Origin of the sequence: Couchioplanes azureus, from assembly GCF_014648355.1 — a bacterium.
Classification (GTDB): domain Bacteria; phylum Actinomycetota; class Actinomycetes; order Mycobacteriales; family Micromonosporaceae; genus Actinoplanes; species Actinoplanes azureus.
Genome location: NZ_BMQY01000003.1, coordinates 1 through 55,470 on the forward strand (window position 1 = coordinate 1; position 55,470 = coordinate 55,470).

Here is a 55,470-nt window from a genome sequence, read left to right on the forward strand (position 1 = left end):
GGCGGTGACCGGGCCGGCCGGAACCGGGCTGGCCGGGCTGGCCCGGCGGGCCGCCGCCCTCGACGGCCGCCTCGAGGTCGACTCGCCGGTGGGCGGGCCGACGACCGTGACCATGCTGCTGCCCCGGGAGGAGTGACGTGCGGGTCGTCATCGCGGAGGACAATCCACTGTTGCGGGAGGGCATCGCGCTGCTGCTCGGCGAGCACGACATCGAGGTCGTCGCCGCCGTGGCCGACGCCGGCGCCCTGCTCGACGCCGTCGCGGCCGAGCGGCCGGACGCCACCGTGGTCGACGTACGGATGCCGCCCTCGCACACCGACGAGGGGCTGCGCGCCGCGCTGACCATCCGGTCGGCGTACCCGGGGACCGGGGTGCTGGTCTTCTCCCAGTGGGTCGAGACGAGCTACGCGCGGCGGCTGCTGGCCGAGCACACCGGGCACGTGGGCTATCTGCTCAAGGACCGGATCGTCAGCACCGGCGAGTTCGTCGGGGCGCTGCGGCGGGTCGCGGCCGGCGGCACCGCCCTCGACCCCGAGGTGGTCCGGCAGCTGCTGGCCGCGCCCGCGGTGGACGCGGGCCTGGCCCGGCTCTCCGCCCGGGAGCGCGAGATCCTCGGGCTGCTCGCCGAGGGACGCTCCAACGTGGCCATCGCCGACGCGCTGCACCTCGCCGAGCGCAGCGTCGAGAAGCACGTCACGGCGATCTTCACCAAGCTGGACCTGCCCCGGGACCGGACGGACCACCGGCGCGTCCTGGCCGTCCTGCGATTCCTGCGCTCATGACGGACTGTCGTCACACCGCCGTGTCGTCCCCGGGCCGCCGTCCGTTGAGCGATACCGTGCCGCCGGACCACCGCATGATCGAGGGAGCACGATGCCTGCCCACCTGTCCCGCCGTTCCGCACTCGGACTGGGCGCCGCCGCGGCGGCCGTCTCCGCCGGCATGAGCGGCCCGGCCGCCGCCGCGCGACCCGACGACGGCGTGGATCCCACCGGCGCGAGCGCCATCCGCCGCGTGTACGAGCGGGAGAAGGCCAGGGCAGGCGGCACCTGGCACAGCCACATCGCCGCCGCCGACCCGGCGGGCACCCTCCGGCCGATCGTCGAGGACGACGCCGACCACGTCACCGAGGGCTACAGCGTGCAGAAGCTCGCCGTGGCCACCGCCGTCATGGACAAGATCGACCGTGGCGGGCTCACCCTGGGCACGAAGCTGGACCTGACGCAGGACCTCATCCTCGAGGGCTCCGGCATCTACTTCCTGCACACGGTCTGGGGCGACGAGATCACGGTCGCCAACTTCCTGACCGCGATGCTGCTGATGTCCGACAACACCGCCGTGCGCATGTGCGGCCGCGTCGTCCCCGCGGCGGAGATCAACGACATCCTCGCGGCGAAGGGCTTCACCCACACCCGGGTCGAACCGGTCGACAACCCGAACCGCTTCTACCTGGGCACCACCACTCCCCGCGAGATGCACGACCTGCTCTGGCGCCTCGCCACCGGGACCCTGCTCTCCCCCTCCTCCTGCCGCTTCCTGCTGAGCATCACCCGCTCGATCAACGGCTACCACGACGGCATCCGCCGCGCGATGTCCTCGGCGGAGCGCAGCCGCATCGCCACCAAGTACGGCGCCGACAGCAACGATCTGGGCGCCTCCCGGCACGAGGCCGGCATCATGTTCGGCCCGGACGGCAAGCCCCGGCTGACGTACGCCCTCTTCGCCGAGGCGCTCGCCGACCGCGACAACTACGGCGCCACCCACCCGGCGGTCCAGGCGCACGCGGTGATCGGCCGCACGCTGCTCGACAACCTCCCACCCGGCGACAGCTGACCCGGCCCGGACCGTAGGCTTGCGATCATGGCCTCCATGGAGGATCGCCGCTGGCTGACCGCCGCGGCCGAGCTGTCGCGCCGGTCGACCCCGACCCTCACCAACTACGCGGTCGGTGCGATCGTCGTCGACCGCCACGGCCGCGTGCTGGCCACCGGCTACACCGGCGAACGGGATCCCCGGGACCACGCGGAGGAGGTCGCCCTCGCCAAGATCGCCGCCGGGCCGCGCCTCGACCTGGCGGAGGCGACCATCTACAGCACGCTGGAACCCTGCACCGCACGCAGATCACGGCCGGGCACGTGCACCGACCTGATCCTCGCCCACGGCATCGGGCGCGTCGTCTTCGCCCTGCGCGAACCGCTCATCTTCGCCGACTGCCGCGGCGCGGAGTCGCTGCGCGACGCGGGCGTGGACGTCCACGAGATCGGCAGCCTCGGCCACCTGGTCCGCGAGATCAACGCCCAGCACTTCATCGCGGCCCCGTAGCGGTCCGCGCCACCGGTGGGGTGGCCGGTGAGTGTCGCCGGGCGGAAACCGCCCGCGGTCCGTAGCTTGAAGACATGCTTGTGACCGTCGTCGCCGACTACGGTACCGGAGATCTCGCGTTCGCCGAGGTACGGCAGCGGTTCGCCCTGCTGCTGCCCGGTGCGGACGTCGCCGCCATCCCGGTACCGCCGTTCGACACCGTGAGCGCCGGGTTCTGCGTGGCTCAGCTCGCCTTCGGGGAGGGGCCGGCCGACCGGGTCGTCTACGCCAACGTCGCCCCGCGCCAGGACGAGGACGATCCGCGGCAGGACAACGCCGGGGAGCGGCTGGTGGCCGCCCGGCTCGACTCCGGGGTGCTGGTGGTCGGGGTGGCCGCGGGGGCGAGCCTGTCGTTCCTCGCCGCCGAGGGGGTGCCGCTGCGGGCGGTGAACGTGCCGGACGCCGGTTCGCAGTTCCGGTCGCGGGACGTCTTCCCCACCGCGGTCGCGCGCCTCGCCCGGGGCGACGGCAGCCTGCTCGGCGAGCCGGTGAGCGTCGCGCCCGCGCCGGAACGGGCCGTGGTCTACACCGACGGCTACGGGAATCTGAAGACGAGCTGGTACGACGCCCCCGCGGGCACCGGCACCACGGTCCGGGTGCGCATCGGTGACGCCGAGGCCGAGGCGATGGTCAGCGACGGTGTCTTCACCGTACCCGCGGGCACGATCTCGTTCGCGCCGGGCAGCTCGGGATGGGCCGGCCGGGCCTGCTACGAGTTGTTCGCGCGGGGCGGGAACGCAGCCGAGATCTTCGGGCGTCCGCGCGCCGGCACACCGGTCGAGATCGGACGGTGAGGGAGGCGGGAGGCCGGGCCCCTGCTGGGCCCGGCCTCGTCGTCGCTCAGGCGCCGCGCAGGGTCGCCCCCGTGCGGGCCGACGCCTCGGCCACCGCGGCGTCGCGGGCCGCCACCGCCTCCTCGACGGTCAGCGTCCGGTCCGGGGCACGGAAGGTCAGCTTGTACGCCAGGCTCTTCAGCCCCTCGCCCAGCTGCTCCGACGCGTACACGTCGAAGAGCCGCACCGACTCGAGCAGCTCGCCCGCGCCCGCCACCAGCGCCGCCTCGACCGTGGCCGCCGGCACCGCCGCCTGCACCACCAGGGCGACGTCGATGAGGGCCGGCGGGAAGGTCGAGATCTTCGTGGCCTGGGTGACCGGCCTGGCCGGGATCGCGTCGAGGTCGAGCTCCATCGCGCAGGTGCGCTTGGGCAGCTCGAGCGCCGACAGGACGGCCGGGTGCAGCTCGCCCGCGTGCCCGACGACCGTGCCGTCGACCGCGATCGCGGCGCAGCGGCCCGGGTGCCACGGCGCGTACGCGGCCGCCTCGACCGTGACCCGCTGCGGGGTCATGCCGGCCGCCGACAGCGCGATGCGGGCCGCCTCGACGGCGTCCGACCAGGTGGCCGGCCGTCCCGGGCCCCACCAGCCGGCCGGGGTCACGTCGCCGGTGAGCACCACCGCGAGGTGCCACGGCTGCTCCGGCACGATGGCGTTCGCCGCCGCCCAGTCCTCGGCGGACGGCCCGTGGTCCACGCCCAGCGGCGGCGGCGCCGTCGTCGCCAGGTGCGGCAGGAACACCGTACCCGTCTCGTAGAGCGCCAGGTCCCGCTCGCCGCGGCCGAGGTTGCGCTTCAGCGTGGCCAGCAGCGGCGGCAGCAGCGAGGTGCGCAGCAGCGGCTCCTGCTCCGACAGCGGGTTGGTCAGCCTGACCGCGCTGCGGCGCGGGTCGTCGGGCGCCAGGCCGAACGCGTCCGCCGCGCCGGGGGCGACGAACGGGTACGAGAGCACCTCGACGTAGCCGTTCTCCGCCAGGGCCCGGCCGACCGTACGCCGCCGCAGCTGCTGCTCGGTGAGGCCCCGTCCGCCGCGGGCCGGCGGGAGCACGCTCGGGATGGCGTCGTAGCCGCCGAGCCGGGCCACCTCCTCGACGAGGTCGATGGGCGCGACCAGGTCGGGCCGCCAGGACGGCGGAGTCACCTCGAGCGGCTCGGCGCCGGCGACCGCGCAGCCGACCTGGCCCAGCAGCTCGGCCACCTGCTCGACCGGGTAGGCCAGGCCGATCCGGCGGGTCGCCAGGTCGGTGGGCAGGTGCACCGGCGCGGGCGCCGCGACGTGGTCGAGGTCGAGCACCCGCTCGTCGACCGTGCCGCCGGCGTGGGCGGTCAGCAGGTCGACCGCCCGTTGCAGCGCGACCAGGGGCAGCCGCGGGTCGACGCCGCGCTCCCAGCGCTTGGCGGCCTCGCTGAACAGCTTGTGCCGCCGGGCCGTGCGCCCGACCATGACCGGGTCCCAGTGGGCGGCCTCGAGCAGGACGTCCACCGTGCCCGGCTGCACCTCGCTGGTCTCGCCGCCCATGACCGCGGCGAGCGAGATCGGGCCGGTGTCGTCGCAGATCACCATGTCCTCGGCGTCGAGCACGCGCGCGACGCCGTCCAGGGTGGTCAGCTTCTCCCCCGGCCGGGCGCGGCGCACGACCAGGCCGCCGCGCAGCAGGTTGAGGTCGAAGACGTGCATGGGCTGGCCCAGCTCGAGCATCACGTAGTTGGTGATGTCGACGGCGAGCGAGATCGTCCGGACGCCGGCCGCGATGAGCCGGCGCTGCATCCAGGCGGGCGACGGCGCGGACGGGTCGATGCCCCGCACCACGCGCGCCGCGAAGCGGTCGCAGCCGTACGTGTCCTCGATCGTGACGTCGTACGGCACCTCGTCGGTGGCGGTCGCCGCCGGGGTGAGGCCCGGGTCGGTGTACGCCGTGCCGTACGCGTACGCGAGCTCCCGCGCGATCCCCCGCACGCTCATCTGGTAGCCGCGGTCCGGGGTGATCTCCACGTCGACGACGACGTCGTCGAGCCCGACCACCGGGCGGGCGTCGGCGCCGGGCACGGCCGTCTCCGGCGGGAGCACGATGATCCCGTCATGGTCGCCGCTGATCCCGAGTTCGGCCGCGGAGCAGATCATGCCGTGGGAGTTGCGCCCGTACGTCTTGCGCGCACCGATCGTGAAGCCTCCGGGCAGCTCGCCGCCGGGCAGGATGACCACGACGAGGTCGCCGGCGGCGAAGTTACGGGCACCGCAGACGATCTCCTGTGGCGCCGGCTTGCCGACGTCGACGTGGCAGAAGCGGATCGGCTTCTTGAAGCCGGTGAGTTCCTCGATCTCCAGCACCCGGCCGACGACCAGGTCACCCTTGATCGTCGCGGCTTGGTCGACGATGGACTCGACCTCGATGCCGAGGCCGATCAGCCGCCGCTCGAGCTCGGCGACGTCGACCGGCGCCGGCAGCTCGACGTACTCGCGCAGCCAGGACAGGGACAGCTTCATGATCAGACCGCCATACCGAAGTTGCGGGTGAACCGGGCGTCACCCTCCACCATGTCGTGCATGTCGCTCACTCCGTTGCGGAACATCAGCGTGCGCTCGACGCCGATGCCGAAGGCGAAGCCGGAGTAGCGCTCCGGGTCGATACCGCAGGCGACCAGGACCCGCGGGTTGACCATGCCGCAGCCACCCCACTCGACCCAGCGCGCGCCGTCGCGGTGCCCGGCGAACCAGACGTCGAACTCGGCGGACGGCTCGGTGAAGGGGAAGTAGTGCGGACGCCAGCGGGTGCGCGCGTCCGGGCCGAACATCGCCCGGGCGAAGTGGTCCAGCGTGCCCTTGAGGTGGGCCATGGTGATGCCCTCGTCGACGACGAGCCCCTCGAGCTGGTGGAACACCGGGCTGTGGGTGGCGTCGAGGTCGTCGGTGCGGTAGACCCGGCCGGGGCAGACCACGTAGATCGGCGGCTTGCGCGTCAGCATGGTGCGCACCTGGCCGGGCGACGTGTGGGTCCGCATGACCAGGCCGGGAAGGTCCACGTAGAACGTGTCCATGAGCCCGCGCGCCGGGTGGTCCGGCCCGATGTTGAGCGCGTCGAAGTTGGCCCACTCCAGCTCCAGCTCGGGCCCGTCGACGACGTCGTAGCCCATGCCGGCGAACAGGTCGGTCATGTGCTCGGTGAGCGTGGTCAGCGGGTGCCGGGCGCCGCGCGGGCGCCGGTCCCACGGCAGGGTGACGTCGACGCGCTCCTCGACCAGCACGCGGGCGGCGCGCTCGCGCTCCAGCTCGGCATGGCGGGCGTCGTACGCGGCCTGGACGGCCTGCCGGGCCACGTTGACGCGCTTGCCGGCGTCGGACTTGGCCGCGGGCGGCAGGGAACCGATCTCGCGGCGCGCCAGCGACACGGGCGAGCGGTCGCCGAGATGCGCCGGCTTCAGCGCGCCGAGCGCGTCGAGGTCGCCCGCCGCGGCGAACGCCTGCCGGGCGTCGGCGACCGCGGCCTCCAGGGCCTCGGGGGCGAGCAGGGCGGCCTGCTTGGGATCGTATGGATCGTTGCGGTAGGACATGGTCGGGCGAACTCCCTCACACCGGATGAGCCATCGGGCAGTGTACGGAGGCGCGGCGGGGCCGCAGCCCGCCGGTCAAGGAAGTCGCGCGAACCAGTTGCTTTTTCTTGCAGTGCGGCGGAGCCGCTTCTCGGCAACTCGAGTCAGCCCACGCGCCCGCGACCAGCGGGCTGGGTAAACATCTGACTCATGGTTGTCTCCTCGGGGAGCGCTGCGCTCTCGCCGAAGCATACAAGCAGACCGCCGCCGCGGCAGCCAGGTTGAGACTCTCCGCGCCGCCGTAGATCGGCACGCGCACCCGCCGGTCCGCGGCCTTCAGCAGGTCGTCGGGCAGCCCGTGGGCCTCGGACCCGAACAGCCAGGCAGTAGGCCGGGCGAGCGAGCCGTCGTCGAGCATCTCGTCGAGGTCCGCGTCGCCGTAGCCGGTGGTGGCGAGCACCTGCAGCCCGGCGGCGCGCAGCTCCTCGGCGACGGCCAGCGGCGAGCGCACCACGTCCACGTTGAACAGACTTCCCGCGGAAGAGCGCACACATTTGCCGTTGTACGGGTCCACGGCGTCGCCCGCGAAGATCACCGTACCGGCCCCGGCGGCGTCGGCCGTGCGCAGCACCGTGCCCGCGTTGCCCGGGTCGCGGATCTCCGCGACCACCGCCACCAGCCGGGGCCGCTTGGCCAGCGCCCCGGCCAGCGGCACGTGGGCCTGCTCGCAGACGGCGACCAGGCCCTGCGGCTGGACGGTCTCGGCCAGGGCGGCGAGCCCCTCGTCGGTCACCGGGGACACCACCGGGGCCTGCATCGCAAGGTCGCCGTGGCGGGTCAGCGCGGCGTCCGTACCGAACAGCTCGAGGACGACCCCCGCGGCCAGGGCCGACCGCACCGCCTGCGGCCCTTCCGCCAGGAAGCGGCCGGTCTGGTCGCGGTCGCGGCGGCGTTGCAGGCGCCGGGCCGCGACGACCCGGGGCGTACGGGGGGTGAAGGTCACGCTTGCTCCTGGGAAAAGCACCGGGGCGCCTCCCGGACGAACCGGAAGACGCCCCGAGAGGATGTGCTCAGGCAGCCTGGGCGGCGGCGCCGCCCGTGCCCTCGGCCGCGACGGCGGCGCGAGCGATCTCCACGATCGCCGCGAACGAGGCGGCGTCGTTGACGGCCATGTCGGCCAGGATCTTGCGGTCCACCTCGACGCCGGCCAGCTTCAGGCCCTGGATGAGGCGGTTGTAGGTCAGGCCGTTGGCCCGGGCGCCCGCGTTGATGCGCGTGATCCAGAGCTGACGGAAGTCGCCCTTGCGGTCACGGCGGTCGCGGTACGAGTACTGCATCGAGTGCAGCACCTGCTCCTTGGCCTTGCGGTACAGCCGCGAACGCTGACCGCGGTATCCGCTGGCGGTCTCCAGCAACGTGCGACGCTTCTTCTGGGCGTTCACTGCCCGCTTGACGCGTGCCATTTCGGTACTCCTAACAGGGGAACGGGTGTGGCGCGCGCGTCAGCGGCCCAGCAGCTTCTTGACTCGCTTGGTGTCAGCCTTGGCCACGACGACCGTACCGGTCATCCGGCGCGTGACGTGGGAGGACTTGCCCTCGAGCAGGTGGCGCTTGCCGGCCTGCTCACGGACGATCTTGCCCTTGCCGGTGACCTTCACCCGCTTGCCCATGCCGGTGTGGCTCTTCATCTTCGGCACTTGAACGCCTACTCTCTCTGCCCCACCGGCTGCCAGGCCGGTGGGGATATTCAAAAACCTACTCTGCGGTGGTGTCGGCGCCTGCGGCCTGCGGTGCCTCGGCACCATCGCCCTCGCGCGGTTCCCGCGGCGGGCGGGCGTTGGCCGCGACTGTCGCCGCGGCGGCTGCCTTGGTCGCCCGGTGGGGAGCCAGCACCATGATCATGTTGCGGCCGTCCTGCTTGGGACTGGCCTCGACGAAACCCAGGTCCGAGATCTCCTCGCTGAGCCGGCGCAGGAGCCGGAAACCCAGCTCGGGGCGGCTCTGCTCGCGACCGCGGAACATGATCGTCACCTTGACCTTGTCGCCCGCCTTGAGGAACCGCACCACGTGACCCTTCTTGGTCTCGTAGTCGTGCGGGTCGATCTTCGGCCGGAGCTTCATCTCCTTGATGACGGTCTGTTGCTGGTTGCGCCGGGCTTCGCGCGCCTTGAGTGCACTCTCGTACTTGAACTTGCCGAAGTCCATGAGCTTGCACACCGGCGGACGTGCCATCGGCGCGACCTCGACCAGGTCCAGGTCGACGTCCGCGGCCAGCTGCAGGGCGCGCTCGAGCGGGACGATGCCCACCTGCTCACCCTCGGGGCCGACCAGTCGGACCTCTCGTGCCCGGATCTGTTCGTTAACGCGTGGTTCGACGCTGATGGGGCCTCCTCAGAACGATGTCATGTTGTGGGCGGTTCCCCGGCCGTGCCGCGGAACGCCCTGCCAATGTCGGTCGGCCTCGCGCCACCCCAGGTTCACGGGCGACGGGAAAGCAGAAGGCCCCGGCACATGCCGGGGCCCGCTCGACCGGTCATCGGCGCCCATGAGGACGCACACCCACCCCGGGATATTCCCGGAATCGGTTGACCGGACCCGGCCGCGAGAGCGACTCGGGTGGGAACCAGCGGGCTCCTCTTTCGCGCCCGCGGGACGCGGACGTGGTCGACTGTGAGGAAGTCTACCAGCTCACGCGGAAGCGGCCGAATGAAGGGCCCGCAGCGCCCGGACCCCCTCGACCGCGTACTCCTTGTCGGCCGCCTGGAGCGCGTGCACGGGCACCGTCTCGTCGTCGTGCAGCTCCAGCATGGCCCAGGCCGAGTTGCGGTCGAAGCGCACCGCGCGCACCGCCGACCAGGGCAGATCGAAGTTGCCGACGACGTTGCGGATCTGCACGTGGTCGGCGTCCGCCCGCACCCGGGGCCGGGTGAAGCTCAGGATGCCCAGGCCGGCGAGCACACCGAGGCCGATCATCGCGCTCTGGTCACCGCGCGCGAACTTCCCGAGCCCGTCGCCGGTGGAGCCGTGCAGGCCGAAGCTCAGCACGGTGAAGAGGATCACCACCGCGGCCGCGGAGACGCCGGCCACCCAGCGGATGCGCCGCGGCCGGAAGGCGACCGCCTCATGCGTGGAAGTACTCACGTCTACCACTGTGCCACTGCGGCGGTCCGTCCCGCCGGGCAGGTCCCCCCGCCCGGCGGGACGCGGCGTCACAGCCGGCAGTTGGCGATGTCGGTGACCAGGATCGCCCGCGCGCCCAGCTCGTACAGCTCATCCATGATCCGGTGCACGTCCACCCGGCGGACCATGGCCTGGACGGCGACCCAGCCCTCGCGGTGCAGCGGCGAGACCGTCGGCGACTCGATGCCCGGCGTCAACGCGGTGGCGTTCTCCAGCAGGTCCGCCCGGACGTCGTAGGCGAGCATCACGTAGCTGCGGGCCACCAGCACGCCCTGCAGGCGCCGGACGAGCTGCGCGGCCCGGGGCTCGGTCGCTTCCTGCCGGCCGATCAGGATCGCCGACGAGCGCAGCAGCGGCTCCCCGACGGTCACCAGCCCGGCCTGGCGCAGCGTGGTGCCGGTCTCCACCACGTCCGCGATGAGGTCGGCCACGCCCAGGCGCACGGCGTTCTCCACCGCCCCGTCGAGGCGCACGACGTCGGCCTTGAGGTCGTGCTCCTCCAGGTAGCGCTCAACCACCCCCGGGTACGCGGTGGCGATGCGCCGCCCGCCGATCTCGGCCGCCGAGCCCAGCGAGCCGGCCGGGGCGGCCCAGCGGAACGTGGCCCCGCCGAAGCCGAGGTCCAGCACCTCCCGGGCCGGCACGCCCGAGTCGACCAGCAGGTCCCGGCCGGTGATGCCGAGATCCAGGTCGCCGGAGCCGACGTACGTGGCGATGTCGCGGGGACGCAGGTAGAAGAACTCGACGGCGTTGTCCTCGTCGCGGCAGACGAGGTCCTTGCCGTCCGTGCGCTGGCGGTAGCCGGCGTCGCGCAGCATCTGGGCGGCCGGGGCGGACAGGGTTCCCTTGTTCGGTACGGCGATGCGCAGCATCGGACGTGCTCCTTCGTTCGAGACGATGCGGGCGGAGGGCACGTCAGAGATGTCGGTAGACGTCCTCCAGCTCGAGACCGCTGGCGATCATGAGCACCTGCGCCTGGTAGAGCAGCTGCGAGATCTCCTCGGCGGCCCGCTGCGGCCCCTCGTGCTCGGCCGCCATCCAGGACTCGGCGGCCTCCTCGACGACCTTCTTCCCGATGAAGTGCACGCCGGCGTCCAGCGCCGCCACGGTGCCCGAACCCTCGGGTCGCTCCGCCGCCTTCGTCCGCAGCTCGGCGAACAACTCTTCGAACGTCTTCACGGGAGCCGATTGTGGCAGCTCATGCGTCCCAGGCGGCGCACGGCCCCAACCCTTGGGATCCTGGTTGGCCCGCCGTACGCGGTCGGGGTTAGCCTGCGGCACATGGTCAGCAGAAACACCGTCGCGGCGCTGGCGGGCGCCACCATGCTCCTCACCGCGCTGGGCGCCTGCGCCCCGGCGGACGAGGCTCCCTCGCCGAACGACGGCGCGGCGACCGCCGCCGCCTGCCCGAGCGGCGCGCTGGGCACCCGGACGCCGGGCAAGCTCACGATCGGCACCGACAACCCGGCGTACGAGCCCTGGTTCAGCGACAACAAGCCGGCCAACGGCAAGGGCTTCGAGTCGGCCGTGGCGTACGAGGTCGCCGAGCGGCTCGGTTATCCCGCGGCGAACGTGGTCTGGACCCACGTGACCTTCAACAACGCGATCGCGCCCGGCCCCAAGACCTTCGACTTCGACATCAACCAGTTCTCGATCACGCCGGAGCGCAGGAAGGCGGTCGACTTCTCGTCGCCCTACTACCTCGTGCGGCAGACCGTGATCACGACGAAGGGCTCGAAGATCGCCGGGGCGAAGACCATCGCCGAGCTCAAGGACGCGACGCTGGGCGCCCAGGTCGGCACCACCAGCTACAAGGCGATCACCGATCTGCTGAAGCCGGCCGCGAAGCCGCAGGTCTTCAACAACAACGACGACGCCAAGAAGGCCCTGGAGAACAAGCAGGTCGACGGCATCGTCGTGGACCTGCCGACCGCCTTCTACATGACCGGCGCCGAGCTCGAGGACGGCGTCATCGTCGGGCAGCTACCCCAGGTCGGCGTCCCCGAGCAGTTCGGTCTGGTCCTGGACCTGGGCTCCAAGCTCACCCCGTGCGTCAGCAAGGCCGTGGACCAGCTGCGCCAGGACGGCACCCTCGCGACGCTGGAGAAGACCTGGCTGGCCGGCTCCGCCGGGGCACCCGAGCTGTCGTGACCGCCGAGCTCCACCGGCTCAGCGAGATCCAGCGGGACCGCATCGCCTACCGCAGGCGGCAGACGATCCGCTCGGTGCTGCTCGCGGCGGTGTCCACCGCCGTGGTGGGCGGCGCGCTGGCCGTCGCGGTCACCGGCGCGCCGGGCTGGGAGCGCGTGCAGACCTCGTTCTTCGACTGGCAGGTGGCGAAGAAGTACCTGCCCGACGTGCTCGACGGGCTCTGGCTCAACATCCGTCTGCTGGCCGTCTGCGCGGCCGCCGCGCTAGCGCTCGGCCTGCTGGTCGCGGTCCTGCGCACGCTGCGCGGCCCGGTCTTCTTCCCGGTACGGGCGCTGGCCACCGGCTACACGTACGCGTTCCGCGGCCTCCCGCTGATCATCGTGCTCTACGTGTGCACCCTCGGCGTGCCGGGGCTGCGGCTGCAGGGCATGCCCAGCGTGCTGGTGCTCGGCGGGGCGGCGCTGGTGATCACGTACGGGGCGTACCTGGCCGAGGTGTTCCGGGCCGGCATCGAGTCGGTGCACCCGAGCCAGCTCGCCGCCGCGCGGTCGCTGGGCCTGACCTACCGGCAGACGATGCGCCACGTGGTGCTCCCCCAGGCGGTACGCCGGGTCGCCCCGCCGCTGCTCAACGACACCGTGGCGCTGCAGAAGGACGTGGGCCTGGTGTCGCTGGCCGGGCCGATCGACGCCGTGCGCGCGGCCCAGATCGCCACCGCGCAGGATGCCAACTTCACCCCGTACATCGTGGCCGGGGTGCTCTTCGTCCTGCTCGCCCTGCCGCTCATCGGCGTGACCGACTGGGTCACCCTGCGCGCGGCCCGCCGCCAGTCCGCGGGGTCCTGAGATGCTGCTGTCCTGCGAGAGCCTGCGCAAGACCTTCGGGCCCACGGTGGTGCTCGACGACCTGTCGCTGGAGGTGGCCGAGCACCAGGTGGTGGCGCTGATCGGCGCCTCCGGCTCGGGCAAGTCCACGCTGCTGCGCTGCGTCAACCTGCTCACCGAGGTCGACGACGGCGTCATCAGGCTCGACGGCGAGGACATCACCGACCCCCGGGTGAACCCCGACCTGGTCCGCCGCCGCATCGGCATGGTGTTCCAGTCCTACAACCTGTTCCCGCACATGACGGTGCTGCGCAACATCACCCTCGCCCCGGACAAGGTGCACGGGCGTGCGGCCGCCGAGATCGAGGAACAGGCCCTGGCGTGGCTGGACCGGGTGGGGCTCGCCGGCAAGGCCGGCAGCTATCCCGACCGGCTGTCGGGCGGCCAGCAGCAGCGCGTCGCGATCGTGCGGGCCCTGGTGAACAGCCCGCGGCTGCTGCTCCTGGACGAGGTGACCTCGGCGCTGGACCCGGAGCTGGTCGGCGAGGTGCTCACGATGATCCGCGGCCTCAAGGACGACGGTATGACCATGGTGCTGGCCACCCACGAGATGGGCTTCGCCCGGCAGGTCGCCGACCGGGTCGTCTTCCTCGACGGCGGCCGGGTGCGGGAGGCCGGGCCGCCCGAGCAGGTGCTCGGCGACCCGGTCGAGGCACGGACCCGCCAGTTCCTGGCCCGCATCATCGAGGCGGGCCGGCTCTAGGTTCTCAGCCTTTCTCGACGTCGCGGATGGCGAGGACGGCGTCGAGCACGGCCACCGTGCTCTGCCAGCCCTTGTCCTCGATCGAGTCCTCCAGGCCGGCCCGGTCCTTGGCCTGGCCGAGGCTCTCCACGGTCAGCACGCCGTGCGCGACCGGGGTGCGCTCGTCCAGGGACACCCTTGTCAGCCCGGCGGTCACGGCGTCGCAGACGTAGTCGAAGTGCGCCGTCTCCCCGCGGATGACCACGCCGAGCGCCACGACCGCGTCGCACTTCTTCGCCATCGCCTGCGCGACCACCGGCAGCTCCACCGAGCCCGCCACCCGGGCCACGACCACGTCCTTCACGCCGCACGCCTCCGCCGCGGCCTGCGCCCGCGCGACCATGTGGTCGACCAGGTCGGCATGCCAGCGCGAGCCGACGATGCCGAGCTTGAGCCCGGCGCCGTCGACGGTGTTCAGGTGCGGATCACCGAAACCGGCCATGTTGCCCCCTTTACGATCAATGTTTCCACGCCCCGAGGGGGCTTATCAGCCCAATGCCTCGAACAGGTGCCCCATACGGTCCCGCTTGGTCCGCAGGTAACGGACGTTCTCCGGGTGCAGCCGCACGGGCAGCGCCTCGCGGCCGGTGATCGTCAGGCCGTACCCCTCCAGCCCGGCCCGCTTCGCCGGGTTGTTGGTGAGCAGCCGCATCGAGCGCACGCCCAGGTCGTAGAGGATCTGCGCGCCGGTGCCGTAGTCGCGGGCGTCGGCCGGCAGCCCCAGCTCCAGGTTGGCGTCCACGGTGTCCAGGCCGCGATCCTGCAGCTGGTACGCCTGCAGCTTGTGCAGCAGCCCGATGCCCCGGCCCTCGTGCCCGCGCATGTAGAGCACGACTCCGCGCCCGGCCTGCGCCACCCGCTCCAGGGCGGCGTCGAGCTGCGGCCCGCAGTCGCAGCGCACCGAGCCGAAGACGTCGCCGGTGAGGCATTCCGAGTGCACGCGCACCAGGACGTCGTCGCCGGCGCCCAGGTCGCCGTACACCAGCGCGACGTGCTCGGCGCCGTCGACGCCGGTGCGGTAGCCCACCGCGGTGAAGTCGCCGTGCTCGGTCGGCAGCCGGGTCTCCACGACCCGCTCCACCTGCCGGTCGTGCCGCCGCCGGTACGCGATCAGGTCCGCGATGCTGATCAGCGCGAGGTCGTGCTCGACGGCGAACTTCTCGAGGTCGGGCAGGCGCATCATGGTGCCGTCGTCGTTGACCATCTCGCAGAGCACGCCGGCCGGGCGCAGCCCCGCCAGCACCGCCAGGTCGATGGCGGCCTCGGTGTGCCCCGCCCGGCGCAGCACGCCACCGGGCTTGGCCCGCAGCGGCACCACGTGACCGGGACGCGACAGGTCGGTCGGCTGGGTGTCGGCGCTCGCCAGCAGCCGGATCGTGTGCGCCCGGTCGGCGGCCGAGATGCCCGTGCTCACACCCTCGCGGGCGTCCACGGTGACCGTGTACGCCGTGCCGCGCCGGTCCTGGTTGGTGTGGAACATCGGCGGCAGGTCGAGCCGGTCGGCCTCCTCCTCGGTGAGCGGCACGCAGATGTACCCCGAGGTGTAGCGCACCATGAACGCCAGCAGCTCCGGCGTGGCGTGCTCGGCGGCGAAGATCAGGTCGCCCTCGTTCTCGCGGTCCTCGTCGTCCACGACGATGACCGGCCGGCCGGCGGCGATGTCGGCGACGGCCCTCTCGATGTCATCCAGCATGACGTGCCCCCAGCATCTTCTCGACATACTTCGCGATGACGTCGACCTCGAGGTTGACCGGGTCGCCGACGTCCTTGGACCCCAGGACGGTGAGCTTGAGCGTGGTCGGGATCAGCCCCACGCTGAACGTGCCGGCGGTCACCGCCATGACGGTCAGCGAGACGCCGTCGACGGTGATCGAACCCTTCTCCACCACGTAGCGGGACAGCTCCGGCGGCAACGAGAAGGTCACCACCTCCCACTGGTCGGCCGGCTCGCGGCCGACGATCGTGGCGACGCCGTCCACGTGGCCCTGCACGAGGTGGCCGCCGAGCCGGCTGCCGACCGTCGCGGCCCGCTCCAGGTTGACCGCGCTGCCGGCGCGCAGCGCGCCGAGCGAGGAGCGCCGCAGGGTCTCACCCATGACGTCCGCGGTGAACACGCCGTCGACGCTGTCCAGGACCGTGAGACAGACCCCGTTGACCGCGATCGAGTCGCCGTGCCGCGCGTCCGACGTGACGAGCGGCCCCCGGACGGCGAGCACCGCCGAGTCTCCCCCCGCGTCGGTGAGGTGCACGACCTCACCGAGTTCCTCGACGATTCCGGTGAACATCAGAGCTCCCTTTCCGGTGCGGGGTGGTCGGACGGCTTCTGCCGCAGCGTGGCGGTGAAGCGCAGGTCGGCGCCGATCTGCGCGATGTCGGTGAGGTCCAGGTCGATCGCCTCGGCGATGGTGCCGATGCCCGCGTCCACCAGGGCGGGCCGGCCGGCGCCGAGCAGCTTCGGCGCGACGTATCCGACGACCCGGTCGACCAGCCCGGCGGCGAGGAACGCGCCGGCCAGCGTGGGACCGCCCTCCAGCAGCACCGCGCGGATGCCGCGGGCGTACAGCTGGGTCAGCAGGGCGGAGAGGTCGAGGCGGCCGTCCGGGCCGGTGCCCACCTCGGCGGCCGTGGCGATCCAGCTCTCGGCCGCGGCGTCGCGCACCCGTGCCTTCGCCGGGGTCCGCCCGGCGGTGTCGGCGACCACCCGCAGCGGCTGCTTGATCGCCAGGCTGCCGTCGCGCAGATACCGGACGGTGAGCTGGGGATCGTCGGCGAGCACGGTGCCGACGCCGACGACGATCGCGTCCACGGTGGCGCGCAGGCGGTGCACGTCGGCGCGGGCCGGCTCGGAGGTGATCCACATGCTGGTGCCGTCGGCCGCGGCCGAACGCCCGTCGAGGGTGGCCGCGTACTTCCACGTCACGAACGGGCGGCCGCGGCGGACCGCGGTCAGCCAGGCGACGTTGCCGGCCTCGGCCTCCTCGCGGCGTACCCCCGTCTCGATCTCGATCCCGGCGGCGCGCAGCGTCGCCGCGCCCCCGGTCGCGACCGGCGTGGGATCGTCGACGGCGATGACCACCCGCCGGATGCCGGCGGCGATCAGCGCCTGGGCGCACGGGCCGGTGCGCCCGGTGTGGTTGCAGGGCTCGAGGGTGACGACGGCGGTGCCGCCCCGGGCCCGCTTGCCGGCCTGGGCGAGCGCCACGATCTCCGCGTGCGGCCCGCCCGCGTAGACATGGAAGCCCTCCCCGACGACCTCGCCGTCCGGGTCGAGCAGCAGGCAGCCGACGACCGGGTTGGGGCTCGTCGTGCCGAGGCCACGGGCGGCAAGCGCGATCGCGCGGCCCATCGCCTCGTGCTCGGTGACCATCTCAGTGCCTTTCCCTGGCGCGGTACGGTCACGCGCCGAGGGAAGGGGAGAAACGATAAGAACAGGACATCAGGGGACGCTTCGCGCCACCCCGGGCCGGGCACGCCGCGACGAGCCCCGGTCCTGCTCCGCGCGCTGTCTCCCATCCGGACTGTCTGACCGATCGGCGTGTGTGCCGGTCGATCAACCGTCGGCCCCGGATTCTCACCAGGTCCACCGTCCGCCGACGAACGACGTCCGGGTCGCGGGCTTACCTCCCCGCGAAGGGAGGATCACCGCCGGTTCGGAATTTCACCGAGTCCCGCCAGCGCGTGGTGGGTTACCGATCAGTCTTGCACGCCGGCGCCGAAATGACACAGGGCGATCCCCGTCACATCGGATCGTCGATGTTCTCCGAGTCGCTGCGGCGGCGGTCGATCGCCACGTACGAGCCGGGCTGGCTCTTCGCCACCTTCTTCATCTCGGAGGCGACCGCGACCACCGCCCGGTGGTCGGGATAGGGCCGCCCGCCCGCGGTGGACTGCGCGACGCCGATGGAGAGGGTGACCAGCGCGGCCCGCTGCTTGCCGCCGCGGCGGTCCGGCACCTCGACGTAGCCCCGGCGGGCGTCCTCGGGGTCGTAGAGCCGGTCGGCGGTGGCCTCGAAGTCGGTGACCATGTGCTTGGTCAGGGGCAGCACCTGGTCGGGATGGCAGATGAAGACGAAGTCGTCACCGCCGATGTGGCCGAGGAACACCGGCGGGCGCCCGGCGGCGGTCGCGGCCCGGTGCAGGCTGCGGGCCAGGGCCGTGATGAACTCGTCGCCACGGTCGAAGCCGTACACGTCGTTGACCGGCTTGAAGCGGTCGATGTCGACGTAGCCGACGGAGAAGTCCCCGCCGGCCTTCATCCGGTCGGCGATCTCGCGGGTCACCCGGGCGTTGCCGGGCAGGCCGGTCAGCGGCGACACCTCGCGGAACTCCTTGGTGCGCCGCAGCGTCGAGGAGACCCGGGCGATCAGCTCCGCGGTGTCGAAGGGCTTGACCAGGTAGTCGTCGACGCCGGCGGTGAGGCCGACGACCTTGTCCACGGTCATCGCCTTGGCGGTCAGCATGATCACCGGCAGGGCGGAGGTGAGCGGCTCGGCGCGCAGCCGGCGGGTCAGCTCCACGCCGTCCATCCGCGGCATCATCCAGTCGACGACCGCCAGGTCGGGGCGGCGGCTCTCCATCAGCTCGAGCGCCTCCTCGCCGTCGCGGGCCCGCATCACCTCGAAGCCGTGCACCTCGAGATTGAAGGCCACGAAGCCGGCGATGTCGTCGTCGTCGTCGACGACCAGGACGAGGTCGGGCCGGTCCTCCGGCTCCGAGCCGGGTCCGTCACCGGGCGGGCGCGCGACGCCGGTGCTCATGCTCGTACGGCGGTGCGCGCGGCTAGCGCCCGTAGCTTGCGGACCGCCTCGGCGGGGTCCTCGGCACCGTAGACCGCCGTGCCCGCGACGAACGCGTCGGCGCCGGCCTCGGCGGCCTGCTCGATCGTGTCGGCCGCGATGCCGCCGTCGACCTCCAGGCGGACCTGGAGATTCTTGGCGGTGATCCGCCGGCGCACGTCACGCACCTTGTCGAGCATCTCGGGCAGGAACTTCTGGCCGCCGAAGCCCGCCTTGATCGTCATGATGAGCACGGTGTCCACGTAGGGCAGCAGCTCCAGGTACGGCTCGACGGCGGTGTCCCGGTCGATGGCGAGCCCCGCCTTCGCGCCGGCCGCTCGCAGCGTCTTCGCCAGCGCCACCGGGTCCTCGCAGGCCTCGGCATGGAAGGTGACGTTGTAGGCGCCGGCCTCGGCGTACCCGGGCGCCCAGCGCTCCGGGTCGGCGATCATGAGATGCACGTCGAACGGGATCGTCGTCGCCTTGCGCAGGCTCTGCACGACCGGCAGGCCGATGGTCAGGTTGGGAACGAAATGGTTGTCCATGACGTCGACGTGCACCCAGTCGGCGGCACCCTCGATGTCGTGCACCGCGTCCGCGAGGTGCGCGAAGTCGGCGGCCAGGATGCTGGGGGCGATGATCGGGGATGACTCCACCGCTGAAGTGTATGGCCTTCTTCCGCCGGGCCGGGATACTCATGGTGTTCTCCGGGAGGACGGCATGCGGCGGGTGGCCATGGCGCTGACGGCGGTGGTGCTCACCGCCGGATGCACCGGCGCGCCCCCGGGCGGCGCGGACGGCGACCTCACCGACGACTGGGCCCCGCCACCGGCGCCGGCGCCCTACCGCCCGGCGGCGGGCGTGTGCCACGACGAGCTGGCACCGACCGCCGGACCCGGCGACGACCGGCCGGCCGACTGCGACGAGGTCCACGTCAGCGAGACCTTCCACGTCGGTACCCCGCCCGGCACCGACGTGCCGCCCGCGCCGGGCACGGCGGGCGCGAGGGCCGCCTACCGGGAATGCTCGGCGCAGGCGGAGGACTTCCTCGGTGGGGACTGGCGCACCGCCGGCATCGCGGTGCACGTGGTGTGGCCGACCCGGCGCGCCTGGTCCGGCGGGGCGCGCTGGTTCCGCTGCGACGTCACCCAGTCCGACCTCGACGGGTACGGTCAGAGTGGCCGGCGCGGCAGCCTCGAGGGCGAGCTGGCCGGGCCGTCGCCCCTGCGCCTGGGCTGCTTCGACCCGGCCGTCGAGGGCGAGACGGTGACCGAGATGCGCCCGGTGCCGTGCACCGGGAAGCACCGCGCCGAGTTCGCCGGGCTGTGGCACGCGCCGGACGTCTCGTACGCGCAGCTGCAGGCCGGAACCGCCCGCGCCGCGGCGGCCTGCCGCAGCGTGATCGCCCGCTTCGCCGCGGTGCCGGACGACTCGGACATGCAGTACCGAAGCGGCTGGATCTCCTACAATCCGACGCGTACGGAGTGGCTGGCCGGCGAGCGGCGGGTGCGCTGCTTCGTCTACTTCGCCGAGCGCACGCTGACGCGCTCACTCGAGAACGCCGGCCCCGAGGCCCTCCCGCTCGACTGACCGGCCGCTTGCCGCAGCTCTCCGCCCATTCTCGTCCGGTAGCGCTTCGTTGCGCGGTCTGTCGCACTGCGGCTCGGCTTGTGCGGCCGGCCCCGCGGCGGCGTCGGCCTCTGCGGCCCGGCTTCGGCTTGGGCGCCTGCCCCCCAGGGCTTCGGCTTGTGCTGCCGGGCCTGCCACGGCTTCGGCTTGTGCTGCCGGGCCTGTTGGGCGACCCGGCCCCGCCACGGCCCCGGCCCGGGCGACCCGGCCCCGCCACAGCCCCGGCCCGGGCGACCCGGCCCCGCCACAGCCCCGGCCCGGGCGACCCGGCCCCGCCACAGCCCCGGCCCGGGCGACCCGGCCCCGCCACAGCCCCGGCCCGGGCGGCCGGGCCTGCCGGCCCTCAGCTCGTGCGGCGCAGGACCGCCAGGAACATGGCGTCCGTGCCGTGCCGGTGCGGCCAGAGCTGGACCGTGGGGCCCGACCCCAGCTTCGGCATGCCCGGCGGCAGGAGCGGCCGCGCGTCCACGAAGTCCACCTCGACGCCGCTGCGCCGCGAGCCCTCGGTGACCGTCACCTGGGTCTCCACCATGTGCGGCGAGCAGGTGACGTAGGCCACCACGCCGCCCGGGCGGACCGCCCGCAGCGCCGCGACCAGCAGCTCGCGCTGCAGCCGGGTCAGCGGCGGCAGGTCGGCCGGCTGGCGGCGCCAGCGCGACTCGGGACGCCGGCGCAGCGAGCCCAGGCCGGTGCAGGGCGCGTCGACCAGGACCCGGTCGAACGACTCCTCGGGCAGGTCGGGATCGCGGCCGACCGTACGCCCGTCGGTCGGCAGAACGGTGACCGGCAGCCCGGCGGTGGCCTGCTCGACCAGCCGGGCCCGATGGTCGGCGACCTCGACCGCGGTGACCTCGGCACCGCGCTGCGCGGCGATCGAGCCGAGCAGACCCGCCTTGCCGCCCGGCCCGGCGCACAGGTCGAGCCAGCGGGTGTCGCGGCCCTCGATCGGCGCGGCGAGCAGCGCGGCGGCGACGAGTTGGGAACCCTCGTCCTGCACGTGCGCCCGGCCGTCACGCACCGCGGCGATGTCCGAGGGCGCACCGCCGTGCAGGTAGACCGCGTACGGGGAGAACGCCCCCGGCACCCCGTCCACGGCGTCCGCGAGCTCGACCGCGTCGGCCCGGCCCGGACGGGCGCACAGGTGCACCCCCGGCGGCTGGTTGTCCTCCAGCAGCAGGCGCGCGGTGTCGTCCAGGTCACCGCCCAGCGCCTCGGCGAACGCCCGGATGATCCACTCCGGGTGATGGTGGACCACCGCGAGGTGCCCGACCGGATCCGCGTCGTACGCGGGCGCGACCCGGGCCAGCCAGTCGTCGAGACCGGTCTCCGAGATGCCGCGCATGACCGCGTTGGCGAACCCCGCCGCGCCCGGCGCAACCGAGCGCACCAGGTCCACGGTCTGGTTCACGGCGGCATGCGCGGGAACCCGGGTGAACAGCAACTGGTAGGCGCCGAGCCGCAGCGCGTCCCGGGCCGGCGGGTCGATGCGCGCCACGTCCCGCCCGGCCGCCGCCGCGATGATCAGGTCGAGGGTGCCGACCGCGCGCAGGGTGCCGTAGGTGAGCTCGGTCGCGAACGCCGCGTCCCGCCCGTGCAGTCCCATGCCGCGCAGGATGTCGCCGAGCACCAGGTTCGCGTACGCGTCGTCGCGGTGCACGGCGGCGATCGCCTCGTACGCGGCCTGCCGTGCCGGATCCGACGGCGGCCGGCCGGCGCGCGGTCCCCGGCCGGTGCGGGCGTCACGCTCCTGGGTCCGGCCGTAGCCGGGCCCGCCGGGACGCCGGGGACGCCCGGAGTTGTGCGGCCGGTCGGCGCGGTGCTCGGCACCACCCGGGCGGTCGCCACGAGACCCACCCGCACGGTCGGCACGAGCCTGGGCTCCGCCCGGCCGCTCGGCGCGAGGCCCGGAACCACCCGAGCGGTCAGCGCCGGGCTCGGAACCACCCGGCCGCTCGGCGCGGGGCTCGGGACCGGTCGGGCGATCGGCGCGGGGCTCGGGACCGGTCGGGCGATCGGCGCGGGGCTCGGGACCGGTCGGGCGATCGGCGCGGGGCTCGGGACCGGTCGGGCGGTCGGCGCGGGGCTCCGGGTTGTCCGGGCGGTCGGCGCGGTGCTCGGCGCTCACTGAAGCTGCTCTCCCGGGTTGATCCGCAGGCCGCGCGCCCAGTCGCTCGCGGACATGGGCTTCTTGCCGGCGGCCCGGACCTCGCCGAGGATCACCGGGGTGGTGGCCGTGCCGGCGAGCACCTGGGTGCGCTCCACCAGCAGCTCGCCCGGCTTGAGCGCGGCCGCGTTGGCGACCGGGCGCACCGGGCCGAGCTTGAGCCGCTCGCCACGCAGGGTCGTCCACGCGCCGGGCGCGGGCGTGCAGGCGCGGATGCGCCGGTCGACCGCGAACGCCGGGTCGTCCCAGCGGACCCGCGCATCGTCGACCGTGATCTTCGGGGCCATGCTCACGCCGTCCGCGGGCTGCGGGTGGGCCCGGGCCGTGCCGGCCTCGATCGCGTCGAGGACCGCGACGAGGAGCCCCGCGCCCTCGGTCGCGAGGCGGCCCAGCAGGTCGCCGGAGGTGTCGGTGGCGCGGATCCGCTCGGTGAGGGTGCCGTACACCGGGCCGGTGTCCATGCCCTCCTCCAGTTCGAACACGCTCGCGCCGGTGACCTCGTCGCCGTGCAGGACGGCGTGCTGCACCGGCGCGGCGCCGCGCCAGGCGGGCAGCAGCGAGAAGTGCAGGTTGATCCAGCCGTGGCGCGGGATCGCCAGGGCGGGCGGCGGCACCAGGGCGCCGTACGCGACCACGGGCACGCAGTCCGGTGCCAGCTCGCGCAACCGCTCCTGGAACTCGGGCTCCCGCGGCCGCTGCGGGGTGAGCACCTCGATGCCGCGCTCGTCGGCCCAGGCACCGGCGGGCGAGCGGACCAGCCGCCGGCCCCGCCCGGCCGGGGCGTCCGGGCGGGTCACCACGGCGACCAGCTCGTGCGAGGACGCCGCGATGGCGTCGAGGGACGGCAGGGTGACCTCCGGCGTACCGGCGAAGACCAGGCGCATGGTCACCGCCCCAGGCCGAAGATGCCGCGGCCGTGCGGGCTCGCCTTGACCACGGGCGGGTTGCCGGCGTCGTACCAGTCGGCGGAGCGGATCTGCTTCATCGCGTCCTTCCGGGCGGCGGCGTCGAGGCGGTCGAGGAACAGCACCCCGTCGAGGTGATCGGTCTCGTGCTGCACACAGCGGGCCATGAGCCCGGTGCCGACCAGGCGGATCGGGTCGCCGTGCTGGTTGAAGCCCTCCGCGACCACGTTCTGGCGGCGCTTGGTGTCGACGTAGACACCGGGGATGGACAGGCAGCCCTCCGGACCGTCCTGCTCCTCGTCGTCGGGGAAGCTAAGCACCGGGTTGACGATGTGACCCACCACGTCGTCGACGTCGAAGGCGAACACCCGCAGCCCGACGCCGAGCTGCGGGGCGGCCAGGCCCGCGCCGCCCTCGTCGAGCATGGTGTCGGTGAGGTCCTTCACGAGGGTGCGCAGTTCCTTGTCGAAGTCGGTGACCGGGTCGGCCTGCGTGCGCAGCACCGGATCGCCGAAGAGACGGATGGGCTGGACGGTCACGCGGTGCCACTCCTGACTCGCCGAAGACGGGGTGCCCTCAGTCTACGGAGCCCGGCGGGACCGGAAGAGTCGCCCGTCCCGGGCTGTGGACAACCGGTCGCGGTAAGGCGAGCTGTGGACAACGGGACGCGGCGAGACCGGCTGCCGTGACCGGTCCCGGCGACCCGCGCCGCTCGGCTCACAACAGCTCCGCCGGGTCGATCTGGACGCGTACCGGCAGTGCTGCCTTCTTGGCGCTGCGTACCGCGGCGGCCTCGTGCAGGGCGCGGGCGAGTGCGGCGGCGTGGCTGCGGGAGACGCGCACCAGCATGCGTTCCTGCTCGTCGGGGGCCGGCACGGGCCCGAGCACCTCCGCGTCGCCGGGCAGGCGGGCCGCCGCGAGCAGCTCGGCGACCGCCTCCGCCCGGCCGGTGAGGCTGGCGAACCGGGCCGCCGGGGGAAACCGCAGCTCACGGCGTTCGGCCAGCTCGCGGGCCGCGAACCAGCCCGGATCCCAACGCAGCAGCGCCTGCACGGGGGCGAGCGACCCGTCCGCGACCACCACGACCCGTCCACCCGCCGGGCCCGGCCGGGCGAGCGCGGCGGCGGACAGCCACCGCCGCATCGTCTCCTCGGCCGCGCGCAGGTCGGCACGGGTCAGCAGCGCCCAGGTGTCCAGCAGCAGCACCGCGCCGTACCCGCCCTCGGCGATCGGCTCGGCGCCCGGCGTGGCCACGACCACCGCGGCGTCACCCGGGACGGTGTCGAGGATCTCGTCCCGCCCGGAGGTGCGCACGGGCACGCCGGGAAAGGCGCGCCCCAGTTCCTCGGCCGTCCGCCGGGCGCCGGTCACCGAGGCGCGCAGGCGGCGGCCACCGCAGGCCGGACACGCGTACGCGGCGGCCGCGCGCCCGCACCAGTGGCAGGCCGGCACCGAGCGGGCACCGGCCAGCCCCAGCGGCCCCGAACAGTGCGGGCACCGCGCGGGCGTACGGCACTCGGCGCAGGCCACCGACGGCAGGTAGCCCCGCCGGGGCACCTGGACGAGCACCGGCGCGCCGGACTGCAACGCCTGCCGGGCGGTCTGCCAGGCCAGGCTCGGCAACCGCGCGGTCACCGCCCCCGGGTCCCGGGCGAGCTGCGGATCGTCACCCGTGGGCGCGATCACGGGACAGCGCGCCCGCAGCACGTCCCGGCTGGCCGTGATCTCCTTCGCCCAGCCGGTTTCCAGGAGCAACTGCGCTTCTCCCGTACGCGCGAAGCCCCCGACGAGCGCAGCGCACCCGGCCAGCTGGGCCCGGGTGAGCAGCACCTCCCGCGCGTGCGGATAGGGCGCCCGCGGCTCGGCGTGCAGGTCGTCGCCGTCGTCCCAGATGACCACGAGCCCGAGATCGGCGACCGGGGCGAACATGGCCGCCCGCGTCCCGGCGACCACGGGAACCTGGTGGCGGCTCGCCGCGAGGAACCTCCGGTACCGCTCGGAGGGCCCGGCCGCGGCGTGCAGCGCCACATGCCGTCCGTCCCCGAGCGCGGCGGTCAGCGCCCGGTCGAGCCGGTCGAGATCGCGGGCGTCCGCCACCACGACGACCACGCCCCGCCCCGCCCGCACGGTGGCCGCCGCGGCCTCGGCGATCCGGGCCGGCCAGTCCTCCCCGGGCAACGCGGACCACACGGCTCGCGCCGCCCTCCCCTGGGCCAGCGCACGAAGAAAGGGAACGCCGGCGCGATAGGCGCCCCAGCCACTCCCGCCGTCGGCATCGGAGAACGTGGCGGACCCGGCACGGCCACCCGGCGCCGCAGCATCGGCGGACGCGACGAGACCGGCCGGCACGTCAGGACCGGGAGGCCCGACAGGATCGGCGGCCGCGCCGGTGGTGGTCTCGGCGGCCGCCGTGCCGGTAGCGGCAATGGCGTCGTCCGTGGCGGCCACGGCGGCGGCGATCCCGGCGTCCGCGGCGATCGCGGCGGCGGTGGAGGCCACGGCGGCGGCAGCGTCCGTGGTGGTGGGCGCGACGGCGGCTGCGGCGCTCGTGGTGGGCGCGACGGCGGCTGCGGCGCTCGTGGGGGGCGCGACGGCGGCTGCGGGGCTCGTGGTGGCCGCTCTGGTGGCGACCGCGGGGGTGCTCTCCGCCTCGACGCGGGCGTGCCGGGGTGGGACCGCCAAGCGCAGGACGTCCGGGAGATTTCCGGAATATCGATCGGCGATCGCGCGGGCAAGCCGGGCGATCTCCGGGTCGAGGACCCGCTCGGGCGAGACCACCTTGTCCACATAGGCGAGCTTGGCGTGCGAGCTGGAATCCACCCGCTCGAGCAGGAAGCCGCTGACCATCTGGCCCGCGAACCGCACCTTCACCCGCACGCCGGGCTGCGCGGCGGCGTCGTCGGCCGCGGAGACGAGGTAGTCGAAGGGCCGGTCGAGGTGCGGCAGGGGAACGTCGACGCAGACGCGGCCGACCGGCAGCGTCGCCGCCGGTTCCCGCTCCCCGCCCTTCGTCGCCACGCGGCCATTCTTGCGCCGGGGTACGACATCCTCCGCGCCCGCCGCGGGCCGAGCCGAAGACTCCCCAACGCCTCCCCCGGCGAACAGCGCCGACTGAGCCGAAGACTCCCCAACGCCTCCCCCGGCGAACAGCGCCGACTGAGCCGAAGACTCCCCAACGCCTCCCCCGGCGAACAGCGCCGGCTGAGCCGAGGGCTCCGCAACGCCGGGAAACGGCGAGGGTGCCCCGGGCTCGGCCGGGGCACCCTTCTGCCGTGTCATTGCGATCGGACCTTCGACCCGGCCGGTGGACTCGGCCGGCCGGGCGTGGTGGCCTGGATCAGGCCGCCGCGGACTTGAGGTCCTGGGCGCGGTCCGTGTTCTCCCAGAGCAGCTCCGGAAGCTCGCGGCCGAAGTGGCCGTAGGCCGCGGTCTGCGCGTAGATCGGGCGGAGCAGGTCGAGGTCGCGGATGATCGCGGCCGGGCGCAGGTCGAAGACCTCGTTGATGGCCTTCTCGATCCGCTCGACCGGGACGTTCTCGGTGCCGAACGTCTCGACGAAGAGGCTGACCGGGTGCGCCTTGCCGATCGCGTACGCGACCTGGGTCTCGCAACGCTCGGCGAGGCCGGCGGCCACCACGTTCTTGGCGACCCAGCGCATCGCGTACGCCGCGGAGCGGTCCACCTTGGACGGGTCCTTGCCGGAGAACGCGCCGCCGCCGTGGCGGGCGTAGCCGCCGTACGTGTCGACGATGATCTTGCGACCGGTGAGGCCGGCGTCGCCCATCGGGCCGCCGATCTCGAAGCGGCCGGTCGGGTTGACCAGCAGCCGGTAGCCCTCGGTGTCCAGGCCCAGGCCCTCGAGCTCGGGGGCGATGACGTGCTCGCGGACGTCCGGGGTCAGCAGCGACTCGAGCGAGATGTCCGCGGCGTGCTGCGACGACACGACGACCGTGTCGAGGCGGACCGGGCGCAGGCCGTCGTACTCGATGGTGACCTGGGTCTTGCCGTCCGGGCGCAGGTAGGGGATCGTGCCGTCCTTGCGCGCGGCCGACAGGCGACGGGCCAGGCGGTGCGCGAGGGCGATCGGCAGCGGCATCAGCTCGGGGGTCTCCGAGCAGGCGAAGCCGAACATCATGCCCTGGTCGCCGGCGCCCTGGGCGTCGAGGACGTGCTCGGAGTTGCCCTCGCGCAGCTCGACCGCGCTGTCGACGCCCTGGGCGATGTCGGGCGACTGCGAGCCGATGGAGACGCTGACGCCGCAGGAGGCGCCGTCGAAGCCCTTCTTCGACGAGTCGTAACCGATGCCGAGGATGGTCTCGCGCACGATGCTGGGGATGTCGGCGTACGCCTGGGTCGTCACCTCGCCGGCGACGTGCACCTGACCGGTCGTGATCAGGGTCTCCACCGCGACGCGGCTGCGCGGGTCCTGCGAGAGCAGGGCGTCGAGAATACCGTCGCTGATCTGGTCAGCGATCTTGTCCGGGTGGCCTTCCGTGACCGACTCGGAAGTGAACAGGCGGCGTGCCACGGTGCTCCTCAGATTTCGTCGAAGGTTCGTTCCGCGGCAGTGTAGTCGCCGCGGCGTCGGGGGTGGGGGCCCGGCCTCACGCCGTCCCATCCTGCTTGGCCTGCGGCGCGAGGCGCGACACGACCTCGTCCCATATCGCATCGGCCACATCGTCTTTGGGGAGTTCGCCGAGCTGCCGGGTGCTGCCGTCGGCGCCCAGGATGGTCACCGTGTTGTGGTCGGCGCCGAAGACCAGGTCGGTGCCCACCTCGTTAACGACGATGAGGTCCGCGCGTTTCCGGGTGAGCTTGCCGCGGGCGTTCTCCAGCGCGTCGCGCGTCTCGGCGGCGAAGGCCACCAGCAGTTGACCGGGTCCCTTGGCCGCACCGATCTCGGCCGCGATGTCCGGGTTGTTGACCAGTGCGATGGTCGGCGCCGCGCCGCCCTCCGTCTTCTTGATCTTGTGTTCGGCCCGGTCGGCGGGGCGGAAGTCGGCCGGGGCGGCGGCCATGACCACGACGTCGGCCCCCGCGGCGGCCTCGACGGTGGCCTTGCGCAGCTCCTCGGTCGTGCCGACGGTCACGAGGTCGGCGCCCGCCGGGGTGCCCAGTGTGACGTTCGCCGCAATCAAGGTCACCCGGGCCCCGCGGGCGACCGCCGCGCGGGCGAGGGCGTACCCCTGCTTGCCCGAGGACCGGTTGCCGAGGAAGCGGACCGGGTCGAGCGGCTCCCGGGTGCCGCCCGCGGTGACCACCACGTGCCGACCGGCCAGGTCGGCGCCGGCGGCGGCGCCGCGCCGCAGCACCCGCAGCGCGGTCGTGAAGATCTCCTCGGGGTCGGGCAGCCGCCCCTTGCCGGTGTCGGCACCGGTCAGCCGGCCGACCGCGGGCTCGATGACGACGTGGCCGCGGCGGCGCAGCGTGGCCACGTTGGCCCGGGTGGCGGGGTTCTCCCACATCTCGGTGTGCATCGCGGGGGCGAAGACCACCGGGCAGGTCGCCGTCAGCAGCGTGTTGGTGAGCAGGTCGTCCGCGATGCCGTGGGCGGCCTTGGCGAGCACGTCGGCGGTGGCGGGCGCCACCACGACGAGCTCGGCCTGCCGGCCGATCCGCACGTGCGGCACCTCGTGCACGTCCGCCCAGACCTCGGCGGTGACCGGCCGGCCGGACAGCGCCGACCAGGTGGGCTCGCCGACGAAGCGCAGCGCCGAGGCGGTCGGGACGACCCTGACCCCGTGTCCGGATTCGGTGAAGAGCCGCAGCAGCTCACAGGCCTTGTAGGCGGCGATGCCGCCGCACACGCCGAGTACGACCTCGGTCATGACCTACTCCCGTCGTACGAGAAGACCCGCGGCCGCAGCAGAGCGGACGCGGGTCGGAACCTGCTCGCAAGTGCCCGGAGGGCGCTCAGGGCTGGTCGGTGGCCTCGGCGGTGAGCAACCCCGCGTTGATCTCACGCATCGCGATGGAGAGCGGCTTCTCCTGGGGCGTCGTCTCCACCAGGGGGCCGACGTACTCGAGGAGACCCTCACCGAGCTGGCTGTAGTAGGCGTTGACCTGGCGGGCGCGCTTGGCCGCGAAGATCACCAGCGAGTACTTCGACGAGGTCTTGTCGAGCAGCTCGTCGATCGGCGGGTTGGTGATGCCTTCGGGGTTGGCGATGGTTCCCACGGAATTGATTTCCTCACGATTCGGGAGCTGAGCCTGCGGGTTCGCGCTCCTACGACTCCGGCGCCTGTGCGGGGGTCAGGAATGACGAACCGAGCAATCCTACCAGCTCGTCCGCGGCGCGCTCGACGAAGTCGTTGACCACGGTACGGTCGAATTCCTTCTCCGCGGCCAGCTCCTCGTCGGCGTGGGCGAGGCGGCGGCGGATGGTCTCCTCGTCGTCGGTGCCGCGGCCGATGAGGCGGCGGCGGAGCTCCTCGACGCTGGGCGGGGCCAGGAAGACGAGCTGCGCGTCCGGCATCGAGGCGCGGACCTGGCGGGCGCCCTGGAGGTCGATCTTCAGCAGCACCGGCCGGCCCTGCGACAGCCAGCCCTCGACCTGCGCCCGGGGCGTGCCGTAGAGGTTGCCGGCGAACTCCGCCCACTCCAGGAGCTGGTCGCCGTCGACGAGGCGCTGGAACTCCGAGCGCGTGACGAAGTGATAGTGCTCACCGTCGGTCTCGTAGTCGCGCTTCTTGCGCGTGGTCACCGACACCGACAGCTTGATCCATGGCGAGCGCGCCCGGATCAGCTCGATCACGCTGTCCTTGCCCACCCCCGAGGGGCCGGACAGGACGGTGAGTCGGGCCGCCGGGCGCGCGTCGTCATCCATGCTCACAGGCTCATTCAACACGAGCCGGTGAGTCAGTTCGCAGCGAACTCCCCCAGGAGGGCCTTACGCTGCTGCTCGCCGAGGCCACGAAGGCGACGGCTGTCGGCGATCTTGAGCTTCTCCATGATCTGGGTAGCCCGGATCTTGCCGATGCCCGGCAGCGCCTGGAGCACGGCCGAGACCTTCAGCTTGCCGACGACGTCGTCGCCCTCGGCCCGGTCGAGCACGGCGGCGAGGGTGGTCTTGCCAGACTTGAGCTGATCCTTCAGCTCGGCCCGGGCCTTGCGAATCTCCGCAGCCTTCTCCAGCGCGGCGGCACGCTGCTCGGGGCTCAGTGACGGGAGCGGCACCAGTTCTCCTCAGGTCCCTATCGCGTCGGTAGCGAATACCGGCGCATCTGTGAAACGTGGTGTGCCATGGAACCAAAGGGGCATGTGGTTCCCGGCGCCGGGAAAACTAGCGGTCAACGGCGCTTTCGGCAACGTGGGGGTACCCCCCACCGGCGTGCGGCCGGGCCTGGTAGGCGGCCCGTTTCACCCGATCACGGCCCCGCAGGCGGCCGCGGCACGGTCCGCGGCGGCCCGCAGCGCGCCCGTGTCCGGTCCCGCCGAGAGAACCTCGCGTGAGTACGACGGCAGCACGTTCCGCAGGCTCCCGCCGAAGATCGCCGCGAGCCCGGCGGGGTCGCCGCCCTGCGCCCCGAGGCCCGGCGCGAGCAGCGGGCCGTTGACCGCGGAGAGGTCGTGTCCGGTCTCGCCGATCGTCGCGCCGACCACCAGCCCGACGCTTCCGAGTTCGCTCGCACCTGCGTTGAGCTGGGAAATCTCGTCGATGACGGTCTGCGCGACGGTCGGGCCGGCGGCCGTGCGGGCATGTTGGACGGACGGGCCCTCGGGGTTGGAGGTGAGCGCCAGGACGAAGACACCGCCGCCGTTCGCGGCCGCCGCGTCGAACGCCGGCCGCAGCGAGCCGACGCCGAGATAGGGACTCACAGTAATCGCGTCAGCACACAGTGAACTGTCCGGATCGAGATAGGCGCTCGCGTACGCGGCCATCGTCGAGCCGATGTCGCCCCTTTTGACGTCCAGGAGCACCAGCGCGCCGGCCTCTCGTGACTGTCGGATAATTGACTCGAGGATCGCGATGCCACGTGATCCAAATCTCTCGAAAAACGCCGACTGCGGCTTCAGAACGGCGACCCGATCGGCCAGTGCTTCGACAACCGTAAAGCTGAAGCGTTCCAGGCCGGCGGCGTCGTCCGGCAGTCCCCAGCGAGCCAGCAGAGCGGCATGGGGATCGATGCCGACGCATAGCGGTCCCCGGGCATCCATGGCGGCGCGCAGCCGTCGTCCGAAGGTCTCCATGGGGGCGATTCCCCTTTCGTGTCAGGTGGCGGACACCGCGGCGGCGATTCCCCGGGTAATGAGGGCGACGTCGGCCTCCTCCGCCACGTACGGCGGCATCGTGTAGATCAGGTCCCGGAACGGGCGGAGCCACACCCCCGCGCCGACGGCCGCCGCCGTCGCCCGGGCCATGTCGACCGGCCGGTCGAGCTGCACGACGCCGATCGCGCCCAGGACGCGCACGTCGGCGACCCCCGGAGCGCCTCTGAGCGGCTCCAGACCGGCCCGCAGCCCCTGCTCCACCGACCGCACCCGGGCCCGCCAGTCCTGGCCCGTCAGCAGCCCGATGGAGGCGTTGGCGACGGCGCAGGCGAGCGGGTTGCCCATGAAGGTGGGTCCGTGCGCCAGCCCGCCCGCGCTCCCGGCGCTCACCGCATGCGCCACCGCCGAGGTGCACAGGGTCGCGGCCAGGGTCAGATATCCCCCGGTCAGGGCCTTGCCCAGGCACATGATGTCGGGAGACACCCCGGCGTGGTCGGCGGCGAACAGCTCGCCCGTACGCCCGAAGCCGGTCGCGATCTCGTCGAAGATCAGCAGCACGTCGTGGGCGGTTGTCACCTCCCGGAGTGCCCTCAGGTACTCCGGATGGTGGAAACGCATGCCGCCCGCGCCCTGCACGACCGGTTCGACGATGACGGCGGCCAGCTCGTCCGCGTGCCGCTCGACCATCGCGACGAGCTCGGCGGCGTACGCCTCGTCGTAGCCGGCCGGCGGGGCACCCGCGAAGACCTGGGCGGGCAGGACGCCGGTCCACAGCGCGTGCATGCCGCCCACCGGGTCGCAGACGCTCATCGGGTGGAACGTGTCGCCGTGGTAGCCGCCCCGCCAGGTCGCGAGCCGCCGCCGGCCCGGGCGTCCCCGCGCCAGCTGGGCCTGCAGGGCCATCTTGATCGCGACCTCGACGCCGACCGAGCCCGAGTCGGCGAGGAAGACGTGCTCCAGGCCGTCGGGGGTGAGCTCCACCAGCGTGCGGCACAGCTCCACCGCGGGCGCGTGGGTCAGGCCGCCGAACATGACGTGGCTCATCCGGGACGCCTGATCGGCCAGGGCCGCGTCGAGGACGGGATGGCGGTAGCCGTGGATCGCCGCCCACCACGAGGACATGCCGTCGACCAGCTCGCGCCCGTCGGCCAGGCGCAGGCGCACGCCCCGCGCGCTGTCGACCACGTACGGCTCGGAGCGACCGGGCATCGGCCCGTACGGATGCCAGACGTGCGCCCGGTCGAGATCGAGCAGGTTCATCGGCGGGCCCGGGCCGCCGCCCTGACCAGCGCCGGCCCCCGGTAGATGAAGCCGGTGTAGAGCTGCACCAGCGACGCGCCCGCGTCGAACATCCGGGCCGCGTCGTCCGGCTCCACGATGCCGCCCACCCCGATGATCGGCAGCCGGCCGCCGGTCTCGGTGTGGACGAAGCGGACGACCTCGCGGGCCCGCTCGGTCAGCGGCCGCCCGGACAGCCCACCGGCCTCGGCCGCCCGCGCCCGGTCGGCGGGGGCCAGCCCGTCGCGGCTCAGCGTGGTGTTGGTGGCGATCACCCCGGCCGCCCCGTACGCCAGGCACACGCCGAGCAGCTCGGCGATGGCGGACTCGGAGAGGTCGGGCGCGATCTTCACCAGCACGGGCGTCTTGCCGACCAGGGCGCCGAGCAGCGCGGCGATCGCCGACTTGTCCTGCAGCGTGCGCAGGCCCGGCGTGTTCGGCGAGGAGACGTTCACCGCGATGTAGTCCGCGTACGGGTGCAGCAGCTCGTAGGAGGTGAGGTAGTCCTGCACCGCCTCCTCCAGCGGCGTCACCTTGGACTTGCCGAGCGAGACACCGAGCGGGATCCCCAGCGGCCCCAGCGCCCGCAGCCGGCCGGCGAGCGCCGCCGCGCCGTCGTTGTTGAAGCCCATCCGGTTGATCACGGCCTCGCTGTCGCGCAGCCGGAACAGCCGCGGGCGGTCGTTGCCGGGCTGCGGGCGGGCGGTGACCGTGCCGACCTCGACGAAGCCGAAGCCGAGGGCCGGCCAGGCGGGCAGCGCGACGCCGTTCTTGTCCATGCCGGCGGCGAGCCCGACCGGGTTGGGGAAGCGCACCCCGAAGAGCTCCACCGGGGCGCTGACCGCGTAGCGGCGGCGCAGCACGGCCCGGGCCGCGGAGCCCAGCCCGGCCAGCCGGTCCAGGGTGAACTCGTGCGCCCGCTCGGCGTCGCCGCCGCCCACCCGGAACAACACCGGGCGGACGGCGGTCTCGAAGAGGGTCACTCCTTCTCCCGCAGCGCGGCGTGCAGCTCCTGCAACGGGCGTACGGACATGTCGCCGCGCATCAGCGCCTCGATGCCCATCACCGCGGCGGCGGCACCCGGCACCGTCGTGATGCTCGGGATGTCGTACGTGACCGCCGCGCTGCGCAGCTCGTAGCCGTCCGAGCGCGCGCTCGCGCCGGAACCCTGCGGCGTGTTGATGATCAGCGCGATCTCCCCGGCGGCGATCAGCGCCACCGCGTTGCGGCCGGGGCTCTCGAAGTGCTTGGGGACGATCTCGCACTCGATGCCGTGCCGGCGCAGGACCTCCCCGGTCCCCGCGGTCGTGACGATCTCGAAGCCCAGGTCGGCCAGGCGCTTGATCGGGAAGATCATCGAACGCTTGTCCCGGTTGGCCACCGAGACGAAGACCTTGCCGCTGGTCGGCAGCGAACCGTAGGCGGCCGCCTGCGACTTCGCGAACGCCGGCCCGAACGACGGGTCGATGCCCATGACCTCGCCGGTCGACTTCATCTCGGGCCCGAGCAGGCTGTCCACGCCCTTGCCGGCCGGGGTGCGGAACCGCTTGAACGGCAGCACCGCCTCCTTGACCGCGATCGGTGCCTCCGGCGGGATGTCGCCGCCGTCCCGGCTGCGCAGCAGCATGCCCTCGGCGCGCAGCTCCGCGACGGTCGCGCCGAGCATGATCCGGGCGGCCGCCTTGGCCAGCGGCACCGCGGTCGCCTTGGAGACGAACGGCACCGTGCGCGACGCGCGGGGGTTGGCCTCCAGCACGTAGAGCGTGTCGTCCTTGAGGGCGTACTGGACGTTGAGCAGGCCCTGCACCCCGACGCCGCGGGCGATCGCCTCGGTGTAGCGGCGCACCTCGGCCAGGTGCGACCCGGCGAGGGTGACCGGCGGCAGCGAGCAGGACGAGTCGCCGGAGTGGATGCCGGCCTCCTCGATGTGCTCCATCACGCCGCCGAGGTAGACCTCGCCGGTGGCGTCGCAGAGCGCGTCCACGTCGATCTCGATCGCGTCGTCCAGGAAGCTGTCCACCAGCACCGGATGGTCGGGCGAGATCTCGGTGGCGCGGGCGATGTAGTCGGCCAGGGTCGGCTCGTCGTACACGATCTCCATGCCGCGGCCGCCGAGGACGTACGACGGGCGGACCAGGACCGGGTAGCCGATCGCATCGGCGATCGCCTTGGCCTCCTCGAACGAGGTGGCCGTGCCGTGCTCGGGCGAGCGCAGCCCGGCCCGGGCGAGCACCGCGCCGAACGCCCCGCGGTCCTCGGCCAGGTCGATCGACTCGGGCGAGGTGCCGACGATGGGCACCCCCGCCGCCTTGAGCCGCCGGGCCAGGCCCAGGGGCGTCTGGCCGCCGAGCTGCACGATGACGCCCACCACGCCGGGCCCGCCCGCGGCCTTGCCGGAGGCGTCCTCGCAGTGGAAGACCTCGAGGACGTCCTCGAAGGTCAGCGGCTCGAAGTAGAGCCGGTCGGCGGTGTCGTAGTCGGTGGAGACGGTTTCCGGGTTGCAGTTGACCATGACCGTCTCGTACGCGCCCTTGAGCGCCATCACCGCGTGCACGCAGGAGTAGTCGAACTCGATGCCCTGCCCGATGCGGTTCGGCCCGGAGCCCAGGATCAGCACCTTGGGGCGGTCGGAGGGCGCGACCTCGGTCTCCTCGTCGTACGTCGAGTAGTGGTACGGCGTCTGCGCCTCGAACTCGGCCGCGCAGGTGTCCACGGTCTTGTAGACGGGCCGGATGCCCAGCCGGTGACGCAGCGCCCGGACCCCGTCCTCCCCGGCGAGCTCCGGGCGGAGCGCGGCGAGCTGGCGGTCGGAGAGACCGGAGCGCTTGGCCCGGCGCAGCAGCACCTCGTCCAGCACGGGGGCGGCGAGGATCTCCTCGCGCAGGTCGGAAAGGGCCTTGATCTCGTCGAGGAACCACGGGTCGATGCCGCCGCTCGCCTCGTGCACCTGCGCGACGCTCGCGCCGAGGCGCAGCGCGGCCTCCACGGTGTAGAGCCGCCCGTCGTGCGGCATCCGCAACGCCGCGAGCGCCTCGTCGCGGTCGGTGAAGGTGGGGGCCGTCCAGAACCCGGCGGCCTTGGTCTCCAGCGAGCGCATCGCCTTGTTGAGCGCCTCGGCGAAGTTGCGGCCCACGCTCATCGCCTCGCCCACGGACTTCATCGTCGTGGTCAGCTCGGGGTCGGCGCCGGAGAACTTCTCGAAGGCGAACCGCGGGATCTTCACGACCACGTAGTCCAGCGCGGGCTCGAAGGCGGCCGGCGTCTGGAGCGTGATGTCGTTGGGGATCTCGTCGAGGGTGTAGCCGATCGCGAGCTTGGCCGCGATCTTGGCGATCGGGAAGCCGGTGGCCTTCGAGGCGAGCGCCGAGGAGCGCGAGACCCGCGGGTTCATCTCGATGACGACCAGGCGCCCGTTCGCCGGGTTGACCGCGAACTGGATGTTGCAGCCGCCGGTGTCGACGCCGACCTCCCGCAGCACGGCGATGCCGAGGTCGCGCAGGCGCTGGTACTCGCGGTCGGTCAGGGTCATGGCCGGGGCCACGGTGACGCTGTCGCCGGTGTGCACGCCCATCGGGTCGAGGTTCTCGATCGAGCAGACGACCACGACGTTGTCGTTCTTGTCGCGCATCAGCTCGAGCTCGTACTCCTTCCAGCCGAGCACGCTCTCCTCGATGAGCACCTCGTGCACCGGGGAGGCGGCCAGGCCGTCGCCCGCGATGCGCTCGAGGTCCTCGTCGGTGTGCGCCATGCCGGAGCCGAGGCCGCCCATGGTGAACGACGGCCGGATCACCACCGGCAGGCCCAGCTCGGCGACGGTCGACCGCACCTCGTCCATCGAGTGGCACACGCGGCTGCGCGGGGTCTCGCCGCCGGCGCGGGCGACGATGTCCTTGAACAGCTGCCGGTCCTCGCCGCGCCGGATCGCGTCGATGTTGGCGCCGATCAGCTCGACGCCGTACTTGTCGAGGACGCCGCTCTCGTGCAGGGCGACCGCGGTGTTGAGCGCGGTCTGCCCGCCGAGGGTGGGCAGGATCGCGTCCGGCCGCTCCCGGGCGATGACCATCTCGACGAACTCGGGCGTGATCGGCTCGACGTACGTGGCGTCGGCGAACTCCGGGTCCGTCATGATCGTCGCGGGGTTGGAGTTGACCAGCGAGACGCGCAGCCCCTCGGCGCGCAGCACCCGGCAGGCCTGGGTGCCGGAGTAGTCGAACTCGCAGGCCTGGCCGATCACGATCGGCCCCGAGCCGATCACCATGACGTGCTGGAGGTCGGTGCGCTTCGGCATCAGGCGTCCACCTTCTCGACGAGCTCCACGAAGCGGTCGAACAGGTAGTCCGCGTCATGCGGGCCCGCGGCCGCCTCGGGGTGGTATTGAACGGTGAAGGCGGGCACGTCCAGCGCCCGCAGCCCCTCGACCACGTCGTCGTTGAGGCAGACGTGGGAGACCTCGACGCGGCCGAAGTCCGTGTCGATCACGGCGTCCCGCGGCGCGTCGACCGCGAAGCCGTGGTTGTGGCTGGTCACCTCGACCTTGCCGGTGGTCTTGTCGAGCACCGGCTGGTTGATGCCGCGGTGGCCGTACCCGAGCTTGTAGGTGCCGAAGCCGAGCGCCCGGCCCAGGATCTGGCTGCCGAAGCAGATGCCGAACAGCGGCACCCGGCGCGCCAGCGCGGCGCGGGCCAGCCCGACCGGCCCGTCCGCGGTGGCCGGGTCGCCCGGGCCCGGGGAGAGGAAGACCGCGTCGGGACCGACCGCGAGCAGGTCCTCGATGGACGAGGTGGCCGGGAAGACGTGCGTGGTCACGCCCCGCTCGGCCAGCCGGCGGGAGACGTTGCGCTTGATGCCGAGGTCGAGGGCGGCGACCGTGTACCGGTGCTCGCCGACCGCGTCGACGGTGTAGCGCTCGGCGGTGGTGACCTCGGCGGAGAGGTCGGCGCCGAGCATCTGCGGCGCCGAGCGCACCCGGGTCAGCAGCGACGCCGGGTCGAGGTCGACGGTCGAGATGCCGACCCGCATGGCGCCGCGCGAGCGCAGGTGCCGGGTCAGCGCGCGGGTGTCGACGCCGCTGATGCCCACCACGCCCTCGGCGGCCAGGCGCTCGCCCAGGTCGCCGGTCGCGCGCCAGTTGGAGGGCCGGCGGGCCGGGTCCCGCACGACGTAGCCGGCGACCCAGATGCGGCCGGACTCGTCGTCCTCGTCGTTGACGCCGGTGTTGCCGATCTGCGGTGCGGTCTGCACCACGACCTGCCGGTGGTACGACGGGTCGGTCAGCGTCTCCTGGTAACCGGTCATGCCGGTGGTGAAGACGGCCTCGCCGAAGGTCTCCCCCTCGGCGCCGTAGGAGCTTCCCGAGAACGTGCGTCCGTCCTCGAGGACAAGAATTGCTGGTTTCACTTGACGGCCTTCCCATCCAGGACGGTCGGCTCTCCCCGGAGGAAGGTCGCGACGATGCGACCCGGCAGGGTGGTGCCCGCGTACGGTGTGTTGCGGCTGCGGCTCGCCAGCTCGCCCGGGTCCACGACCCGGCGGGCGGACGGGTCCACCAGCGTGAGGTTGGCCGGCGTGCCGGCGGTGAGATCGGTGCCGTGCCCGGCCAGGCCCGCGATCCGGGCGGGGGCGCGCGACATGCGCTCGGCGATCAGCTCCCACTGCTCACCGAGGACGCTCAGCACGACCGGCAGGGCGGTTTCGAGGCCGACCATGCCGGGACGTGCGTACGCCCACTCGCACTCCTTGTCCTCCACGGCGTGCGGGGCGTGGTCGGTGGCGACGATGTCGATGACCCCGTCGGCCAGGGCCTGCCGCAGCGCCTGCACGTCGGCGGCGGTACGCAGCGGCGGGTTGACCTTGTAGACCGGGTCGTAGCTGGCCGCGAGCTCGTCGGTGAGCAGCAGGTGGTGCGGCGTGACCTCGGCGGTCACCCGGACGCCCCGGGCCTTGGCCTGGCGCAGCACCTCGACCGACCCGGCCGTGGAGACGTGGCAGACGTGCAGGCGGCTGCCGACGTGCTCGGCGAGCAGCACGTCGCGGGCGATGATCGCCTCCTCGGCGACCGCGGGCCAGCCGGTGAGGCCGAGCCGGGTGGAGACCTCGCCCTCGTGCATCTGGGCACCCTCGGTGAGCCGGGGCTCCTCGGCGTGCTGGGCGATGATGCCGTCGAAGGCCTTCACATACTCCAGCGCGCGGCGCATCAGGCGCGGGTCGGCGACGCAGAAGCCGTCGTCGGAGAAGATGCGCACCTTCGCGGCGGAGGTCGCCATCGCGCCCAGCTCGGCGAGCTGCCTGCCGGCGAGCCCGACCGTGACCGCGCCGATGGGCTGCACGTCGACCAGGCCCGCCTCGCGGCCCAGCCGCCACACCTGCTCCACCACGCCGGCGGTGTCCGCGACCGGCGAGGTGTTCGCCATCGCGCAGACCGCGGTGTAACCGCCGAGGGCCGCCGCGCGCGAACCCGTCTCGACCGTCTCGGCGTCCTCGCGGCCGGGCTCGCGCAGATGGGTGTGCAGATCGACCAGGCCGGGCAGGGCGACGAGGCCCGCGGCGTCGATCGTCTCGTCGGCCCTGCCGCCCTCGGCGATCACGCCGTCGGCGATCAGCAGATCGGTGGGCGCTCCACCCACGACGGAGACACCCTTGATGAGATACGAGGTCATGCCTTGCCTCCCAGCAAGAGGTAGAGAACGGCCATCCGGGCGCTGACGCCGTTGGCGACCTGTTCGACGATCGTGGAACGCGTGGAGTCGGCCACCTCGGGAGCGATCTCCATGCCCCGGTTCATCGGCCCGGGGTGCATGACGATCGCGTGCTCCGGCAGCTTCCTCATGCGCGGAGCGTCGAGCCCGTAGCGGCGGCTGTATTCGCGGGCGGAGGGGAAATACGAGTCCTGCATCCGCTCGGTCTGCACCCGCAGCATCATGACGACGTCAGCTTCGGGCAGGACGCTGTCGAGGTCGTACGACACTTTCGTGCTCGCGGAGAGCGCGGCCGCGACGTCCAGGGGGATCAGAGTCGGCGGGCCGACCAGGGTGACCTGGGCGCCCAGCGTGGTGAGCAGCAGGACGTTGGAGCGCGCGACCCGGCTGTGCAGCACGTCACCCACGATCGCGACCCGCAGGCCGTCGATCTTCCCCAGCCGGGACCGCATCGTGTACGCGTCCAGCAGCGCCTGCGTCGGGTGCTCGTGGGTGCCGTCGCCGGCGTTGATCACCGAGCCGTCCACCCAGGACGCGAGCCGGTGCGGGGCCCCGGAGGCCGGGTGCCGGATCACGACCGCGTCGGCGCCCATCGCCTGCAGGGTCAGGGCCGTGTCCTTGAGGCTCTCGCCCTTGGAGACGCTGGAGCCCTTCGCGGAGAAGTTGATGACGTCCGCGGAGAGCCGCTTGGCCGCGGCCTCGAACGAGATGCGGGTACGCGTGGAGTCCTCGTAGAAGAGGTTCACGACCGTACGCCCGCGCAGGGTCGGCAGCTTCTTGACCTCGCGCCCGGCCAGGGTGGCCATCTCGGCGGCGGTGTCCAGGATCAGCGTGGCGGTGTCCGCGTCCAGGTCCGCCGCGGAGCGCAGATGCTTGATCATGCGGGACCCCCGGAGAGCCGGACCTCGTCCACGCCGTCGTCGGTCTCGGCGAGCGACACCCGTACCGTCTCGGCGAGCGCGGTCGGGATGTTCTTGCCGACGTAGTCGGCGCGGATCGGCAGCTCCCGGTGCCCGCGGTCGACCAGGACGGCGAGCTGCACCGAGCTCGGCCGGCCGACGTCGCCGAGGGCGTCCAGCGCGGCCCGCACCGTACGCCCGGAGAACAGCACGTCGTCGACGAGGATCACCCGGCGGCCGTCGAGCCCGCCGGCCGGGATGTCGGTCTTGCCGAGCGCCCGGGTGGCGTGCCGCCGCAGGTCGTCGCGGTAGAGGGTGATGTCCAGCGCCCCGACCGGGATGTCGATGCCCTCGAAGGCGTGGATGCGGGAGGCGAGCCGGCGCGCCAGCGGGACTCCACGGGTCGGGATGCCCAGCAGCACGGTGTCCGTGGCGCCGGACGTCTTCTCGAGAATCTGGTGGGCGATGCGGTCGACCACCCGATGCAGGTCGGACCCCGAAAGAATGATCTTCGCGGGACCTGTGTCGGCGCGTGGGTATGCCACGGCGGACCTCCTTCCCCGCCTCACGGGACGGGTCGTTAAAGGACGTCTGTGCTCTTTTGTTGTCGCATCGGGCACCCCGATCAAGGGCCGCCCGACGGCTGACGCTACGTTACCAGTGCGCACCGCGATGACCATGGTGACGTGGCTGACCCACGGACCAGACGGACGAATACGGGCAACTCCCTCCCCGGCGCAGCGACTCATCGGCGACCGACACTTGACCAGGGCTGGCAAACTCCGTACCGTCACGCAGCGTAGCGATCCGGGGGAAGAACCCCCCGGGCCAGCACAGTTTTGGAGTGTCCGAATGCCGTCTGAGTACGCCAAGTCGTTGGGCGCCCGCCTGCGCTCTATCCGCCAGCAGCAGGGCCTGTCCCTGCAGGGCGTGGAAGAGAAGTCGAACGGCCGCTGGAAGGCCGTCGTGGTGGGCTCGTACGAGCGCGGCGACCGTGCGGTCACCGTCTCGCGTCTGGCCGAGCTGGCCGACTTCTACCGCGTGCCCGTCTCGGAGCTGCTGCCCGACGGCAGCGGCGTCCGGCTCGAGGCCACCAACAAGATCGTGCTGGACCTGGAGAAGCTGTACGACGCGGCCGGCGAGGACCTCGCCTACGTCGCCCGCTACGCCCGGGCCATCCAGCAGCAGCGCGGCGACTACAACGGCCGCGTCCTCTCCATCCGCGCCGACGACCTGCGCGCGCTCGCGATCGTCTACGACATCTCGCCGTCCGGCCTGATCGAGCGCCTGACCGAGGCCGGCGTCCTGGTCGCCGACCCGCGCGCGTTCTTCGCCAGTTAAGTGCTGTTACATGGCCTCGCTTCGCTCGGCGGGGATCGCGCCCCTTGACGTCGTTGTCGAGGACACCGAAACGGACCACGGCAAAGGGCGCCTTGTCCGTTTCGGCGCCCTCGACAACGACGGGCGCGATCCGGCTCGGGTTGCGGTCCGGCGAGAGCAGAAAGCCCGCATCGCATGCGATGCGGGCTTCTTTGTGGGCCGCCGTGGTCCGCACCTCCACGATCCTGGGCGCGGCAGCCTGCGCCGACTTCGTCGGGCAGGCTGCCGTGAACGCGCTCAGCGGGTGGCGAACTCGGCGATCCGGCCGAGGATGCCGTTGAGGAAGCGGGGGCTGTCGTCGGTCGACATCTGCTTCGCGAGCTCGACGGCCTCGGTGATGGCCACCGGGTCGTCGATCTCGGGCAGGTAGAGCAGCTCGTAGACGGCGATGCGGGCCAGGTTGCGGTCCACTACCGGCATGCGCTCCAGGGTCCAGCCCTCGGCGTAGCTGGCGATCAGTTCGTCGATCCGGTCGAGGTGCTTGGCGACGCCCTCGACCAGGCCGATGGTGTAGTCCATGTGCTCGGGGCGGGGCTTGGCGACCCGGTCCAGGTAGGTGGCGAGGACCTGGCTCGGCGGCAGGTCGCGCAGGTCGGCCTCGTAGAGGACGTCGAGCGCGCGCTTGCGCGCCTTGCGGCGCGCAGGCATCTGCGTCTTGGGGCCTTCGGCCATCAGCTGCGGCCGAGGTAACGGCCGTCGCGGGTGTCGACCTTGATCTTCTCGCCGGTGGTGATGAAGAGGGGGACCTGTACGGTGGCGCCGGTCTCGACGGTGGCCGGCTTGGTGCCGCCGGTCGAGCGGTCGCCCTGCAGGCCGGGCTCGGTGTAGGTCACCTCGAGGAAGACGCTGGTCGGCAGCTCGATGTAGAGCGGAACGCCCTCGTGCGTCGCGACCGTGGCCTCCGCCTCGGGCAGCAGGTAGTTGGCCGCCTCGCCGACCGTGCCGTTGGGCACCGTGATCTGGTCGAAGGTGTCCAGGTCCATGAAGACGAAGTCCTCGCCGTCCTGGTACAGATACTGCATCGTGCGCTTGTCGACCGTGGCGGTGTCGACCTTGGTGCCGGCGTTGAAGGTCTTGTCCACGACCTTGCCGGAGAGCACGTTCTTGAGCGTGGTGCGCACGAACGCCCCACCCTTGCCCGGCTTGACGTGCTGGAACTCGACCACGGCCCACAGCTCGCCGTCGAGGTTGAGCACCAGGCCGTTCTTCAGGTCGTTGGTGGAAGCCATGTCCTGCCTTGTTCTGGAAACGTAGAGGTGACCGGTGGAGTTTACCGGCGCCGCCGGTCACCCGGCGAATCGGGTCAGAGCAGCCCGGCGACGTGGCGCAGGGCCAGCCGGTAGCCGTCCACGCCGAGCCCGGCGATCACGCCGGTCGCCACCGCCGAGACCACCGAGTGGTGCCGGAACTCCTCCCGGGCGTGGATGTTGGAGATGTGGACCTCGACCAGGGGCGCCCGCAGCAGCGCGCAGGCGTCGCGGACCGCGTACGAGTAGTGCGACCAGGCGCCCGGATTGAGCACGACCGGCGCCTGCTCGTCCGCGGCGGCGTGCAGCCAGCCGAGCATCTCGTGCTCGGCGTCGGTCTGCCGGACCACCACGTCCAGGCCGAGCTCGCGTCCGGTCTCCTCGCACAGCGTGACCAGATCGGCGTACGAGGTCAGTCCGTACACGTCGACCTGGCGGGTGCCGAGCCGGCCGAGGTTGGGCCCGTTGAGGACGTACACGCGGGTCATGCCGCCACCGCCTGGTAGGCACGGGCCAGCACGGACTCGTCCGAGACGGCGAGGATGCCGGGCCGGGCGAGGCCGTCCAGCACGACGAATCGCAGCGTGTCCGCGCGGGCCTTCTTGTCGATGCGCATCGCGGCGAGCAGGTCGGGCCAGGCGTCCGTGCGGTACGAGACCGGCAGGCCGAGCAGGGACAGCACCGAGGAGTGCCGGGCCGCCGTGGCGTCGTCGAGCCGGCCGGTCAGACGGCCCAGCTCGGCGGCGTACACCAGGCCGACGGCGACCGCGTGACCGTGCTTCCAGCCGTACGCCTCGTGCTTCTCGATGGCGTGCCCCAGGGTGTGGCCGTAGTTGAGGATCTCGCGCAGCCCGGACTCGCGCAGGTCGACGCCGACGACGTCCACCTTCACCCGGATCGCCCGCTCGACCAGCTCGCGCAGGACGGCGCCGGCCGGGTCGGTGGCGGCCGCCGGATCCGCCTCGACCAGGTCGAGGATCGCCGGATCGGCGATGAAGCCGCACTTGACCACCTCGGCGAGCCCGGCGACGAGATCGTCGGCGGGCAGCGTGGCGAGCAGGTCGAGGTCGCACAGCACCCCGGCCGGGGGGTGGAAGGCACCGACCAGGTTCTTGCCCGCGGCGATGTTGACGCCGGTCTTGCCGCCGACGGCCGCGTCGACCATGCCCAGCAGCGAGGACGAGACCGGCACCCAGCGCACCCCGCGCAGCCAGCCGGCCGCCACGAACCCGGCGAGGTCGGTCACCGCTCCCCCGCCGACGCCCACCACCACGTCCGTACGGGTGAAGCCGGCCGCCCCGAGCTCGTCCCAGCAGCGGGCGGCGACCTCGATGCTCTTGCCGGCCTCGGCGTCGGGGACCTCGATCGGCAGGGGCCGCACGCCGGCCCGCCGGAGCACGTCGGCGACCGCCTCGGCGCGCTGCTCGAGCGGCGCGGCGTAGAGGACCGCGGCGCGCACGGCGCCGTCGATCGGCCCGGGCAGCTCGCCGAGGAGGCCGTGCCCGACGAGCACGTCGTAGGGCCGGTCGCCGGCCACGGAAATACGGGTCATCTCGTCCATCGGCATCGAGGGTAGTGACGACCACATGGGGTTATAGACAACTAACCCCTCCTGGGGTTACCTGTAGCCATGCCGAAAATCAACGTGTATCTCCCCGACGCTCTCGCCGACGCCGTCCGGGAGGCCGGCGTCCCTGTCTCGGCCGTGTGCCAGCGCGCGCTGGAGCAGGCGGTACGCCGGGTGACCGCCATCCGGCAGACCGTGCTCAGCGACCTGGACCCCGAGCAGCTCGCGAGCCGGCTTCCGCACTTCACCGCCCGTACCGTGAGCGTGCTGTCGCTGGCCGCCGAGCGGGCCCGGGCCACCGGCGCGTCGGCGGTGACCACCGGGCACCTCCTGCACGGCATGCTCGCCGAGGGCGGCAACATGGCCCTGCAGGTCCTGGGCGCGATGGAGATCGACCCCGTCTCGATCACCGTGCCCGACGGCACGGAGGCCGGCGGCGGGGGCGACGGGCTGCGGTTCAGCTCTCCCGCCGCCAACGCCGTCGAGCTGGCCGTCACCGAGGCGACGGGCCTGGGACACAACTACGTCGGGTGCGAGCACCTGCTCATCGGCCTGTCCGCCGAGCCGGACGGGCTGGCCGGGCGGGTGCTGGTCGAGCGGGGCGCCGACGCGCGCGCCACCCGGCGCGCGGTGGCCGCCGCGCTGGCCGGCTATGCCCATCTGCGCGCGAGCGCCCCGGCACCGGCGGCGACGGCGGACCTGCTGACCGCCGTACGGGCGGAGCTGGCGCCCCTGGTCCGGCGGATCGAGGCGCTGGAGGCTAGCCGGCCCTGACCAGCGCCGCGACCTCGGCGGCGAGCTCGGCGGGGGTGCGCCCGTCGGTCTTCACCGTGTGCGTGGCCACCGACTCGTACAGCGGGCGGCGCTGGTCCATGAGGTACTTCAGCGTCGCCCGCGGGTTGACGCTCAGCAGCGGACGTCCGGCGCCGAGCCCCACCCGCTTCACCGCGTCGGACAGCTCGACCGACAGGAAGACCACCCGCTGGGTCCGCAGGGCCTCGCGGGTGCCGGGGTCGAGCACGGCACCGCCGCCGAGGGCCAGCACGCCGGAGAAGGAGGCGAGCTCGGCGGCGATCGTCTCGCGCTCGAGCCGGCGGAACTCGTCCTCGCCGTCGTCGAAGAAGATCTCCGGGATGGTCTTGCCGGCGCGCTGCGCGATCACGTGGTCGGTGTCGGCGAACGCGACCCCGAGCTGTGCGGCGACGGCCTCGCCCACCGTCGTCTTGCCGGCGCCGGGCGCTCCGACCAGCACGACCAGCGGCGCCATCAGCGGATCAGCAGACTGTCGACGTATCCGGCCAGGTTGCGTCGGATCTCCGCCACCGAGTCGCCGCCGAACTTCTCGGTCGCGGCTTCGGCGAGCACCAGCGCCACCATCGCCTCGGCCACCACCGCGCCGGCCGGCACCGCGCAGACGTCCGAGCGCTGGTTGATCGCCGTGGCGGGCTCGCCGGTGGTGACGTCCACGGTCTGCAGGGCGCGGTTGAGCGAGGAGATCGGCTTGAGCGCGGCGCGGACCCGCAGGCCCTCGCCGTTGGTGATGCCGCCCTCCAGGCCGCCCGCCCGGTCGGTGACCCGCTTCACGCCCTCCGGCGTCGGAACGATCTCGTCGTGCGCCACCGAGCCCCGCGAGCGGGCCTGGGTGAAGCCGTCGCCGATCTCCACACCCTTCACCGACTGGATGGACATCAGCGCGGCCGCCAGCCGGGCGTCCAGCTTGCGGTCCCACTGCACATGCGACCCGAGGCCCGGCGGTACGCCGTAGGCCAGCACCTCGACGATCCCGCCGAGGGTGTCCGCATCCTTCTTCGCCGCGTCCACCTCGGCCACCATGCGCGCGCTCGCCTCGGGGTCGAGGCAGCGCAGCGGGTCGGCGTCGATCCGCTCGGCGTCCTCCGGGACCGGGACGAGTCCCGCCTTGGCGGCGACCGAGCCCAGCTCGATCACGTGCGAGACCACCTCGATGCCGAGCGCCTGCCGGATCAGGGCCTTGGCCACCACGCCGACGGCGACCCGGGCCGCGGTCTCCCGGGCGCTGGCGCGCTCCAGGATCGGGCGGGCGTCGGTGTGGCCGTACTTCTGCATGCCGGCCAGGTCGGCGTGGCCGGGCCGGGGCCGGGTGAGCGGCGCGTTGCGCGCCTGCGCGGCCAGCTCCTGCGGGTCGACGGGGTCCGCGGCCATCACCGTCTGCCACTTGGGCCATTCGGAGTTGCCGACGCGGATGGCCACCGGGCTGCCGAGGGTCACGCCGTGGCGGATGCCACCGACGATCTCAACCTCGTCCCGTTCGAACGACATCCGCGCGCCCCGCCCGTACCCGAGACGGCGGCGCGCGAGATCGCGGCCGATGTCCTCGCTCGTCACCCGCACTCCGGCGGGCACGCCCTCCATCAGGGCGACGAGCGCCGGTCCGTGCGATTCCCCTGCGGTCAGCCAGCGCAACACGGATGACAGTCTGGCATGCGGCCCGCGCGGCGCGCCGCCAGCCCGCCGTGGTCCCGCTCACCGGACGACGGGCACCCGCCGCCAAAAGGTCAGAGGTATCGTCCACGGGTGTCCTCGCAGCCCGCCGCCCCGACCGCGGAAGCCGTGCGGCCGCCGCACGGCCCTCTGCTGGTGGTCATGCTCGGGCTCGTCACGGCGATCGGGCCGCTGTCGCTGGACATGTACCTGCCCGCTCTGCCCGCCATCGCCGACGACCTCACCGTGGCGCCCACCGAGGTGCAGCTGTCGCTCACCACGTGCCTGATCGGGCTGGCGCTCGGGCAGCTCGTCTGCGGCCCGCTCAGCGACCGGTGGGGACGACGCCGGCCGATGCTGGCCGGCGTGGGCGCGTACGCGATCCTCTCCGTGCTCTGCGCCCTCGCCCCGACCGCGCCGCTGCTGGCGGGGTTCCGGTTGCTCCAGGGCTTCGCGGGCGGGGTCGGCGTGGTCGTGGCCCGGGCCATCGTCCGGGACCTCTACTCCGGGGTGGAAGCGGCGAAGTTCTTCTCCCGGCTCACGCTCATCTTCGGCGTGGCGCCCATCGCGGCGCCGCTGCTGGGCAGCGCGCTGCTGAAGGTGACCTCCTGGCCCGGCATCTTCGTCACGCTGGGCGTCATCGCCGCCCTGCTGACCGCCCTGCTGGCCGCGCGCATCCCGGAGACGCTGCCGGTCGGGCGGCGCAGCCCCGGCGGCCTCGGGGACACGGCCCGCGCGGCCCGCACGCTGATCACCGACCGCGGCTATGTGGGCTACACGCTGGCGCAGTCCTTCGCCTTCGCGGCCCTGTTCGGCTACATCTCCGGCTCGTCGTTCGTCTTCCAGGACGGGTACGGCGTCTCGCCGACGCTGTTCAGCGTCCTGTTCGGAGTGAACGCCTGCGCGCTGATCGCGCTGAGCCAGGCGAACGGCCGGCTCCTGGACCGCGTCGCGCCCCGCGGGCTGCTGCTGGCGGCGCTGGTGACCCAGGCGCTGGCCGGCCTCGCCGTGCTCGCGGGCGCCGTGTCCGGCTCGCTGGCCGCCCTCGCCGCCGGCCTGTTCGTGGTGGTCGGCGCGATCGGCATGGTGATGCCGAACGCGACCGCGCTGGCGCTGGACGGGCACCCCGGCCGGGCCGGCACGGCGGCGGCGGTGATGGGCGGGATCCAGTCCGTGACCGCCGCGCTCGCCGCGCCCCTGGCCGGCCTGGGCGATCCGGGCCTGGGCGTGCCGATGGGCCTGGCCGTGCTCGGGTTCGCCGTGCTCGCGCTGCTCTCGATGCTGCTGCTCACCGGCCGCGCGGGGCGGGCCTAGCGGCAGACCGGAATGCCGTTGGCACAGGCCTTGTCGCGGTTCGCGTCGTGTTCCGCGTTGGTGATCGCGAAGGCCGACCTGCCGGTCTTGTCGACGGCGGTGAAGAAGATCCAGTCGCCGGTCGCCGGCTTCCCCGCGCCCTGCAACGCGAGCTTGCCCGGGTTGTTGATCGGCCCCAGCGGCAGGCCGGGCTGCACCGTCGTGGTGTACGGGTTCCGCGGATCCTCGAGCTCGGCGGTGGTCATCTTGCCCGAATGCTTCTTGCCCTTGTTCTGCAGCTGGAGCCAGTAGTTCGTCGTCACGTCGAACTGCAGGGGCATGTTCTTCTTGTACGCCCGGTTGTAGGCGACGCGCGCCACCTTCGGCAGGTCCTCGGCGATGCCCGCCTCCGCCTGCGACAGCGACGCCACGATCAGCGCCTCGTACGGCGACACCTTGAGCTTGCTCTCCACCGTCTTGACGAAGTCCATCTCGGCGGTGGTCGTCAGGAACTTGGCCACCATCGCCGACAGCATCTCCGCGGCGGTGGACTTCGGCTTGAACTCGTACGTGTCCGGGAACAGGAAGCCCTCGACGGTGCCGGAGGCCTCCTTCTCGTCGCGGCGGTTGAACCAGAAGTCCGGCACGCCCAAGGCCTTCGGATTCTTCGCGGCGGTCTCGAAGTCCTTCAGCGGAACGCCGGTCTTCTTCGACAGGAGCGCGTAGATCTCCATTGTGGTCGCGCCCTCGGGAACGGTGATGCCCCTGGTGATCCGCGCCTTCGGGTCCAGCAACAAGGCTACGGCGTCCCTGGCCGACATCTGCTTGCGCATCTTGTACGTACCCGGCTGGATGTTCTTGCCGCGCGGATTCTCCTCCGCCGCCTCGATGAACGCGGCCGTGCTCTTCACCACGTCCTTGTCGACGAGCGCGTTGCCGATGTCGGTCAGCGAGCCCTCCGCGAGAGACACCTCCACCTGACCGGTGCCCGTGCCCTCGTAATCGCCGGCGACGAAGAAGCCCTTGACCGTCCCGAAGCCCAGATAGCCGCCCGCGCCGAGGACGCCGAGCAGGAGGAACACCATCAAAAACGCGACGGTGGACCTGCCTTTGCCGGCGGGACGCCGATGGCGGGGCTTGCCGCGTTCGATCGGTCCATCGACCGCCCGGTCCCGTTCGTCGAGCATCACGTCCGCCTCCGCCGCGCGTCCAGCCGGCTCGGCAGGATCTCCACCGCGGCTGCCCTGGGGGCCGCCGAGCATAAGAGCGGCTGTCAACGCGGTGACCGCCCGAACACCGCTGGTCAGCGTCCTGTTCGGAGGGTGGCTCAGCGCACCGCGGCCGCGGCGGCCAGCGCCTCGCGCATGGCCGCCTCCGGGGCCGGGCTGACGCCGGTGAACCGCTCGAACTGGCCGAGCGCCTGAGCCAGCAGCAGATCGAGGCCGGACACCACCCGGACGCCGTTCGCCGCCGCCGCGGAGGCCAGGGGGGTCGGCCACGGGTCGTAGATCGCGTCGAAGAGCACCGTGCCCGGCCGCCACGCGACCTGCACCGCCAGGCCGTCGGCGGCGCCCTTCGGCACGGTCGAGACGATGGCGTCCGCGCCGAACGCGGCGGGGGCGTCGGCCCAGTCGACACCGGTGATCGTCACACCGAGCGCCTCGGCGGCCGGCGCGAGCTCCTCGCGGGCCTCCGGGCGGCGGGTCACGACCGTCACCTCGGCGGCGCCCAGTGCGGCGGCTGCCGCCAGCGCGGCGCGAGCCGTGCCGCCGCCGCCGAGCACGGAGATCGACGGCGACCCGGCCAGTCCCGCGTCCCGCAGCACCCGGACCATGCCCGGTACGTCGGTGTTGTCGGCGAACCACGTACCGTCGTCGCGGCGTACCAGAGTGTTGGCCGCACCGGTCGCGGCCGCGACCGGCGAGACCTCCGCGGCGACCGCCAGGGCCGCCTCCTTGAGCGGCATGGTCAGCGACAGCCCGGCCCACTCCGGGCCGAGGCCGGCCACCAGCTCGGCGAGCTCGGCCTCGCCGCACTCGATGGCCGTGTACGCCCAGTCGAGCAGTCCCGTGGCGGCGTAGCCCGCGGCGTGGATCACCGGCGACAGCGAGTGGGCGATCGGCTTGCCGCAGACGGCGGCGCGGCGGTTCACGGTCATGCGGCGCGCTTTCGGTGGGCGTCGGGATGCCCGCTCAGCAGAGCGGGATGCCGTTCTGGCAGGCTTTCTGGATATTCGCGTCGTGCTCGGCGTTGGTGACCGCGAACGCCGACCTGCCCGTCTTGTCCACGGCGACGAAGAACAGCCAGTCGCCGGTCGCCGGCTTCTCCGCACCCTGCAACGCCAGCTTGCCCGGGTTGTTGATCGGCCCCAGCGGCAGGCCGACCTTGAGCTCGGTGGTGTACGGGTTCTTCGGATCCTCGAGCTCGGCGGTGGTCATCTTGCCCGAGTGCTTCTTGCCCTTGTTCTGCAGCTGCAGCCAGTAGTTCGTCGTCACGTCGAACTGCAACGGCATCTTCTTCTTGTACGCCCGGTTGTAGGCGACCCGGGCCACCTTCGGCAGGTCCTCGGCGATGCCCGCCTCGGCCTGCGACAGCGACGCCACGATCAGCGCCTCGTACGGGGAGACCGACAAGCCGCTCTCGACCGACTTGACGAAGTCCATCTCCGTGGTCGTGTCGATGAACTTGGCCACCATGACCGACAGCATCTCCGCGGCGGTCGACTTCGGCTTGAACTCGTACGTGTCCGGGAACAGGAAGCCCTCGATCGTTCCCGATGCCTTCTTGTCGTCGCGGCGGTTGAACCAGAAGTCCGGCACGCCGAGCGCCTTCGGATCCTTGGCGGCGGCCTCGAAGTCCTTCACCGGAACGCCGGTGGCCTTGGACAAGATCGCGTAGATCTCCAGCGCGGTCTTGCCCTCGGGGATGGTGACGCCCTTGGTCACCCGGGCCTTCGGATCGAGCAGCAGCGTGACGGCGTCCTTGGCCGACATCTGCAGCCGCATGGTGTACGTACCCGGCTGGATGTTCTTGCCGCGCGGATTCTCCTCCGCCGCCTCGATGAACGCGGCCGTGCTCTTCACCACGTCCTTCTCGACGAGCGCGTTGCCGATGTCGGTCAGCGAGCCCTCGGCCAGCGACACCTCCACCTGACCGGTGCCCGCGCCGTCGTAGTCGGCCGCCGTGAAGAAGCCTTTGACCTTCTCGAAGCCGAGGTAGCCACCCACGCCCAGGACGCCGAGCAGGAGGAACACCATCAAAAACGCGACGGTGGACTTGCCTTTGCCGCCGCGGCCGCTGCGCCGGTGGCGGGGTTTACCGCGTTCGATCTGTTCGTCGAACGCCAGGTCCAGCTCGTCGATCATCTCGTCTGCCTCCGCTGTGCGTCCAGCCAGCTCTGCAGGATCTCCACGGCGGCCGCCTGGTCGACGACCGCCCGTTGCCGCTTACCCCGGACTCCTCGCTCGGCAAGCCTACGGGTTGCGACCACGGTCGACATCCGCTCGTCCGCGAGGACGACGGGAACCGGTCCGACCGCCTGTTCCAGGCGGTGCGCATAGGTACGGATGTCAGCGGCGGCATCTCCCTCGGCGCCGTTGAGGCGCACCGGGAGTCCCACCACGATCTGCACCACCTCGTGCTCCCCCACGAGGCGGACGAGCTCGGCGATGTCACCGGGGACGGCGCCGGGCGCCGCCGCCATGTCACGGGCCACCGTGGCCAGGGGGGTGGCCAGGATCCCGTCGGGGTCACACAGCGCGACCCCGACGCGCACCTTACCGACATCGACGCCCAGCCGCCTACCCCGCGGCAGTGCGTTCATCGGGCCACCCTTCCTCTCAGACGGCCTCACCGACCGCCTTCTCCACCGCCGCCAGCAGCGCGGGGACCTGGTCAGCGGGCACTCCGCCGCCCTGCGCGAGATCGGCGTTGCCGCCGCCCCGACCGGACAACGCGCCCTTCACCAGCTCGGACGCGGACAGTCCGCGATCCTTCGCCGCCGCGTTGATCGCTACGATCAGTGACGCCTTGCCGTTCGCCCGGGCCGCCACCGCGACCACCGCCGGACGACCGGCGTCGATCTTGCCACGAATCTCCTGGGCAAGGGTACGCACATCGTTGGTGGCCGCCCCCTCCGGTGCCTCGGTGCCGACGAACGCCACCCCCCGCAGGTCCTTCGCCTGCTCCGCCAGCGTGCCCGCGCCGCCGAGGACCATCTGCGCGCGCATCTTCTCGAGCTCCTTCTCCGCGTCGCGCAGCGCCGTGACGGTCTGCTCGACCCGGTCGGCCACCTGGTCGCCCGGAACCCGGAAAAGCTCCGCCAGACGGGTGACGAGCAGGTGCTCCTTGGCGAGGAAGCCGAACGCGTCGATGCCGACGAGCGCCTCGACCCGGCGGACCCCGGAGCCGATCGACGACTCCGTGAGGATCTTCACAAGGCCGAGCTGGCCGGAGCGGGCGACGTGCGTGCCACCGCAGAGCTCACGCGCGTAGTCGCCGACTTCAACCACTCTGACCTCATCGCCGTACTTCTCCCCGAACAGGGCCATCGCGCCGAGCCGGCGCGCCTCCTCCTGCGAGGTGATGAACGCATGCACTTCGAGGTCGCGCAGCAGCACCTCGTTGACCTGCTGCTCGACGTCGTGCAGGACGCTCGCCGGGACCGCGCCCGGGGTGTTGAAGTCGAACCGCAGCCGGCCGGGCGCGTTCAGCGAACCCGCCTGGGTCGCCGACTCGCCCAGGAAGGCGCGCATCGTCTGGTGGATCAGGTGGGTGGCGGTGTGCGACCGCGAGATGGCCCGGCGGCGCGTCACGTCGATCTCGGCGAAGCCCGCCTCCCCCGCGCGCACCTCGCCGCGGACCACCCGGGCCTTGTGCACGATGAGGCCGGGCAGCGGCTGCTGCACGTCGACGACCTCGACCTGACCGGCCCCGACGTTGATCAGGCCGGTGTCCGCCTGCTGGCCGCCGCCCTCGGCGTAGAACGGGGTGCTGTCGAGCACGAGCTCGACGTAGTCGCCCTCGCCGGCCGCCTCGACGCGCGCACCACCGGTGCCGAGCAGCGCCCGCACCCGCGACTCGCGGGAGACCTCCGCGTAGCCGGTGAACTCCACCGGGCCGCCCGCGTCGAGCACCGACCGGTAGGACGACAGGTCCGCGTGGCCCGTCTTGCGCGCGGCGGCGTCCGCCTTCGCGCGGGACCGCTGGTCCGCCATGAGCCGGCGGAAGCCCTCCTGGTCGACGGTGAGGCCCTGCTCCGCCGCGATCTCCAGGGTCAGGTCGATCGGGAAGCCGTACGTGTCGTGCAGCTGGAACGCCTGCGCGCCGGAGAGCGCCTTGCCGCCCTTCGCCCGGGTGTCGGTGATCGCCGTGTCGAGAATCGTGGTGCCCGCGCGCAGCGTCGACAGGAACGCGTCCTCCTCCGCGTACGCGTACGTGGAGATCCGCTCGAACTCCTGCGCCAGCTCCGGATACGACGGGGCCATGCAGTCGCGCGCCACCGGCAGCAGCTCGGGCAGCGCCTTCTCCTGCCAGCCCAGCAGCCGCATCGCCCGGATCGCCCGGCGCATGATCCGCCGCAGCACGTAGCCGCGGCCCTCGTTCGACGGCGTGACCCCGTCGCCGATCAGCATCAGCGACGTCCGCACGTGGTCCGCGATCACCCGCAGCCGCACGTCGTCGGGGTGCGACTCGCTCGCCGCGTGCCCGGACCGCGCGCCGTAGGTCTTGCCGGTCAGCTCCGCCGCCCGCGCCAGGATCGGCCGGACCTCGTCGATCTCGTACAGGTTGTCGACGCCCTGCAGGATCGAGGCGATGCGCTCCAGGCCCATGCCGGTGTCGATGTTCTGCGCGGGCAGGTCACCGACGATGGTGAAGTCTTCCTTGCTCTTCACGTCGGTGATCTCGTACTGCATGAAGACCAGGTTCCAGAACTCCAGATACCGGTCCTCGTCGACCTCGGGGCCGCCCTCGCGGCCGTACGCGGGGCCGCGGTCGTAGAACAGCTCCGAGCACGGGCCCGCCGGCCCCGGGATCCCCATCGACCAGTAGTTGTCCTTCTTGCCGCGGCGGACGATGTGCTCGACGGGCACACCGGTGGCACGCCACAGCTCGAACGCCTCGTCGTCGTCGAGGTAGACGGTCGGCCAGATCCGCTCCGGGTCCAGCCCGAACCCGCCCTGCTCCACCGGCTTGGTCGACAGCTCCCAGGCGAGCTTGATCGCGCCTTCCTTGAAGTAGTCGCCGAACGAGAAGTTGCCGTTCATCTGGAAGAACGTGCCGTGCCGCGACGTCTTGCCGACCTCGTCGATGTCCGGCGTCCGGATGCACTTCTGCACGCTCACCGCGCGCTGGTAGGGCGGGGTGCGCTGACCGAGGAAGAACGGCACGAACTGCACCATGCCCGCGTTGATGAACAGCAGGTTGGGGTCCTCGATGGCGGGCAGCGGGGCACTCGGCACGACCGTGTGCCCGTTGGCCTCGAAATGCGCCAGGTAGCGCCGCTTGATCTCCGCCGTCTTCATCGCTGACCCTCCTGGGCGTGCCGCCCGTGTGAACCGCCCTGTGCGTCGTCGCGCAGCTCGGCGAACTTGTCCTCGTAAAGCTCTCCCGCGGCGAAGGCCGCGTGGATCTCCTGCTCGCGCTCGGCCATCCCCTCGCGCACGTCCTCCACGAAGCTACGCAGGGACTCGACGAGGCCGCCAGCGGATTGCGACAGCGACGTGGCGATGCCGGACGGGGTGAACTCGTCGGCCTTCCGCGAGATCTTGCGCACGACGATGGCACCGACGGCCAGGCCCACGCCCAGCCAGAGCAACCGCTTCATGAGTCTTCTCTCCGGTTCTTCCGCTCCGGTTCTGCTGATTTCCCGGCGCTCGATGTTCGCGACGCGCCGCCGGCCCTGACGGGCCACGCGCCCGGACGTCCGCGGCGCCCCGCCGGCTCGGCGGGCGGCGCGCCCGGGCGTCCGCGACGCGCCGCCGGCCTCGGCGGACGGCGCACCCGGGTGCCGAGCGACGCCGCCGGCGTCAGTGAGCCGCGCGCTCGGCCTTGCGGCGCTGCTTGAGGGCGGCGCGGACCTCGCGCTCCTGGTCGGCGTGCCGGCGGGCGGCGGCGGCCTTGCGCAGCCCGTACCCGAACGAGGCCACCTTGACCAGCGGGTTGGCGGCGGCGGCGGACACGACGGTGACCAGGTTGGCGACGTTCGCCGTGACGTTCTGGGCGTGCTCGGTCATCGTGTCGACCTTCGCGAGCTGCACGTTCACACCGTCCAAAGAGACCTGGACCT

Annotated in this window: 56 protein-coding genes and 1 riboswitch (1 of these 57 only partly in view); of the genes, 11 read left to right on the plus strand and 45 right to left on the minus strand. The window is 72.6% G+C overall.

Translation table 11 applies throughout. The annotated features are described in order from the left end of the window. Positions 1-137: 137 nt before the first annotated feature. From IEY99_RS11290 to IEY99_RS11305, 4 genes are all read left to right on the plus strand, one after another. On the plus strand, positions 138-782 hold the full coding sequence (locus IEY99_RS11290) for a response regulator transcription factor (protein ID WP_189202240.1): 645 nt from the start codon (positions 138-140) through the stop codon (positions 780-782). A 91-nt stretch (positions 783-873) separates the two neighbouring features. Next, positions 874-1,833 (plus strand): serine hydrolase, encoded by a 960-nt coding sequence (locus IEY99_RS11295; protein WP_189202242.1) that lies wholly within the window; start codon positions 874-876, stop codon positions 1,831-1,833. Positions 1,834-1,860: 27 nt separating this feature from the next. After that, entirely contained in the window at positions 1,861-2,322 is a 462-nt protein-coding gene (locus tag IEY99_RS11300) for a deaminase (RefSeq protein WP_189202244.1), read from the plus strand. 74 nt (positions 2,323-2,396) lie between these two features. Continuing rightward, positions 2,397-3,155, plus strand: a complete 759-nt coding sequence (locus IEY99_RS11305) for an SAM hydrolase/SAM-dependent halogenase family protein (RefSeq protein WP_189202246.1) — start codon at positions 2,397-2,399, stop codon at positions 3,153-3,155. Between the two features lie 46 nt (positions 3,156-3,201). Here IEY99_RS11305 and pheT read toward each other — a convergent pair whose 3' ends face one another. The 9 genes from pheT to IEY99_RS11350 all read right to left on the minus strand — a co-directional run bounded on the left by pheT (position 3,202) and on the right by IEY99_RS11350 (position 11,081). Further along, a complete protein-coding gene (pheT, locus tag IEY99_RS11310; protein ID WP_189202248.1) occupies positions 3,202-5,679 on the minus strand; it encodes a phenylalanine--tRNA ligase subunit beta in 2,478 nt (825 codons plus the stop codon). Between the two features lie 2 nt (positions 5,680-5,681). Then, positions 5,682-6,743: a phenylalanine--tRNA ligase subunit alpha gene (locus IEY99_RS11315; protein ID WP_189202250.1), complete on the minus strand. Its 1,062-nt coding sequence runs from the start codon at positions 6,741-6,743 to the stop codon at positions 5,682-5,684. A gap of 187 nt (positions 6,744-6,930) precedes the next feature. After that, positions 6,931-7,725: a TrmH family RNA methyltransferase gene (locus tag IEY99_RS11320; RefSeq protein ID WP_189202252.1), complete on the minus strand. Its 795-nt coding sequence runs from the start codon at positions 7,723-7,725 to the stop codon at positions 6,931-6,933. Positions 7,726-7,792: 67 nt separating this feature from the next. Further along, positions 7,793-8,185 (minus strand): 50S ribosomal protein L20, encoded by a 393-nt coding sequence (rplT, locus tag IEY99_RS11325; RefSeq protein ID WP_189202254.1) that lies wholly within the window; start codon positions 8,183-8,185, stop codon positions 7,793-7,795. A 39-nt stretch (positions 8,186-8,224) separates the two neighbouring features. Continuing rightward, entirely contained in the window at positions 8,225-8,419 is a 195-nt protein-coding gene (gene rpmI, locus IEY99_RS11330; RefSeq protein ID WP_071807036.1) for a 50S ribosomal protein L35, read from the minus strand. A gap of 58 nt (positions 8,420-8,477) precedes the next feature. Further along, positions 8,478-9,104: a translation initiation factor IF-3 gene (gene infC / locus IEY99_RS11335; RefSeq protein WP_189203517.1), complete on the minus strand. Its 627-nt coding sequence runs from the start codon at positions 9,102-9,104 to the stop codon at positions 8,478-8,480. A 306-nt stretch (positions 9,105-9,410) separates the two neighbouring features. Beyond that, a complete protein-coding gene (locus IEY99_RS11340; RefSeq protein WP_373293329.1) occupies positions 9,411-9,872 on the minus strand; it encodes a PH domain-containing protein in 462 nt (153 codons plus the stop codon). A 59-nt stretch (positions 9,873-9,931) separates the two neighbouring features. Continuing rightward, the gene (gene hisG / locus IEY99_RS11345; RefSeq protein ID WP_189202258.1) at positions 9,932-10,774 is read right to left on the minus strand and encodes an ATP phosphoribosyltransferase; all 843 of its coding nucleotides are present in this window, start codon (positions 10,772-10,774) and stop codon (positions 9,932-9,934) included. A 43-nt stretch (positions 10,775-10,817) separates the two neighbouring features. Next, complete coding sequence (locus IEY99_RS11350) at positions 10,818-11,081, minus strand: phosphoribosyl-ATP diphosphatase (protein ID WP_189202259.1); 264 nt, start codon at positions 11,079-11,081, stop codon at positions 10,818-10,820. 102 nt (positions 11,082-11,183) lie between these two features. Here IEY99_RS11350 and IEY99_RS11355 point away from each other — a divergent pair, with 102 nt between their 5' ends. Genes IEY99_RS11355 through IEY99_RS11365 form a run of 3 tightly spaced genes read left to right on the plus strand, consistent with a single transcriptional unit; the run spans position 11,184 to position 13,640 of the window. Then, entirely contained in the window at positions 11,184-12,053 is an 870-nt protein-coding gene (locus IEY99_RS11355) for an ABC transporter substrate-binding protein (protein WP_189202261.1), read from the plus strand. After that, the gene (locus IEY99_RS11360; RefSeq protein ID WP_189202263.1) at positions 12,050-12,898 is read left to right on the plus strand and encodes an amino acid ABC transporter permease; all 849 of its coding nucleotides are present in this window, start codon (positions 12,050-12,052) and stop codon (positions 12,896-12,898) included. Before IEY99_RS11355 ends, IEY99_RS11360 begins: the two co-directional genes overlap by 4 nt. A gap of 1 nt (position 12,899) precedes the next feature. Next, positions 12,900-13,640: an amino acid ABC transporter ATP-binding protein gene (locus IEY99_RS11365; RefSeq protein WP_308427031.1), complete on the plus strand. Its 741-nt coding sequence runs from the start codon at positions 12,900-12,902 to the stop codon at positions 13,638-13,640. A 4-nt stretch (positions 13,641-13,644) separates the two neighbouring features. Here IEY99_RS11365 and ribH read toward each other — a convergent pair whose 3' ends face one another. From ribH to rpe, 6 genes are all read right to left on the minus strand, one after another. Continuing rightward, positions 13,645-14,121 carry a 6,7-dimethyl-8-ribityllumazine synthase gene (gene ribH, locus IEY99_RS11370; protein ID WP_189202265.1) on the minus strand — a complete coding sequence of 159 codons (477 nt, stop codon included), beginning with the start codon at positions 14,119-14,121 and terminating at the stop codon, positions 13,645-13,647. A gap of 45 nt (positions 14,122-14,166) precedes the next feature. Then, positions 14,167-15,372: a bifunctional 3,4-dihydroxy-2-butanone-4-phosphate synthase/GTP cyclohydrolase II gene (locus IEY99_RS11375; RefSeq protein ID WP_189202267.1), complete on the minus strand. Its 1,206-nt coding sequence runs from the start codon at positions 15,370-15,372 to the stop codon at positions 14,167-14,169. Further along, positions 15,362-15,964 carry a riboflavin synthase gene (locus tag IEY99_RS11380; protein ID WP_189202269.1) on the minus strand — a complete coding sequence of 201 codons (603 nt, stop codon included), beginning with the start codon at positions 15,962-15,964 and terminating at the stop codon, positions 15,362-15,364. The genes IEY99_RS11375 and IEY99_RS11380 overlap by 11 nt, the downstream gene beginning before the upstream one ends. Next, on the minus strand, positions 15,964-17,046 hold the full coding sequence (gene ribD / locus IEY99_RS11385) for a bifunctional diaminohydroxyphosphoribosylaminopyrimidine deaminase/5-amino-6-(5-phosphoribosylamino)uracil reductase RibD (protein ID WP_189202271.1): 1,083 nt from the start codon (positions 17,044-17,046) through the stop codon (positions 15,964-15,966). Before ribD ends, IEY99_RS11380 begins: the two co-directional genes overlap by 1 nt. A 130-nt stretch (positions 17,047-17,176) precedes the next feature. After that, positions 17,177-17,359, minus strand: a riboswitch (FMN riboswitch). Between the two features lie 57 nt (positions 17,360-17,416). Next, a complete protein-coding gene (locus IEY99_RS11390; RefSeq protein ID WP_189202273.1) occupies positions 17,417-18,436 on the minus strand; it encodes a GGDEF domain-containing response regulator in 1,020 nt (339 codons plus the stop codon). Then, entirely contained in the window at positions 18,433-19,110 is a 678-nt protein-coding gene (gene rpe / locus IEY99_RS11395; RefSeq protein ID WP_189202275.1) for a ribulose-phosphate 3-epimerase, read from the minus strand. Before rpe ends, IEY99_RS11390 begins: the two co-directional genes overlap by 4 nt. A gap of 64 nt (positions 19,111-19,174) precedes the next feature. Here rpe and IEY99_RS11400 point away from each other — a divergent pair, with 64 nt between their 5' ends. Further along, entirely contained in the window at positions 19,175-20,044 is an 870-nt protein-coding gene (locus tag IEY99_RS11400; RefSeq protein WP_189202277.1) for a septum formation family protein, read from the plus strand. A 382-nt stretch (positions 20,045-20,426) separates the two neighbouring features. On the opposite strand, the gene IEY99_RS11405 is transcribed toward IEY99_RS11400, so the two are convergent. From IEY99_RS11405 to pyrR, 17 genes are all read right to left on the minus strand, one after another. Further along, positions 20,427-22,208 carry an RsmB/NOP family class I SAM-dependent RNA methyltransferase gene (locus IEY99_RS11405; protein WP_229798509.1) on the minus strand — a complete coding sequence of 594 codons (1,782 nt, stop codon included), beginning with the start codon at positions 22,206-22,208 and terminating at the stop codon, positions 20,427-20,429. Continuing rightward, positions 22,205-23,131, minus strand: coding sequence for a methionyl-tRNA formyltransferase (gene fmt, locus IEY99_RS11410; RefSeq protein ID WP_189203520.1), 927 nt, complete (start codon positions 23,129-23,131; stop codon positions 22,205-22,207). Before fmt ends, IEY99_RS11405 begins: the two co-directional genes overlap by 4 nt. 2 nt (positions 23,132-23,133) lie before the next feature. After that, on the minus strand, positions 23,134-23,691 hold the full coding sequence (gene def / locus IEY99_RS11415; protein ID WP_189202279.1) for a peptide deformylase: 558 nt from the start codon (positions 23,689-23,691) through the stop codon (positions 23,134-23,136). Positions 23,692-23,869: 178 nt separating this feature from the next. Further along, positions 23,870-26,170, minus strand: a complete 2,301-nt coding sequence (locus IEY99_RS11420; protein WP_189202281.1) for a primosomal protein N' — start codon at positions 26,168-26,170, stop codon at positions 23,870-23,872. A 319-nt stretch (positions 26,171-26,489) separates the two neighbouring features. Next, the gene (gene metK / locus IEY99_RS11425) at positions 26,490-27,680 is read right to left on the minus strand and encodes a methionine adenosyltransferase (RefSeq protein WP_189202283.1); all 1,191 of its coding nucleotides are present in this window, start codon (positions 27,678-27,680) and stop codon (positions 26,490-26,492) included. A 76-nt stretch (positions 27,681-27,756) separates the two neighbouring features. After that, positions 27,757-28,980 carry a bifunctional phosphopantothenoylcysteine decarboxylase/phosphopantothenate--cysteine ligase CoaBC gene (gene coaBC, locus IEY99_RS11430; RefSeq protein WP_189202285.1) on the minus strand — a complete coding sequence of 408 codons (1,224 nt, stop codon included), beginning with the start codon at positions 28,978-28,980 and terminating at the stop codon, positions 27,757-27,759. An 85-nt stretch (positions 28,981-29,065) separates the two neighbouring features. After that, positions 29,066-29,329 carry a DNA-directed RNA polymerase subunit omega gene (gene rpoZ / locus IEY99_RS11435; RefSeq protein WP_071807772.1) on the minus strand — a complete coding sequence of 88 codons (264 nt, stop codon included), beginning with the start codon at positions 29,327-29,329 and terminating at the stop codon, positions 29,066-29,068. A gap of 49 nt (positions 29,330-29,378) precedes the next feature. Beyond that, positions 29,379-29,978 (minus strand): guanylate kinase, encoded by a 600-nt coding sequence (gene gmk / locus IEY99_RS11440; protein ID WP_189202287.1) that lies wholly within the window; start codon positions 29,976-29,978, stop codon positions 29,379-29,381. Positions 29,979-30,010: 32 nt separating this feature from the next. Then, on the minus strand, positions 30,011-30,328 hold the full coding sequence (mihF, locus tag IEY99_RS11445) for an integration host factor, actinobacterial type (protein ID WP_071807771.1): 318 nt from the start codon (positions 30,326-30,328) through the stop codon (positions 30,011-30,013). A gap of 183 nt (positions 30,329-30,511) precedes the next feature. Continuing rightward, complete coding sequence (pyrF, locus tag IEY99_RS11450) at positions 30,512-31,342, minus strand: orotidine-5'-phosphate decarboxylase (protein ID WP_189202289.1); 831 nt, start codon at positions 31,340-31,342, stop codon at positions 30,512-30,514. Between the two features lie 21 nt (positions 31,343-31,363). After that, on the minus strand, positions 31,364-32,623 hold the full coding sequence (locus tag IEY99_RS11455) for an adenosylmethionine--8-amino-7-oxononanoate transaminase (RefSeq protein ID WP_189202291.1): 1,260 nt from the start codon (positions 32,621-32,623) through the stop codon (positions 31,364-31,366). Next, the gene (locus IEY99_RS11460; protein ID WP_189202293.1) at positions 32,620-33,624 is read right to left on the minus strand and encodes a quinone-dependent dihydroorotate dehydrogenase; all 1,005 of its coding nucleotides are present in this window, start codon (positions 33,622-33,624) and stop codon (positions 32,620-32,622) included. The genes IEY99_RS11455 and IEY99_RS11460 overlap by 4 nt, the downstream gene beginning before the upstream one ends. After that, positions 33,621-36,929, minus strand: a complete 3,309-nt coding sequence (carB, locus tag IEY99_RS11465) for a carbamoyl-phosphate synthase large subunit (RefSeq protein ID WP_189202296.1) — start codon at positions 36,927-36,929, stop codon at positions 33,621-33,623. The genes IEY99_RS11460 and carB overlap by 4 nt, the downstream gene beginning before the upstream one ends. After that, positions 36,929-38,038: a glutamine-hydrolyzing carbamoyl-phosphate synthase small subunit gene (gene carA / locus IEY99_RS11470; RefSeq protein ID WP_189202298.1), complete on the minus strand. Its 1,110-nt coding sequence runs from the start codon at positions 38,036-38,038 to the stop codon at positions 36,929-36,931. The genes carB and carA overlap by 1 nt, the downstream gene beginning before the upstream one ends. Beyond that, positions 38,035-39,297 carry a dihydroorotase gene (locus IEY99_RS11475; RefSeq protein ID WP_189202300.1) on the minus strand — a complete coding sequence of 421 codons (1,263 nt, stop codon included), beginning with the start codon at positions 39,295-39,297 and terminating at the stop codon, positions 38,035-38,037. Before IEY99_RS11475 ends, carA begins: the two co-directional genes overlap by 4 nt. Further along, positions 39,294-40,217 (minus strand): aspartate carbamoyltransferase catalytic subunit, encoded by a 924-nt coding sequence (locus IEY99_RS11480; RefSeq protein WP_189202301.1) that lies wholly within the window; start codon positions 40,215-40,217, stop codon positions 39,294-39,296. The genes IEY99_RS11475 and IEY99_RS11480 overlap by 4 nt, the downstream gene beginning before the upstream one ends. After that, positions 40,214-40,780 (minus strand): bifunctional pyr operon transcriptional regulator/uracil phosphoribosyltransferase PyrR, encoded by a 567-nt coding sequence (gene pyrR, locus IEY99_RS11485; protein WP_229798512.1) that lies wholly within the window; start codon positions 40,778-40,780, stop codon positions 40,214-40,216. The genes IEY99_RS11480 and pyrR overlap by 4 nt, the downstream gene beginning before the upstream one ends. A 307-nt stretch (positions 40,781-41,087) precedes the next feature. Between pyrR and bldD the strand changes: the two genes are divergently transcribed. Further along, positions 41,088-41,576 (plus strand): transcriptional regulator BldD, encoded by a 489-nt coding sequence (gene bldD, locus IEY99_RS11490; RefSeq protein ID WP_071807762.1) that lies wholly within the window; start codon positions 41,088-41,090, stop codon positions 41,574-41,576. Positions 41,577-41,852: 276 nt separating this feature from the next. On the opposite strand, the gene nusB is transcribed toward bldD, so the two are convergent. From nusB to aroB, 4 genes are all read right to left on the minus strand, one after another. Then, on the minus strand, positions 41,853-42,263 hold the full coding sequence (nusB, locus tag IEY99_RS11495) for a transcription antitermination factor NusB (protein WP_189202305.1): 411 nt from the start codon (positions 42,261-42,263) through the stop codon (positions 41,853-41,855). A gap of 23 nt (positions 42,264-42,286) precedes the next feature. Then, the gene (gene efp / locus IEY99_RS11500; protein WP_189202307.1) at positions 42,287-42,844 is read right to left on the minus strand and encodes an elongation factor P; all 558 of its coding nucleotides are present in this window, start codon (positions 42,842-42,844) and stop codon (positions 42,287-42,289) included. Between the two features lie 74 nt (positions 42,845-42,918). Further along, positions 42,919-43,350, minus strand: coding sequence for a type II 3-dehydroquinate dehydratase (gene aroQ / locus IEY99_RS11505; protein ID WP_189202309.1), 432 nt, complete (start codon positions 43,348-43,350; stop codon positions 42,919-42,921). Continuing rightward, positions 43,347-44,423: a 3-dehydroquinate synthase gene (gene aroB / locus IEY99_RS11510; protein WP_189202311.1), complete on the minus strand. Its 1,077-nt coding sequence runs from the start codon at positions 44,421-44,423 to the stop codon at positions 43,347-43,349. Before aroB ends, aroQ begins: the two co-directional genes overlap by 4 nt. 69 nt (positions 44,424-44,492) lie before the next feature. On the opposite strand from aroB, the gene IEY99_RS11515 reads away from it, so the two are divergent. Beyond that, a complete protein-coding gene (locus tag IEY99_RS11515) occupies positions 44,493-45,203 on the plus strand; it encodes a Clp protease N-terminal domain-containing protein (protein ID WP_189202313.1) in 711 nt (236 codons plus the stop codon). Here IEY99_RS11515 and IEY99_RS11520 read toward each other — a convergent pair. Together IEY99_RS11520 and aroC are read right to left on the minus strand one after the other, a co-directional pair. After that, the gene (locus tag IEY99_RS11520) at positions 45,190-45,696 is read right to left on the minus strand and encodes a shikimate kinase (protein ID WP_189202315.1); all 507 of its coding nucleotides are present in this window, start codon (positions 45,694-45,696) and stop codon (positions 45,190-45,192) included. The two genes, IEY99_RS11515 and IEY99_RS11520, sit on opposite strands and share 14 nt — an antisense overlap. Then, the gene (gene aroC, locus IEY99_RS11525; RefSeq protein WP_189202317.1) at positions 45,696-46,874 is read right to left on the minus strand and encodes a chorismate synthase; all 1,179 of its coding nucleotides are present in this window, start codon (positions 46,872-46,874) and stop codon (positions 45,696-45,698) included. The genes IEY99_RS11520 and aroC overlap by 1 nt, the downstream gene beginning before the upstream one ends. A 177-nt stretch (positions 46,875-47,051) precedes the next feature. Here aroC and IEY99_RS11530 point away from each other — a divergent pair, with 177 nt between their 5' ends. Then, on the plus strand, positions 47,052-48,203 hold the full coding sequence (locus IEY99_RS11530; protein WP_308427043.1) for a multidrug effflux MFS transporter: 1,152 nt from the start codon (positions 47,052-47,054) through the stop codon (positions 48,201-48,203). Here IEY99_RS11530 and mltG (IEY99_RS11535) read toward each other — a convergent pair. From mltG (IEY99_RS11535) to IEY99_RS11565, 7 genes are all read right to left on the minus strand, one after another. After that, positions 48,200-49,369, minus strand: a complete 1,170-nt coding sequence (gene mltG, locus IEY99_RS11535) for an endolytic transglycosylase MltG (RefSeq protein WP_189203522.1) — start codon at positions 49,367-49,369, stop codon at positions 48,200-48,202. The genes IEY99_RS11530 and mltG (IEY99_RS11535) overlap by 4 nt on opposite strands. Positions 49,370-49,509: 140 nt before the next feature. Continuing rightward, complete coding sequence (locus tag IEY99_RS11540) at positions 49,510-50,340, minus strand: shikimate dehydrogenase (RefSeq protein ID WP_189202321.1); 831 nt, start codon at positions 50,338-50,340, stop codon at positions 49,510-49,512. A 34-nt stretch (positions 50,341-50,374) separates the two neighbouring features. After that, positions 50,375-51,547: an endolytic transglycosylase MltG gene (mltG, locus tag IEY99_RS11545; protein ID WP_189202323.1), complete on the minus strand. Its 1,173-nt coding sequence runs from the start codon at positions 51,545-51,547 to the stop codon at positions 50,375-50,377. Beyond that, on the minus strand, positions 51,544-52,005 hold the full coding sequence (ruvX, locus tag IEY99_RS11550; RefSeq protein ID WP_189202325.1) for a Holliday junction resolvase RuvX: 462 nt from the start codon (positions 52,003-52,005) through the stop codon (positions 51,544-51,546). Before ruvX ends, mltG (IEY99_RS11545) begins: the two co-directional genes overlap by 4 nt. 16 nt (positions 52,006-52,021) lie before the next feature. Further along, positions 52,022-54,706: an alanine--tRNA ligase gene (gene alaS / locus IEY99_RS11555; protein ID WP_189202327.1), complete on the minus strand. Its 2,685-nt coding sequence runs from the start codon at positions 54,704-54,706 to the stop codon at positions 52,022-52,024. Further along, on the minus strand, positions 54,703-55,008 hold the full coding sequence (locus tag IEY99_RS11560) for a hypothetical protein (RefSeq protein WP_189202329.1): 306 nt from the start codon (positions 55,006-55,008) through the stop codon (positions 54,703-54,705). The genes alaS and IEY99_RS11560 overlap by 4 nt, the downstream gene beginning before the upstream one ends. Before the next feature lie 202 nt (positions 55,009-55,210). Next, a protein-coding gene (locus IEY99_RS11565; RefSeq protein WP_189202331.1) for a DUF948 domain-containing protein crosses the window boundary here: on the minus strand, positions 55,211-55,470 show its 3' portion. Its footprint extends 199 nt past the window's final position; the window shows 260 of its 459 coding nt (coding positions 200-459); the start codon falls outside the window, past its right edge; it ends in the stop codon at positions 55,211-55,213.

Excerpts from the sequence above, each read along its gene's own strand:
- pheT (WP_189202248.1), bottom strand. The coding sequence starts at position 5,679 with ATGAAGCTGTCCCTGTCCTGGCTGCGCGAGTACGTCGAGCTGCCGGCG.
- IEY99_RS11375 (WP_189202267.1), bottom strand. The coding sequence starts at position 15,372 with ATGCTGGATGACATCGAGAGGGCCGTCGCCGACATCGCCGCCGGCCGG.
- IEY99_RS11455 (WP_189202291.1), bottom strand. The coding sequence starts at position 32,623 with ATGAACCTGCTCGATCTCGACCGGGCGCACGTCTGGCATCCGTACGGG.
- IEY99_RS11520 (WP_189202315.1), bottom strand. The coding sequence starts at position 45,696 with ATGGCGCCGCTGGTCGTGCTGGTCGGAGCGCCCGGCGCCGGCAAGACG.
- coaBC (WP_189202285.1), bottom strand. The coding sequence starts at position 28,980 with ATGACCGAGGTCGTACTCGGCGTGTGCGGCGGCATCGCCGCCTACAAG.
- IEY99_RS11480 (WP_189202301.1), bottom strand. The coding sequence starts at position 40,217 with ATGATCAAGCATCTGCGCTCCGCGGCGGACCTGGACGCGGACACCGCC.
- aroQ (WP_189202309.1), bottom strand. The coding sequence starts at position 43,350 with ATGACCCGCGTGTACGTCCTCAACGGGCCCAACCTCGGCCGGCTCGGC.
- IEY99_RS11400 (WP_189202277.1), top strand. The coding sequence starts at position 19,175 with ATGCGGCGGGTGGCCATGGCGCTGACGGCGGTGGTGCTCACCGCCGGA.
- aroB (WP_189202311.1), bottom strand. The coding sequence starts at position 44,423 with ATGGACGAGATGACCCGTATTTCCGTGGCCGGCGACCGGCCCTACGAC.
- nusB (WP_189202305.1), bottom strand. The coding sequence starts at position 42,263 with ATGCCTGCGCGCCGCAAGGCGCGCAAGCGCGCGCTCGACGTCCTCTAC.
- IEY99_RS11560 (WP_189202329.1), bottom strand. The coding sequence starts at position 55,008 with ATGAAGCGGTTGCTCTGGCTGGGCGTGGGCCTGGCCGTCGGTGCCATC.
- rplT (WP_189202254.1), bottom strand. The coding sequence starts at position 8,185 with ATGGCACGCGTCAAGCGGGCAGTGAACGCCCAGAAGAAGCGTCGCACG.
- IEY99_RS11355 (WP_189202261.1), top strand. The coding sequence starts at position 11,184 with ATGGTCAGCAGAAACACCGTCGCGGCGCTGGCGGGCGCCACCATGCTC.
- carB (WP_189202296.1), bottom strand. The coding sequence starts at position 36,929 with ATGCCGAAGCGCACCGACCTCCAGCACGTCATGGTGATCGGCTCGGGG.
- IEY99_RS11530 (WP_308427043.1), top strand. The coding sequence starts at position 47,052 with ATGCTCGGGCTCGTCACGGCGATCGGGCCGCTGTCGCTGGACATGTAC.
- IEY99_RS11540 (WP_189202321.1), bottom strand. The coding sequence starts at position 50,340 with ATGACCGTGAACCGCCGCGCCGCCGTCTGCGGCAAGCCGATCGCCCAC.
- IEY99_RS11365 (WP_308427031.1), top strand. The coding sequence starts at position 12,900 with ATGCTGCTGTCCTGCGAGAGCCTGCGCAAGACCTTCGGGCCCACGGTG.
- gmk (WP_189202287.1), bottom strand. The coding sequence starts at position 29,978 with ATGGATGACGACGCGCGCCCGGCGGCCCGACTCACCGTCCTGTCCGGC.
- ruvX (WP_189202325.1), bottom strand. The coding sequence starts at position 52,005 with ATGAACGCACTGCCGCGGGGTAGGCGGCTGGGCGTCGATGTCGGTAAG.
- IEY99_RS11315 (WP_189202250.1), bottom strand. The coding sequence starts at position 6,743 with ATGTCCTACCGCAACGATCCATACGATCCCAAGCAGGCCGCCCTGCTC.
- fmt (WP_189203520.1), bottom strand. The coding sequence starts at position 23,131 with ATGCGCCTGGTCTTCGCCGGTACGCCGGAGGTCACCCTGCCGTCCCTC.
- hisG (WP_189202258.1), bottom strand. The coding sequence starts at position 10,774 with ATGCTGCGCATCGCCGTACCGAACAAGGGAACCCTGTCCGCCCCGGCC.
- bldD (WP_071807762.1), top strand. The coding sequence starts at position 41,088 with ATGCCGTCTGAGTACGCCAAGTCGTTGGGCGCCCGCCTGCGCTCTATC.
- IEY99_RS11380 (WP_189202269.1), bottom strand. The coding sequence starts at position 15,964 with ATGTTCACCGGAATCGTCGAGGAACTCGGTGAGGTCGTGCACCTCACC.
- IEY99_RS11515 (WP_189202313.1), top strand. The coding sequence starts at position 44,493 with ATGCCGAAAATCAACGTGTATCTCCCCGACGCTCTCGCCGACGCCGTC.
- mltG (WP_189202323.1), bottom strand. The coding sequence starts at position 51,547 with ATGATCGACGAGCTGGACCTGGCGTTCGACGAACAGATCGAACGCGGT.
- ribD (WP_189202271.1), bottom strand. The coding sequence starts at position 17,046 with ATGGTCACCGAGCACGAGGCGATGGGCCGCGCGATCGCGCTTGCCGCC.
- IEY99_RS11475 (WP_189202300.1), bottom strand. The coding sequence starts at position 39,297 with ATGACCTCGTATCTCATCAAGGGTGTCTCCGTCGTGGGTGGAGCGCCC.
- mltG (WP_189203522.1), bottom strand. The coding sequence starts at position 49,369 with ATGCTCGACGAACGGGACCGGGCGGTCGATGGACCGATCGAACGCGGC.
- IEY99_RS11295 (WP_189202242.1), top strand. The coding sequence starts at position 874 with ATGCCTGCCCACCTGTCCCGCCGTTCCGCACTCGGACTGGGCGCCGCC.
- IEY99_RS11300 (WP_189202244.1), top strand. The coding sequence starts at position 1,861 with ATGGCCTCCATGGAGGATCGCCGCTGGCTGACCGCCGCGGCCGAGCTG.
- pyrF (WP_189202289.1), bottom strand. The coding sequence starts at position 31,342 with ATGGAGACCTTCGGACGACGGCTGCGCGCCGCCATGGATGCCCGGGGA.
- IEY99_RS11305 (WP_189202246.1), top strand. The coding sequence starts at position 2,397 with ATGCTTGTGACCGTCGTCGCCGACTACGGTACCGGAGATCTCGCGTTC.
- ribH (WP_189202265.1), bottom strand. The coding sequence starts at position 14,121 with ATGGCCGGTTTCGGTGATCCGCACCTGAACACCGTCGACGGCGCCGGG.
- IEY99_RS11390 (WP_189202273.1), bottom strand. The coding sequence starts at position 18,436 with ATGAGCACCGGCGTCGCGCGCCCGCCCGGTGACGGACCCGGCTCGGAG.
- alaS (WP_189202327.1), bottom strand. The coding sequence starts at position 54,706 with ATGAAGACGGCGGAGATCAAGCGGCGCTACCTGGCGCATTTCGAGGCC.
- efp (WP_189202307.1), bottom strand. The coding sequence starts at position 42,844 with ATGGCTTCCACCAACGACCTGAAGAACGGCCTGGTGCTCAACCTCGAC.